General features: G+C 50.2%; 55 protein-coding genes (1 of these 55 cut by a window edge). 28 read left to right on the top strand and 27 right to left on the bottom strand.

Going from position 1 to position 57,671, the window contains the following annotated elements:
* Positions 1-153: 153 nt before the first annotated feature.
* The gene (locus tag AACU19_RS07925) at positions 154-1,521 is read right to left on the bottom strand and encodes a GGDEF domain-containing protein (protein ID WP_000409829.1); all 1,368 of its coding nucleotides are present in this window, start codon (positions 1,519-1,521) and stop codon (positions 154-156) included.
* Positions 1,522-2,109: 588 nt separating this feature from the next.
* On the opposite strand from AACU19_RS07925, the gene pgaA reads away from it, so the two are divergent.
* Genes pgaA through pgaD form a run of 4 tightly spaced genes read left to right on the top strand, consistent with a single transcriptional unit; the run spans position 2,110 to position 8,293 of the window.
* The gene (pgaA, locus tag AACU19_RS07930) at positions 2,110-4,533 is read left to right on the top strand and encodes a poly-beta-1,6 N-acetyl-D-glucosamine export porin PgaA (RefSeq protein WP_105278057.1); all 2,424 of its coding nucleotides are present in this window, start codon (positions 2,110-2,112) and stop codon (positions 4,531-4,533) included.
* Positions 4,534-4,541: 8 nt separating this feature from the next.
* Positions 4,542-6,560: a poly-beta-1,6-N-acetyl-D-glucosamine N-deacetylase PgaB gene (pgaB, locus tag AACU19_RS07935; RefSeq protein ID WP_039021520.1), complete on the top strand. Its 2,019-nt coding sequence runs from the start codon at positions 4,542-4,544 to the stop codon at positions 6,558-6,560.
* Positions 6,553-7,878, top strand: a complete 1,326-nt coding sequence (gene pgaC / locus AACU19_RS07940) for a poly-beta-1,6-N-acetyl-D-glucosamine synthase (RefSeq protein WP_000610451.1) — start codon at positions 6,553-6,555, stop codon at positions 7,876-7,878. Before pgaB ends, pgaC begins: the two co-directional genes overlap by 8 nt.
* A 1-nt stretch (position 7,879) precedes the next feature.
* The gene (gene pgaD, locus AACU19_RS07945; protein ID WP_001061101.1) at positions 7,880-8,293 is read left to right on the top strand and encodes a poly-beta-1,6-N-acetyl-D-glucosamine biosynthesis protein PgaD; all 414 of its coding nucleotides are present in this window, start codon (positions 7,880-7,882) and stop codon (positions 8,291-8,293) included.
* Between the two features lie 49 nt (positions 8,294-8,342).
* Here pgaD and phoH read toward each other — a convergent pair whose 3' ends face one another.
* Entirely contained in the window at positions 8,343-9,131 is a 789-nt protein-coding gene (phoH, locus tag AACU19_RS07950) for a phosphate starvation-inducible protein PhoH (protein WP_000533536.1), read from the bottom strand.
* Positions 9,132-9,575: 444 nt separating this feature from the next.
* Between phoH and AACU19_RS07955 the strand changes: the two genes are divergently transcribed.
* Positions 9,576-9,746: a hypothetical protein gene (locus AACU19_RS07955; RefSeq protein WP_157945109.1), complete on the top strand. Its 171-nt coding sequence runs from the start codon at positions 9,576-9,578 to the stop codon at positions 9,744-9,746.
* Positions 9,747-9,876: 130 nt separating this feature from the next.
* On the opposite strand, the gene efeB is transcribed toward AACU19_RS07955, so the two are convergent.
* The 5 genes from efeB to AACU19_RS07980 all read right to left on the bottom strand — a co-directional run bounded on the left by efeB (position 9,877) and on the right by AACU19_RS07980 (position 15,265).
* Positions 9,877-11,148: an iron uptake transporter deferrochelatase/peroxidase subunit gene (gene efeB / locus AACU19_RS07960; RefSeq protein WP_105278058.1), complete on the bottom strand. Its 1,272-nt coding sequence runs from the start codon at positions 11,146-11,148 to the stop codon at positions 9,877-9,879.
* Between the two features lie 5 nt (positions 11,149-11,153).
* Entirely contained in the window at positions 11,154-12,281 is a 1,128-nt protein-coding gene (efeO, locus tag AACU19_RS07965; protein WP_105278059.1) for an iron uptake system protein EfeO, read from the bottom strand.
* A gap of 57 nt (positions 12,282-12,338) precedes the next feature.
* Positions 12,339-13,169 carry an iron uptake transporter permease EfeU gene (gene efeU / locus AACU19_RS07970; protein ID WP_000497942.1) on the bottom strand — a complete coding sequence of 277 codons (831 nt, stop codon included), beginning with the start codon at positions 13,167-13,169 and terminating at the stop codon, positions 12,339-12,341.
* Between the two features lie 219 nt (positions 13,170-13,388).
* Positions 13,389-14,897, bottom strand: a complete 1,509-nt coding sequence (gene putP, locus AACU19_RS07975) for a sodium/proline symporter PutP (RefSeq protein WP_001018507.1) — start codon at positions 14,895-14,897, stop codon at positions 13,389-13,391.
* 158 nt (positions 14,898-15,055) lie between these two features.
* A complete protein-coding gene (locus AACU19_RS07980) occupies positions 15,056-15,265 on the bottom strand; it encodes a hypothetical protein (RefSeq protein WP_000979515.1) in 210 nt (69 codons plus the stop codon).
* A 54-nt stretch (positions 15,266-15,319) separates the two neighbouring features.
* Between AACU19_RS07980 and putA the strand changes: the two genes are divergently transcribed.
* Positions 15,320-19,282: a trifunctional transcriptional regulator/proline dehydrogenase/L-glutamate gamma-semialdehyde dehydrogenase gene (gene putA / locus AACU19_RS07985; RefSeq protein WP_105278060.1), complete on the top strand. Its 3,963-nt coding sequence runs from the start codon at positions 15,320-15,322 to the stop codon at positions 19,280-19,282.
* Between the two features lie 39 nt (positions 19,283-19,321).
* Here the strand turns inward: putA and rutR are convergent, their stop codons facing one another.
* Complete coding sequence (rutR, locus tag AACU19_RS07990; RefSeq protein ID WP_032302834.1) at positions 19,322-19,960, bottom strand: HTH-type transcriptional regulator RutR; 639 nt, start codon at positions 19,958-19,960, stop codon at positions 19,322-19,324.
* A 287-nt stretch (positions 19,961-20,247) separates the two neighbouring features.
* On the opposite strand from rutR, the gene rutA reads away from it, so the two are divergent.
* Genes rutA through rutG form a run of 7 tightly spaced genes read left to right on the top strand, consistent with a single transcriptional unit; the run spans position 20,248 to position 25,690 of the window.
* The gene (gene rutA, locus AACU19_RS07995) at positions 20,248-21,339 is read left to right on the top strand and encodes a pyrimidine utilization protein A (RefSeq protein ID WP_001353302.1); all 1,092 of its coding nucleotides are present in this window, start codon (positions 20,248-20,250) and stop codon (positions 21,337-21,339) included.
* Positions 21,339-22,031 carry a peroxyureidoacrylate/ureidoacrylate amidohydrolase RutB gene (gene rutB, locus AACU19_RS08000; protein ID WP_024210573.1) on the top strand — a complete coding sequence of 231 codons (693 nt, stop codon included), beginning with the start codon at positions 21,339-21,341 and terminating at the stop codon, positions 22,029-22,031. Before rutA ends, rutB begins: the two co-directional genes overlap by 1 nt.
* Before the next feature lie 11 nt (positions 22,032-22,042).
* Positions 22,043-22,429: a 3-aminoacrylate deaminase gene (gene rutC, locus AACU19_RS08005; RefSeq protein WP_001126792.1), complete on the top strand. Its 387-nt coding sequence runs from the start codon at positions 22,043-22,045 to the stop codon at positions 22,427-22,429.
* Positions 22,430-22,436: 7 nt separating this feature from the next.
* On the top strand, positions 22,437-23,249 hold the full coding sequence (rutD, locus tag AACU19_RS08010) for a pyrimidine utilization protein D (RefSeq protein ID WP_105278270.1): 813 nt from the start codon (positions 22,437-22,439) through the stop codon (positions 23,247-23,249).
* Positions 23,246-23,836, top strand: coding sequence for a malonic semialdehyde reductase (locus AACU19_RS08015; RefSeq protein ID WP_105278061.1), 591 nt, complete (start codon positions 23,246-23,248; stop codon positions 23,834-23,836). Before rutD ends, AACU19_RS08015 begins: the two co-directional genes overlap by 4 nt.
* Before the next feature lie 10 nt (positions 23,837-23,846).
* Positions 23,847-24,341: an NADH-dependent FMN reductase RutF gene (gene rutF / locus AACU19_RS08020; RefSeq protein ID WP_105278062.1), complete on the top strand. Its 495-nt coding sequence runs from the start codon at positions 23,847-23,849 to the stop codon at positions 24,339-24,341.
* Positions 24,342-24,361: 20 nt separating this feature from the next.
* Positions 24,362-25,690, top strand: coding sequence for a pyrimidine utilization transport protein G (gene rutG, locus AACU19_RS08025; protein WP_105278063.1), 1,329 nt, complete (start codon positions 24,362-24,364; stop codon positions 25,688-25,690).
* A 257-nt stretch (positions 25,691-25,947) separates the two neighbouring features.
* Here the strand turns inward: rutG and AACU19_RS08035 are convergent, their stop codons facing one another.
* The gene (locus tag AACU19_RS08035) at positions 25,948-26,121 is read right to left on the bottom strand and encodes a general stress protein (protein WP_001273658.1); all 174 of its coding nucleotides are present in this window, start codon (positions 26,119-26,121) and stop codon (positions 25,948-25,950) included.
* 372 nt (positions 26,122-26,493) lie between these two features.
* On the opposite strand from AACU19_RS08035, the gene wrbA reads away from it, so the two are divergent.
* Together wrbA and AACU19_RS08045 are read left to right on the top strand one after the other, a co-directional pair.
* Positions 26,494-27,090 (top strand): NAD(P)H:quinone oxidoreductase, encoded by a 597-nt coding sequence (wrbA, locus tag AACU19_RS08040; RefSeq protein ID WP_001151437.1) that lies wholly within the window; start codon positions 26,494-26,496, stop codon positions 27,088-27,090.
* A 20-nt stretch (positions 27,091-27,110) separates the two neighbouring features.
* Positions 27,111-27,338: a YccJ family protein gene (locus AACU19_RS08045; protein ID WP_001143120.1), complete on the top strand. Its 228-nt coding sequence runs from the start codon at positions 27,111-27,113 to the stop codon at positions 27,336-27,338.
* A gap of 38 nt (positions 27,339-27,376) precedes the next feature.
* Here the strand turns inward: AACU19_RS08045 and AACU19_RS08050 are convergent, their stop codons facing one another.
* The 5 genes from AACU19_RS08050 to AACU19_RS08070 all read right to left on the bottom strand — a co-directional run bounded on the left by AACU19_RS08050 (position 27,377) and on the right by AACU19_RS08070 (position 31,573).
* Positions 27,377-27,694 carry a hypothetical protein gene (locus AACU19_RS08050; RefSeq protein WP_105278064.1) on the bottom strand — a complete coding sequence of 106 codons (318 nt, stop codon included), beginning with the start codon at positions 27,692-27,694 and terminating at the stop codon, positions 27,377-27,379.
* 22 nt (positions 27,695-27,716) lie between these two features.
* Positions 27,717-28,235 carry a hypothetical protein gene (locus AACU19_RS08055; RefSeq protein ID WP_105278065.1) on the bottom strand — a complete coding sequence of 173 codons (519 nt, stop codon included), beginning with the start codon at positions 28,233-28,235 and terminating at the stop codon, positions 27,717-27,719.
* 12 nt (positions 28,236-28,247) lie between these two features.
* Entirely contained in the window at positions 28,248-28,574 is a 327-nt protein-coding gene (locus AACU19_RS08060; protein WP_000878101.1) for a hypothetical protein, read from the bottom strand.
* Between the two features lie 209 nt (positions 28,575-28,783).
* Entirely contained in the window at positions 28,784-30,025 is a 1,242-nt protein-coding gene (gene agp / locus AACU19_RS08065; RefSeq protein WP_105278066.1) for a bifunctional glucose-1-phosphatase/inositol phosphatase, read from the bottom strand.
* Between the two features lie 294 nt (positions 30,026-30,319).
* Positions 30,320-31,573, bottom strand: a complete 1,254-nt coding sequence (locus AACU19_RS08070) for a hypothetical protein (RefSeq protein WP_088541669.1) — start codon at positions 31,571-31,573, stop codon at positions 30,320-30,322.
* A 257-nt stretch (positions 31,574-31,830) separates the two neighbouring features.
* Here AACU19_RS08070 and cbpA point away from each other — a divergent pair, with 257 nt between their 5' ends.
* Together cbpA and cbpM are read left to right on the top strand one after the other, a co-directional pair.
* Positions 31,831-32,751, top strand: a complete 921-nt coding sequence (gene cbpA, locus AACU19_RS08075; protein WP_000420636.1) for a curved DNA-binding protein — start codon at positions 31,831-31,833, stop codon at positions 32,749-32,751.
* Positions 32,751-33,056 carry a chaperone modulator CbpM gene (gene cbpM, locus AACU19_RS08080; protein ID WP_000024566.1) on the top strand — a complete coding sequence of 102 codons (306 nt, stop codon included), beginning with the start codon at positions 32,751-32,753 and terminating at the stop codon, positions 33,054-33,056. Before cbpA ends, cbpM begins: the two co-directional genes overlap by 1 nt.
* Positions 33,057-33,207: 151 nt before the next feature.
* On the opposite strand, the gene torD is transcribed toward cbpM, so the two are convergent.
* The 3 genes from torD to torC are packed head-to-tail and all read right to left on the bottom strand — an operon-like array spanning position 33,208 to position 37,522.
* On the bottom strand, positions 33,208-33,807 hold the full coding sequence (gene torD, locus AACU19_RS08085; protein ID WP_105278067.1) for a molecular chaperone TorD: 600 nt from the start codon (positions 33,805-33,807) through the stop codon (positions 33,208-33,210).
* Positions 33,804-36,350, bottom strand: coding sequence for a trimethylamine-N-oxide reductase TorA (gene torA, locus AACU19_RS08090; protein ID WP_105278068.1), 2,547 nt, complete (start codon positions 36,348-36,350; stop codon positions 33,804-33,806). The genes torD and torA overlap by 4 nt, the downstream gene beginning before the upstream one ends.
* Positions 36,350-37,522, bottom strand: a complete 1,173-nt coding sequence (gene torC / locus AACU19_RS08095; RefSeq protein WP_001230242.1) for a pentaheme c-type cytochrome TorC — start codon at positions 37,520-37,522, stop codon at positions 36,350-36,352. Before torC ends, torA begins: the two co-directional genes overlap by 1 nt.
* A 129-nt stretch (positions 37,523-37,651) precedes the next feature.
* Between torC and torR the strand changes: the two genes are divergently transcribed.
* The gene (torR, locus tag AACU19_RS08100; RefSeq protein WP_105278069.1) at positions 37,652-38,344 is read left to right on the top strand and encodes a two-component system response regulator TorR; all 693 of its coding nucleotides are present in this window, start codon (positions 37,652-37,654) and stop codon (positions 38,342-38,344) included.
* Here the strand turns inward: torR and torT are convergent.
* A complete protein-coding gene (gene torT / locus AACU19_RS08105) occupies positions 38,317-39,345 on the bottom strand; it encodes a TMAO reductase system periplasmic protein TorT (protein WP_001265010.1) in 1,029 nt (342 codons plus the stop codon). The two genes, torR and torT, sit on opposite strands and share 28 nt — an antisense overlap.
* An 82-nt stretch (positions 39,346-39,427) precedes the next feature.
* Between torT and torS the strand changes: the two genes are divergently transcribed.
* Together torS and AACU19_RS08115 are read left to right on the top strand one after the other, a co-directional pair.
* Positions 39,428-42,172 carry a TMAO reductase system sensor histidine kinase/response regulator TorS gene (gene torS / locus AACU19_RS08110; protein WP_105278070.1) on the top strand — a complete coding sequence of 915 codons (2,745 nt, stop codon included), beginning with the start codon at positions 39,428-39,430 and terminating at the stop codon, positions 42,170-42,172.
* 71 nt (positions 42,173-42,243) lie between these two features.
* Entirely contained in the window at positions 42,244-43,317 is a 1,074-nt protein-coding gene (locus AACU19_RS08115) for a 4Fe-4S binding protein (RefSeq protein ID WP_105278071.1), read from the top strand.
* Positions 43,318-43,365: 48 nt separating this feature from the next.
* Here AACU19_RS08115 and AACU19_RS08120 read toward each other — a convergent pair whose 3' ends face one another.
* The 4 genes from AACU19_RS08120 to cspG are packed head-to-tail and all read right to left on the bottom strand — an operon-like array spanning position 43,366 to position 44,145.
* A complete protein-coding gene (locus AACU19_RS08120; protein ID WP_001019197.1) occupies positions 43,366-43,539 on the bottom strand; it encodes a GnsA/GnsB family addiction module toxin in 174 nt (57 codons plus the stop codon).
* Positions 43,529-43,759, bottom strand: a complete 231-nt coding sequence (gene ymcE / locus AACU19_RS08125) for a protein YmcE (RefSeq protein WP_105278072.1) — start codon at positions 43,757-43,759, stop codon at positions 43,529-43,531. The genes AACU19_RS08120 and ymcE overlap by 11 nt, the downstream gene beginning before the upstream one ends.
* The gene (gene ymcF / locus AACU19_RS08130; protein WP_123057628.1) at positions 43,734-43,922 is read right to left on the bottom strand and encodes a cold shock small protein YmcF; all 189 of its coding nucleotides are present in this window, start codon (positions 43,920-43,922) and stop codon (positions 43,734-43,736) included. The genes ymcE and ymcF overlap by 26 nt, the downstream gene beginning before the upstream one ends.
* Positions 43,923-43,932: 10 nt before the next feature.
* A complete protein-coding gene (gene cspG, locus AACU19_RS08135) occupies positions 43,933-44,145 on the bottom strand; it encodes a cold shock protein CspG (protein WP_000066490.1) in 213 nt (70 codons plus the stop codon).
* Between the two features lie 285 nt (positions 44,146-44,430).
* Between cspG and cspH the strand changes: the two genes are divergently transcribed.
* The 8 genes from cspH (at position 44,431) to etk (ending at position 52,799) form a co-directional block, all read left to right on the top strand.
* Positions 44,431-44,643 (top strand): cold shock-like protein CspH, encoded by a 213-nt coding sequence (cspH, locus tag AACU19_RS08140; RefSeq protein ID WP_000087763.1) that lies wholly within the window; start codon positions 44,431-44,433, stop codon positions 44,641-44,643.
* Positions 44,644-45,084: 441 nt separating this feature from the next.
* Positions 45,085-45,390 (top strand): threonine-rich inner membrane protein GfcA, encoded by a 306-nt coding sequence (locus tag AACU19_RS08145; protein WP_001299283.1) that lies wholly within the window; start codon positions 45,085-45,087, stop codon positions 45,388-45,390.
* A 106-nt stretch (positions 45,391-45,496) separates the two neighbouring features.
* A complete protein-coding gene (gfcB, locus tag AACU19_RS08150; RefSeq protein WP_105278074.1) occupies positions 45,497-46,141 on the top strand; it encodes a lipoprotein GfcB in 645 nt (214 codons plus the stop codon).
* Positions 46,138-46,884 (top strand): capsule biosynthesis GfcC family protein, encoded by a 747-nt coding sequence (locus AACU19_RS08155; RefSeq protein ID WP_105278075.1) that lies wholly within the window; start codon positions 46,138-46,140, stop codon positions 46,882-46,884. The genes gfcB and AACU19_RS08155 overlap by 4 nt, the downstream gene beginning before the upstream one ends.
* Entirely contained in the window at positions 46,884-48,980 is a 2,097-nt protein-coding gene (locus tag AACU19_RS08160; RefSeq protein WP_105278076.1) for a YjbH domain-containing protein, read from the top strand. The genes AACU19_RS08155 and AACU19_RS08160 overlap by 1 nt, the downstream gene beginning before the upstream one ends.
* A 45-nt stretch (positions 48,981-49,025) precedes the next feature.
* Positions 49,026-50,165 (top strand): polysaccharide export protein, encoded by a 1,140-nt coding sequence (locus AACU19_RS08165; RefSeq protein ID WP_001295357.1) that lies wholly within the window; start codon positions 49,026-49,028, stop codon positions 50,163-50,165.
* Positions 50,153-50,599 (top strand): protein-tyrosine-phosphatase Etp, encoded by a 447-nt coding sequence (gene etp / locus AACU19_RS08170; protein WP_000057871.1) that lies wholly within the window; start codon positions 50,153-50,155, stop codon positions 50,597-50,599. Before AACU19_RS08165 ends, etp begins: the two co-directional genes overlap by 13 nt.
* Positions 50,600-50,618: 19 nt before the next feature.
* Entirely contained in the window at positions 50,619-52,799 is a 2,181-nt protein-coding gene (gene etk, locus AACU19_RS08175; RefSeq protein WP_000208659.1) for a tyrosine-protein kinase, read from the top strand.
* A gap of 120 nt (positions 52,800-52,919) precedes the next feature.
* Here etk and appA read toward each other — a convergent pair whose 3' ends face one another.
* The 5 genes from appA to AACU19_RS08200 form a co-directional block, all read right to left on the bottom strand.
* Positions 52,920-54,218: a bifunctional acid phosphatase/4-phytase gene (gene appA / locus AACU19_RS08180; RefSeq protein WP_105278271.1), complete on the bottom strand. Its 1,299-nt coding sequence runs from the start codon at positions 54,216-54,218 to the stop codon at positions 52,920-52,922.
* Between the two features lie 79 nt (positions 54,219-54,297).
* Complete coding sequence (gene cbdX, locus AACU19_RS08185; protein ID WP_000270305.1) at positions 54,298-54,390, bottom strand: cytochrome bd-II oxidase subunit CbdX; 93 nt, start codon at positions 54,388-54,390, stop codon at positions 54,298-54,300.
* Between the two features lie 12 nt (positions 54,391-54,402).
* Positions 54,403-55,539, bottom strand: coding sequence for a cytochrome d ubiquinol oxidase subunit II (gene appB / locus AACU19_RS08190; RefSeq protein WP_000460803.1), 1,137 nt, complete (start codon positions 55,537-55,539; stop codon positions 54,403-54,405).
* An 11-nt stretch (positions 55,540-55,550) separates the two neighbouring features.
* Entirely contained in the window at positions 55,551-57,095 is a 1,545-nt protein-coding gene (gene appC / locus AACU19_RS08195; RefSeq protein WP_000263563.1) for a cytochrome bd-II oxidase subunit 1, read from the bottom strand.
* A gap of 132 nt (positions 57,096-57,227) precedes the next feature.
* Positions 57,228-57,671, bottom strand: partial view of a hydrogenase expression/formation protein gene (locus AACU19_RS08200; RefSeq protein WP_105278077.1) — the 3' portion only. It continues 414 nt past the right edge of the window; the window shows 444 of its 858 coding nt (coding positions 415-858); its start codon lies off the right edge, out of view; its stop codon occupies positions 57,228-57,230.

Below are 57,671 nucleotides of genomic sequence, written 5' to 3' on the forward strand. Positions count from 1 at the left end.
GCGGGCTGCCCGCAGGGCGAGCGAAGCGAGTCAATCCCCCCTCACCGCCATCTTTAAAGAAGAGCTCGTACGAAGGTACGGGCTTTTTTTTCGTATATTGCACACACCGGGGGATGAAAAGCCCCGACCGGGGTTCGACAACTGGCGACAAACTCAATCATCATCCTTGCAGTTGATAAGAATTTCTGCCTCTTTTACAACTATCTTATTACGTCCGGTTTCTTTCGCTTCATATAGTGCATTATCAGCCATTCGATAGATTTCATTCGGATTTAACGCACTTCCCTGAGTCACCACAGCGCCAATGCTAATCGTCACTTTTTGCGGTATGGCGTATTCAGGATTATCGCCTGTCAAACGCTCTACATTTGCCCTTATCCTTTCGGCTAAAACTTTCGCGCTTTCAGTATCGGTCTCCGTCAGCAAGACGCCAAACTCTTCGCCGCCAACGCGTGCTAAAAGGTCATTTGGTCGTATGCTTTTCCCAATGATGCTCACCACTGTTTTTATCACCTGATCGCCAACCGGATGCCCCCACGTATCGTTAACTTTTTTAAAGTGATCGATATCCATAATCATGACACAATAAGACGTTTTTTGGGCTGATGCTGATTGAGCCTTCAGTTCATTGAAAAAATAATTCCTGTTAAATATATTAGTTAATGGATCGCGATGGGCAATGTTCTTTGTTACTCGTAGCGCACTGAAAATATGGCACATAAATATTACCATAACGGTTAATTTACTGACTACTTCAATAGTGCGGCTAATATACCAAGTGGACACACTATACCTGCTCATAAATAACAGAGAGATATTATACAGCACGGCACAGAAAGCAATCACTGATACTCCATTCCAGATATCACAGCGTAAACCATTAAAGTATAGATTAACCAAAAGCAAGATTAACCACATGAAAATCATTATGGTAACATATGAGGTTTTCCAGACTACCTGACCATTTTCATTTGTTAACTCGGCAATATGTAAACTGTAGTCATCATAATGACTACTTAGCATGTGAGCAACTGCCGCCCCCCCAAAAATAAAAAATAGGCTTATACACAATGTCATTTTTTTGGAAAAAAAACAGCGTTTCTTATTGTTTTCACTAACTTTATTCACCAGCGCTAGCAATATTAACATGCACAAACTCATCTGACGAAACAAATAATAAATTGCAATATCATTTTGTACAACGCTGCTTATCAAATGCCCCTCAATAAATTGCTGAATGATAATGACAGTTTTAACAAAGTAAATCAAACAACTCAGAAACGCTAAACTAAGTATGCAGTTTGAAAATTGCACACGATCATAAATGAAATACAATTGCATGAAAATAAATGCAACGGTATCGATAAAAAATAAAGCAATCATAACCATTAGATAGGTTGATCGTGGAACAACCTCCTCAACGGTTGGCTGATTAAACCAACTATTTACCAAAACGAATGCAAGCCCAAACAATAAGCTCACCAATACAGTACTACTAATTCCCAAATAGTCTTTTTCCATAAAGCTACACCAATCTGTAGGTTGTAGATCCCTTTCTGTCACTAATAGATATAAGAACTGTACTGTTGTCAATATAAAAATCCACCACAAACAATACCAATGATGATAGTTGCAGACCGCAATTATTATTACCTTAGTGCTTTATACATTCTTCGCGACAAGACAGGCTTGCAAATACATATAAATGGTTATAAGGAAATCCTTATAAAACATTAATTCATAGATATATTAGGAATAACAATTGAATCCGTGAGTACAGTAACGCTGCATTTCATCAGGACTTTCGAAAAATCCGATATCATGCATCGGAATTTACTGATTTAATTATTTTAATCCTAATTTATTTTGAAAAAGGCATTGGGATTTATGCCGTATTCCTGAAGTTCCTCATCATTGGAATGGATTTTCGGGCGAGAAAAGGATTTTATATGGATACTCTACTCATCATTTCTTCTTCTCATCATCAACAATTCACGTCTCTCTTCCGCGTTTAATAACGGATTATGATGTGCAAAAAAATATCTTTCGTTTCAGTTACCTGTAATTAGATACAGAGAGAGATTTTGGCAATACATGGAGTAATACAGGATGTATTCAAGTAGCAGAAAAAGGTGCCCGAAAACCAAATGGGCTTTGAAAATTCTTACTGCCGCATTTTTAGCAGCGAGTCCCGCGGCGAAGAGTGCTGTTAATAATGCCTATGATGCATTGATTATCGAAGCTCGCAAGGGAAATACTCAGCCAGCTTTGTTATGGTTTGCACAAAAATCAGCACTCAGTAATAACCAAATTGCTGACTGGTTACAGATTGCCTTATGGGCCGGGCAAGATAAACAGGTTATTACCGTTTACAACCGCTACCGTCATCAGCAATTACCAGCGCGTGGTTATGCAGCTGTCGCCGTCGCTTATCGTAACCTGCAACAATGGCAAAACTCGCTTACACTGTGGCAAAAGGCACTCTCTCTGGAGTCGCAAAATAAGGATTATCAACGGGGACAAATTTTAACCCTGGCAGATGCGGGTCACTATGATTCTGCGCTGGTTAAACTTAAGCAGCTTAACTCTGGAGCACCGGACAAAGCTAATTTACTCGCAGAAGCCTATATCTATAAACTGGCGGGGCGGCATGAGGATGAATTACGGGCGATGACAGGGTCATTACCTGAAAATGCCTTAACGCAACAATATCCCACAGAATACGTGCAGGCATTACGGAATAATCAACTTGCTGCCGCGATTGACGATGCCAATTTAACGCCAGATATTCGCGCTGATATTCATGCCGAACTGGTCAGACTGTCGTTTATGCCTACGCGCAGTGAAAGTGAACGTTATGCCATTGCCGATCGCGCCCTCGCCCAATACGCTGCATTAGAAATTCTGTGGCATGATAACCCTGACCGCACTGCCCAGTACCAGCGTATTCAGATTGATCATCTTGGCGCGTTATTAACTCGCGATCGTTATAAAGACGTTATTTCTCACTATCAGCGTTTAAAAAAGACGGGGCAAATTATTCCGCCCTGGGCGCAATATTGGGTTGCGTCGGCTTATCTCAAAGAACATCAGCCAAAAAAAGCACAGTCAATAATGACAGAGCTCTTTTATCACAAGGAGACCATTGCCCCGGATTTATCCGATGAAGAACTTGCGGATCTCTTTTACAGCCACCTGGAGAGTGAAAATTATCCCGGCGCGCTAACTGTCACCCAACATACCATTAATACTTCGCCGCCTTTCCTTCGGTTAATGGGCACGCCTACGAGCATCCCGAATGATACCTGGTTACAGGGGCATTCGTTTCTCTCAACCGTAGCAAAATATAGTAATGATCTTCCTCAGGCTGAAATGACAGCCAGAGAGCTTGCTTATAACGCACCAGGAAATCAGGGACTGCGCATTGATTACGCGAGTGTGTTACAAGCCCGCGGTTGGCCTCGTGCGGCAGAAAATGAATTAAAAAAAGCAGAAGTGATCGAGCCACGTAATATTAATCTGGAGGTTGAACAAGCCTGGACAGCATTAACGTTACAAGAATGGCAGCAGGCAGCGGTCTTAACGCACGATGTTGTCGAACGTGAACCGCAAGATCCCGGCGTTGTACGTTTAAAACGTGCGGTTGATGTACATAATCTTGCAGAGCTTCGTATCGCTGGTTCAACAGGAATTGATGCCGAAGGTCCGGATAGTGGCAAACATGATGTCGACTTAACCACCATCGTTTATTCACCACCGCTGAATGATAACTGGCGCGGTTTTGCTGGATTCGGTTATGCCGATGGACAATTTAGCGAAGGAAAAGGGATTATTCGCGACTGGCTTGCGGGTGTTGAGTGGCGGTCACGTAATATCTGGCTTGAGGCGGAGTACACCGAACGCTTTTTCAATCATGAGCATAAACCCGGCGCGCGCCTGTCTGGCTGGTATGATTTTAATGATAACTGGCGTATTGGTTCGCAACTGGAACGCCTCTCTCACCGCGTTCCATTACGGGCAATGAAAAATGGTGTTACAGGCAACAGTGCACAGGCTTATGTTCGCTGGTATCAAAATGAGCGGCGTAAGTACGGTGTCTCTTGGGCTTTCACTGATTTTTCTGACAGTAATCAGCGTCATGAAGTCTCACTTGAGGGTCAGGAACGCATCTGGTCTTCACCATATTTGATTGTCGATTTCCTCCCCAATCTGTATTACGAACAAAATACAGAACACGACACCCCATACTACAACCCTATAAAAATGTTCGATATTGTTCCGGCATTTGAGGCAAGTCATTTGTTATGGCGAAGCTATGAAAATAGCTGGGAGCAAATCTTCAGCGCAGGTGTTGGTGCCTCCTGGCAAAAACATTATGGCACGGATGTCGTCACCCAACTCGGCTACGGGCAACGCATTAGCTGGAATGACGTGATTGATGCTGGCGCAACGCTACGCTGGGAAAAACGACCTTATGACGGTGACAGAGAACACAACTTATACGTTGAATTCGATATGACATTCAGATTTTAAGGATAAATATGTTACGTAATGGAAATAAATATCTCCTGATGCTGGTGAGTATAATTATGCTCACTGCATGCATTAGCCAGTCAAGAACATCATTTATACCGCCACAGGATCGCGAATCTTTACTCGCCGAGCAACCGTGGCCGCATAATGGTTTTGTGGCGATTTCATGGCATAACGTTGAAGACGAAGCTGCCGACCAGCGTTTTATGTCAGTGCGGACATCAGCACTGCGTGAACAATTTGCCTGGCTGCGCGAGAACGGTTATCAACCGGTCAGTATTGCTCAAATTCGTGAAGCACATCGAGGAGGAAAACCGCTACCGGAAAAAGCAGTAGTGCTGACTTTTGATGACGGCTACCAGAGTTTTTATACCCGCGTCTTCCCAATTCTTCAGGCCTTCCAGTGGCCTGCTGTATGGGCCCCCGTCGGCAGTTGGGTCGATACGCCAGCGGATGAACAAGTAAAATTTGGCGATGAGATGGTCGATCGAGAATATTTTGCCACGTGGCAACAAGTGCGAGAAGTTGCGCGTTCCCGGCTCGTTGAGCTCGCTTCTCATACATGGAATTCTCACTACGGTATTCAGGCTAATGCCACCGGCAGCTTATTGCCTGTATATGTAAATCGTGCATATTTTACTGACCACGCACGGTATGAAACCGCAGCAGAATACCGGGAAAGAATTCGTCTGGATGCTGTAAAAATGACGGAATACCTGCGTACAAAGGCTAAGGTAAATCCACACGTTTTTGTTTGGCCTTATGGCGAAGCGAATGGCATAGCGATAGAGGAATTAAAAAAACTCGGTTATGACATGTTCTTCACCCTTGAATCAGGTTTGGCAAATGCGTCACAATTGGATTCCATTCCGCGAGTATTAATCGCCAATAATCCCTCATTAAAAGAGTTTGCCCAGCAAATTATTACCGTACAGGAAAAATCATCACAACGGGTAATGCATATCGATCTTGATTACGTTTATGACGAAAACCGCCAGCAAATGGATCGCAATATTGATGTGCTAATTCAGCGGGTGAAAGATATGCAAATATCAACCGTGTATTTGCAGGCATTTGCTGATCCCGATGGTGATGGGCTGGTCAAAGAGGTCTGGTTTCCAAATCGTTTGCTACCAATGAAAGCAGATATTTTTAGTCGGGTTGCCTGGCAATTACGTACCCGCTCAGGTGTAAACATCTATGCGTGGATGCCGGTATTAAGCTGGGATTTAGATCCCACATTAACGCGAGTAAAATATTTACCAACAGGGGAGAAAAAAGCACAAATTCATCCTGAACAATATCGCCGTCTATCTCCTTTTGATGACAGGGTCAGAGCACAAGTTGGCATGTTATATGAAGATCTTGCCGGACATGCTGCTTTTGATGGCATATTGTTCCACGATGATGCTTTGCTTTCAGATTATGAAGATGCCAGTGCACCGGCTATCACGGCTTATCAGCAAGCAGGCTTTAGCGGGAGTCTGAGCGAAATTCGACAAAACCCGGAGCAATTTAAACAGTGGACCCGCTTTAAAAGTCGTGCGTTAACTGACTTCACTTTAGAACTTAGTGCGCGCGTAAAAGCCATTCGCGGTCCACATGTTAAAACTGCACGAAATATTTTTGCACTTCCGGTAATACAACCTGAAAGTGAAGCCTGGTTTGCACAGAATTATGCTGATTTCCTAAAAAGCTATGACTGGACCGCTATTATGGCTATGCCTTATATGGAAGGTGTCGCAGAAAAATCGGCTGACCAATGGTTAATACAATTGACCAATCAAATTAAAAACATCCCTCAGGCTAAAGACAAATCTATTTTAGAATTACAGGCACAAAACTGGCAGAAAAATGGTCAGCATCAGGCTATTTCTTCGCAACAACTCGCTCACTGGATGAGCCTATTACAACTGAATGGAATGAAAAACTATGGTTATTATCCCGACAATTTTCTGCATAACCAACCTGAAATAGACGTTATTCGTCCTGAGTTTTCAACAGCCTGGTATCCGAAAAATGATTAATCGCATCGTATCGTTTTTTATATTATGTCTGGTGTTATGCATACCCCTATGCGTAGCGTACTTTCACTCTGGTGAACTGATGATGAGGTTCGTTTTCTTCTGGCCGTTTTTTATGTCCATTATGTGGATTGTTGGCGGCGTCTATTTCTGGGTCTATCGTGAACGCCACTGGCCGTGGGGAGAAAACGCACCAGCTCCCCAGTTGAAAGATAATCCGTCTATCTCCATTATCATTCCCTGTTTTAATGAGGAGAAAAACGTTGAGGAAACCATACACGCCGCTTTAGCACAGCGTTATGAGAACATTGAAGTTATTGCCGTAAATGACGGTTCAACAGACAAAACCCGTGCCATCCTGGATCGCATGGCTGCACAAATTCCCCACCTGCGGGTCATTCATCTGGCGCAAAACCAGGGGAAAGCCATTGCGCTTAAAACCGGAGCTGCCGCGGCGAAAAGTGAATATCTGGTGTGCATTGATGGCGATGCGTTATTAGACCGCGATGCGGCGGCATATATTGTGGAACCGATGTTGTACAACCCGCGTGTGGGTGCCGTAACCGGTAATCCTCGTATTCGAACACGTTCTACCCTGGTGGGTAAAATTCAGGTTGGCGAGTATTCCTCAATTATTGGTTTGATCAAGCGAACCCAGCGTATCTATGGAAACGTATTTACCGTTTCTGGTGTTATTGCCGCATTTCGTCGCAGCGCCCTGGCAGAAGTGGGTTACTGGAGTGACGATATGATCACCGAAGATATTGATATTAGCTGGAAGCTGCAGTTGAATCAGTGGACGATTTTTTACGAGCCACGGGCGCTGTGCTGGATATTAATGCCTGAAACGTTAAAAGGGCTGTGGAAACAGCGCCTGCGCTGGGCTCAGGGCGGTGCAGAAGTATTCCTCAAAAATATGACAAGGCTATGGCGCAAAGAAAACTTTCGAATGTGGCCACTGTTTTTTGAATACTGTCTGACGACAATATGGGCCTTTACCTGCCTGGTCGGTTTCATTATTTACGCAGTCCAACTTGCAGGTGTACCGTTAAATATTGAATTGACACATATCGCTGCGACACATACTGCCGGAATATTATTGTGTACGTTATGTTTACTGCAATTTATTGTCAGCCTGATGATCGAGAATCGCTATGAGCATAATCTGACTTCATCGCTTTTCTGGATTATTTGGTTCCCGGTTATCTTCTGGATGCTGAGCCTGGCAACGACATTGGTATCATTTACACGAGTCATGTTGATGCCTAAAAAGCAACGCGCCCGTTGGGTAAGTCCCGATCGAGGGATTCTGAGAGGTTAATATGAACAATTTAATTATTACGACCCGACAATCGCCAGTACGTTTAATGGTTGATTATGTTGCCACAACCATCTTATGGACATTATTTGCTTTGTTCATATTCTTATTCACCATGGATCTGCTGACGGGTTATTACTGGCAAAGTGAGGCCAGAAGCCGACTTCAGTTCTATTTTTTGCTGGCAGTGGCGAATGCCGTCGTGTTAATTGTCTGGGCGCTGTACAATAAGCTGCGTTTTCAAAAACAGCAGCATCATGCAGCCTACCAATATACGCCGCAAGAATATGCAGAGAGCTTAGCAATACCTGATGAGCTCTATCAGCAACTACAAAAAAGCCACAGGATGAGCGTACACTTCACCAGCCAGGGGCAAATAAAAATGGTTGTTTCAGAAAAAGCGCTAGTCCGGGCATAAACACCCAAAACAAAGCCCGGTTCGCCCGGGCTCTGCGCCGATAATACACTTAACTGTATGCATGTAGCGTACGTTGGCAAAGTGCCGAACGTACGCAATCCTCTTTACCGAATCGGACGATCCCGACCATTTCATCTTCTTCGAAACGTTCCAGCGCGTCACTTAATCCGGAGCGCACGCCGCGAGGCAAATCGCATTGCGTGATATCACCGTTGACGATAACCGTCACGTTCTCCCCGAGGCGGGTTAAAAACATTTTCATTTGCGCGGCAGTCACATTCTGCGCCTCGTCAAGAATGACGACTGCATTTTCAAAGGTACGTCCACGCATATAGGCGAACGGCGCAATTTCCACCTTCCCTATTTCCGGTCGCAGGCAGTACTGCATAAAGGAAGCCCCTAAGCGACGGACCAGCACGTCGTAGACCGGGCGAAAATAGGGAGCAAACTTTTCTGCGATATCACCAGGTAAGAAACCAAGATCTTCATCGGCTTGCAGAACTGGACGGGTGACGATAATCCTGTCGACATCCTTATGTATCAGGGCCTCTGCCGCTTTTGCTGCACTGATCCAGGTTTTTCCGCACCCGGCTTCGCCGGTGGCGAATATCAGCTGCTTACTCTCAATAGCCTTCAGATAGTGCAATTGCGCTTCATTTCGCGCGAGGATGGGCGAGGTATCGCGACTGTCGCGGGCCATACCAATGGCTTCTACGCCGCTCATCTGCACAAGCGAGGTGACCGATTCTTCTTCACGCTGCTTATGGCTGCGCGAATCCCGTCTCAGCACACGTTTTGCCTCGCGACGAGCTTTGATCACTGCTTTTTGTCTTCCCATGGAGAGCACCTTGAGTTGTTTGTATTCATCACACGCGCCGTTGGCAGCGCGATTATGCGCACGAACATCAGAGGGTTGGCTTCCTTGTAAGCCATAGTTTGCTGTTGGATAAAATGCCGAAAAACGGCTACGCACACCGTTTGCGGCGTCGGTAACACGAGTAAAGAGAGGAAGTGAGAAAAATACAGAGTGACGAAGTTGCTACCGGAGGAGAAATCTCCGCGAGTGGTGGAGCTTTGCTTAACAAAACATTGTCCAGAACAGGACGTTACCATCCGCGATCTCCATAGTGACTGACTATCACTGCCGGGAACTTCCGCTGCTACTTAATAATTACAACAGATCTCGCATTCATTGCAACAATATATTCACCTATATTTAACGATAAACACCCATTTCAGTGACATTAGTTTCTACTGGAAAGATGACAGAGTGATGACAGTGATGAAAAAAGCTGTGTGCTTTCAGCAGGATTCGCGTCAGGCATCAACGCACGAACGCCGGATGCGGCGTGACCGCCTGATCCAGCCTACCGAACCCGCACCGATTGTAGGCATGATAAGACGCGCAAGCGTCGCATCAGGCATCAACGCACGAACGCCGGATGCGGCGTGAACGCCTTATCCTGCCTACCGAACCCGCACCGATTGTAGGCATGATAAGACGCGCAAACGTCGCATCAGGCATCAGCGCACGAACGCACGAACGCCTGGTACGGCGTAAACGCCTTATACGCCTAAAAACATTAAACCCGCAATAATGCGCTTCCGAGATAATCGTTCGCGTCCTTCACACCCGGCAGCGCAAAGAAATAGCCTCCACCGATAGGTTTGACATATTCCTCCAGCGCTTCGCCATTGAGCCTTTTTTGTACTGTCAGGAAGCCCTTTTCCAGATCGTGTTGGTAGCAGACAAACAGCAACCCCATATCCAGTTGCCCGGAGTTGGTAACACCCAACGAATAACTGTAGCCACGACGCAGCATCAGACTAGACTCGCTCTCCGCCGTGCGGGGATTCGCCAGCCGGATATGGCTGTCCAGCGCAATCACCTTCCCTTCCGGGTCGCTGGCGTAATTGGGAACATCATGCTCATGCTGCATTCCCAGCGGCGCACCGGTTTGCTTATCACGGCCAAAAATCGTCTGCTGTTCTTTCAGTGGCGTTCTGTCCCAAAATTCCACCCGAAACTGAATCAAGCGTACTGCCTGATAGCTGCCACCGATTGTCCACGCAGGCTCCTGCTGATCTGCCGTTACCCACACCACTTTTTGCATCAACTTATCATTCTGGCTATCGGGATTGGCAGTGCCGTCTTTGAAACCCAGCAAATTAATCGGCGTCTCTTTGCCTTTACTACGCGCTGCGTGATCGGAAATAAACCCTTCCCGCTTCCAGCGCACACTGAGCAAATCCGGCGTATGTTTGATGATATCGCGCAGCGCATGGATCACCGTGTCCTGGGTGTTGGCGCAAATTTGTAGCAACACATCACCATGACATAACGCCGCATCCAGCGAGTCGTTGGGGAAACGCGTCATCTTCTGCAACTTTTTCGGCATCTGTGGCGCAAGACCAAACCGTTCATCAAACAACGAGTGACCAACTGACAACGTGATGGTGAGATTGTCGGGCGCAATGTAGCCGCCAAGAATGCCGGAATCGAGTGGTGGCAGGCGCGGATTTGGCGTTTCTGGTGCAGCTCCGCCCTGAGTCAGAAAAGCAAAACGCTGAGTCAACAAGCGAAACAATCGCTCAAGATCAGCTTTATCGCTGGCAAGCACATCAAACGCCACCAGCATCATTGCCGCCTGCTGCGGCGTCAGAATACCCGCCTGATGTTCGCCATAAAACGGCTGCGCTTCACTGCGCGCATCCGGTGAAAGCGTCCCCGGCGCACTTTGCGTTTTTTGAGCATGCGCTACCGGACAACTTCCTGCCAGTGCCAGCGCGCCAATCCCTTTCAGTAAACGTCGGCGTGACGGTTCATTCACGCCGTTTTCATCTTCATACTGCATAACGCTTAATCCAGTCCCAGCACACCACGAAGTTGCGCCAGATCTTCCGCCAGCGCAGTAATCGGCCCTTTCAGCGCATTACGGTCGGCATCGGTCAGCTTGTCGTAAGTTTCATAACCGTCTTTGGTTCGGTATTTCGCCAGAATGGTATCGACCTTTTTGAAGTTGGCATCGACTTTTGCCAGCAGTTCCGGGTTGGCTTTTTGTAGTTGTGGACGCAGCAGATCGACAATTTTCTGCGAGCCTTCAACGTTAGCCTGGAAGTCCCACAGATCGGTGTGGCTGTAGCGATCTTCTTCACCGCTGATTTTGCTGGCTGCTACTTCCTCAATCAGTCCGGCTGCGCCGCCGACCACTTTTGAAGGTGGGAAAGCCAGTTCACTGATGCGTTTTTGCAAATCGACCACATCGGTATAAAGCTGGTCAGCATACTTATCCATCCCTTTGGTGGTGTTATCGCCAAACAATGCTTTTTCCAGACGGTGGAAACCGGTGAATTTCGGATCGGCGGCTTTTTGCTCGTAATCATCTTCACGGGCGTCAATGCTGCCATCCAGATCGGAGAACAGTTCAGCAATCGGTTCAATGCGCTCATAGTGCTGGCGCGTCGGCGCATACAGTGCTTTCGCTTTTTCGATATCGCCTGCTTTGATGGCGTCGGTAAAGGCTTTGGTGTCGGTCACCAGCTGTGTGGTTTCCGCCATGACATACGCTTTATATGCAGTAATTGCACCACCAAGACTTAACAGCGCATCACTCAGCGCCGCATCCGCCGTTGCCTCACCTTTGACGATCAACTTCCCTTTCGGGTTTGTCAGCAGACCGCAGGTCATATCGTATTCACCAGGCTGTAAATTTGCCGTCATTTTCTGGCTAAAACCAGGGGCGATATTTTCCCGCTCTTCCACCACCATCACGCCTTTGAGGATCTCCCACTCCAGCGCCTTCTGGCTGTGGTTCTGAATAATGAACTGTGTTTTCCCGGCGTTAACCGTAATGGTCATCGGTTCGCACTGTTTATCTGTCACAGTGACTTTGACCTGCGGAATATCAGCAGCGTTAGCCATAAAAGCAGAGGAGAACAGCGCAGCCACGCTTAATTGCAGTGCACTATGGCGGAAGTTAATGGTCATGACGAGACTATCCCTTTAAAGTATGTTGTAACTAAGCAAGAGTTTGCGTCATTTTCGTTACGCGGAGCGAGACGCTGTCGCCCCTGCGCGCGGCGGCAGAGCAAATGCCACCAGCGCCGGGATGAGATAAATAAACCAGACGGCGACTTCGCTGACGCTCGGCGCTTCCTGATAACCAAAGATACCTTCCATCAGCGTACCGAACAGCGAGTGAGTTGAGAGCACCGCGCTCATATCGAAGGCGATTTCCTGAAAGTGGTTCCACAGCCCGGCTTCATGAAACGCGCGAATAGCACCTGCCGCCAGCCCTGCGGCGACGAAGAGAATAAACAGGCTGGTCCATTTAAAAAACGCGCCAAGATTGAGGCGAATACCGCCCCAGTAGAGCAGGAAGCCGAGCACCACGGCTGTAGCAAGACCGAGCATTGCACCCAGCGGAGGCCAGATCCCGACATCTTGTTGAAACGCCGCCAGCAGGAAAAAGACCGACTCCAGCCCTTCCCTTGCAACGGCAAAAAAGACCATCATCACCAGCGCCCAGCCATGATGATTCCCACGCTGCAATGCGCTATCGACTGCCTGTTCCAGTTGCACTTTGACGTTGCGCGACACTTTACGCATCCAGAAAACCATCCAGGTGAGGATCACCACGGCAATCACCGCCACGATACCTTCGAACAATTCCTGCTCTTTTTGCGGAAATTCGCCGGTAGTTTCATTAATGAATATACCCAGCCCCAGGCACAACGCAGCGGCTAGCAACACGCCAATCCACATGACACCAATCCATCGACCTCGCTGGGTACGCTTAAGATAGCTGGCAATCAGGCTGACAATCAGCGCGGCTTCAAGTCCTTCGCGCAACATAATGAGAAACGGAACAAACATGCCACCCACCCTTAAACGTTTTTCTGAGTCAATCTATGCAAAGAAAAGTAAATCGCAGTGATAGCGATTATCATTACGGTGAAGAAAAACACAAGCGGAATGTAGTGATAATGATGAGGAAATGTAAATTTTTTTTGAGAGAAAATGCAGAGGGCAATCACTGATTGCCCTCTGCCTGCTTCTGATTATGACGTGGGATTTTCGGTAAAACGCCTTCCCTTACCCTTCCTGCAACCGTGACGGCGGCGCTGAATGATAGTGCGCGTCGGCGTCAGCAAAGCGTTTTTGCATCGCCGCTGACGGTGCTTTACCCAGTAAACTAAACACCACAATCCCAATGCTACCGAAGATAAAGCCCGGAATAATTTCGTACAGACCCAGCCAGCCGAACTGTTTCCAGACAATAACCGTCAGCGCGCCAATGATCATCCCCGCCAGTGCACCGTTACGCGTCATGCGTGACCACATCACCGAGAACAGCACCACCGGACCAAACGCCGCACCGAAGCCTGCCCACGCGTAGCTTACTAAGCCCAGCACGCGGTTTTCCGGATTCGCCGCCAGCGCAATTGCCACCAGCGCCACCACCAACACCATCACACGCCCTACCCACACCAGTTCTTTCTGGCTGGCATGTTTACGCAGAAATGCTTTGTACAGATCTTCGGTAATCGCACTGGAGCACACCAGCAGCTGGCAACTTAACGTCGACATCACCGCCGCCAGAATCGCCGACAACAGAATCCCGGCAATCCACGGGTTAAACAATATTTGTGCCAGTTCGATAAACACGCGCTCAGAGTTCTGGTTTACCGCACCGGCAACCGCTGGATTATTGTTAAAGTATGCAATGCCGAAGAAACCGACCGCCACCGCGCCTGCCAGACAGAGGATCATCCAGGTCATGCTGATACGACGCGCATGGACAATGCTATAGTGAGAATCCGCCGCCATAAAACGCGCCAGAATATGCGGCTGACCGAAGTAACCCAGCCCCCAGCCCATCAGCGAGATAATGGCGACAAAATTCAATCCTTTGAGCATATCCACGTTTTCAATGCTCTTTTGTTTGATCACTTCCAGCGAGTCGCCAAACCCACCGACGCTAATGATCACGATAACCGGCGTCAGGATCAGGGCAAAAATCATCAGGCTGGCCTGTACAGTGTCAGTCCAGCTCACCGCAAGGAAACCACCAATAAAGGTGTAAAGGATCGTCGCCGCAGCTCCCGCCCACAGAGCCGTTTCGTAGCTCATGCCGAAGGTGCTTTCAAACAGACGCGCGCCAGCCACAATGCCCGAAGCACAATAAATGGTGAAGAACAGCAAAATTACCAGCGCGGAGATAATGCGCAAAATACGGCTTTTATCTTCAAAACGCCCGGTAAAATAATCCGGCAATGTTAAGGCGTTATTATTGTATTCGGTATGCACACGCAAGCGCCCGGCCACCAGCTTCCAGTTAATCCACGCGCCTAATGTCAGGCCAATGGCGATCCAGCTTTCGGAAATCCCGGAAAGAAAGACTGCACCCGGTAATCCCATTAACAGCCAGCCGCTCATATCCGACGCACCTGCCGATAATGCCGTCACGAATGGCCCAAGGCTGCGACCGCCAAGAATATAGTCGTCGAAGTTTTTGGTTGATCGCCAGGCGATGAACCCAATCAATATCATGCCAAAAATATAGACACAGAATGTCACCAACATCGGTGTGCTAATAGCCATCTAAAGTCTCCAAAAAATTATTATCGGCAATGTCGAAACTTGCCGTTATATCTGCCACCGGAACGGGGTAACAGAGTTTATGTTTTCCCAGGGCGACCGTATCCTGCCGGAAGCGCTGGTTATTCACAATCGATTTAACACACCATTTACATTAAATTTTAGTGCTCAGCGATACTATTTTTCATCAGGTTGCACTCCCTCACATTTTTTGCGGTTGCACCTTTCAAAAATGTTAACTGCCGCAGAGAAAAAGTCTGAGTTATTTTTTTAATCCCTGTCATATCGATTTCTTTTATTAACATTTCATTCATTTTTAAGCTTGCTACGCAGGTCACATTTAACATGGTTGCACAAAGTTGCAACATCATGGATATTTCACGATAACGTTAAGTTGCACCTTTCAGAACAACAGGAGTAATGGCATGGGAACCACCACCATGGGGGTTAAGCTGGACGACGCGACGCGTGAACGCATTAAGTCTGCCGCGACACGTATCGATCGCACACCGCACTGGTTAATTAAGCAGGCGATTTTTTCTTATCTTGAACAACTGGAAAACAGCGATACTCTGCCGGAGCTACCTGCGCTGCTTTCTGGCGCGGCCAATGAGAGCGATGAAGTACCGAATCCGGCAGAGGAACCACACCAGCCATTCCTCGACTTTGCCGAGCAAATTTTGCCACAGTCGGTTTCCCGTGCGGCTATCACCGCCGCCTATCGCCGCCCGGAAACCGAAGCGGTTTCTATGCTGCTGGAACAAGCTCGCCTGCCGCAGCCGGTTGCTGAACAGGCGCATAAACTGGCGTATCAACTGGCCGATAAACTGCGTAATCAAAAAAATGCCAGTGGTCGCGCAGGCATGGTTCAGGGATTATTGCAGGAGTTTTCGCTGTCATCGCAGGAAGGCGTGGCGCTGATGTGTCTGGCGGAAGCGCTATTGCGTATTCCCGACAAAGCCACCCGTGATGCGTTAATACGCGACAAAATCAGCAACGGTAACTGGCAGTCACATATTGGTCGTAGCCCGTCGCTGTTTGTTAATGCCGCCACCTGGGGGCTTCTCTTTACCGGCAAACTGGTTTCTACCCATAACGAAGCCAGCCTCTCGCGTTCGCTGAATCGCATTATCGGTAAGAGTGGCGAACCGCTGATCCGCAAAGGTGTGGATATGGCGATGCGTCTGATGGGCGAGCAGTTCGTCACTGGTGAAACCATCGCGGAAGCGTTAGCCAATGCCCGCAAGCTGGAAGAGAAAGGTTTCCGTTACTCCTACGATATGCTGGGCGAAGCCGCACTGACCGCAGCGGACGCGCAGGCATATATGGTTTCCTACCAGCAGGCGATTCACGCTATTGGTAAAGCCTCCAATGGTCGTGGCATCTATGAAGGTCCAGGCATTTCAATCAAGCTGTCGGCGCTGCATCCGCGCTACAGCCGCGCCCAGTACGATCGGGTAATGGAAGAGCTTTACCCGCGTCTGAAATCACTCACCTTGCTGGCGCGTCAGTACGATATTGGTATTAACATTGATGCCGAAGAGGCCGATCGTCTGGAGATCTCCCTCGATCTGTTGGAAAAGCTTTGTTTCGAGCCTGAACTGGCAGGCTGGAACGGCATCGGTTTTGTTATTCAGGCTTATCAAAAACGCTGCCCGCTGGTGATCGATTACCTGATTGATCTCGCCACCCGCAGCCGTCGTCGTCTGATGATTCGCCTGGTGAAAGGCGCGTACTGGGATAGTGAAATCAAACGTGCGCAAATGGACGGCCTTGAAGGTTATCCGGTTTATACCCGCAAGGTGTATACCGATGTTTCTTATCTCGCTTGTGCGAAAAAGCTGCTGGCGGTGCCAAATCTCATTTACCCGCAGTTTGCAACGCACAACGCCCACACGCTGGCGGCAATTTATCAACTGGCGGGTCAAAACTACTATCCGGGTCAGTACGAGTTCCAGTGCCTGCATGGTATGGGCGAGCCACTGTATGAGCAGGTCACTGGGAAAGTTGCCGACGGTAAACTTAACCGACCGTGTCGTATTTATGCTCCGGTCGGTACCCATGAAACACTGCTGGCATATCTGGTGCGTCGCCTGCTGGAAAACGGTGCTAACACCTCGTTTGTTAACCGTATTGCTGATACCTCTTTGCCACTGGATGAACTGGTTGCAGATCCAGTCACTGCAGTAGAAAAACTGGCGCAGCAGGAAGGGCAAACTGGATTACCCCATCCGAAAATTCCCCTGCCGCGCGATCTTTACGGTCACGGGCGCGACAACTCGGCAGGGCTGGATCTCGCCAATGAACACCGGCTGGCATCACTCTCCTCTGCCCTGCTCAACAGTGCACTGCAAAAATGGCAGGCCTTGCCAATGCTGGAACAACCGGTCGCGGCTGGTGAAATGTCACCCGTTATCAACCCGGCGGAACCGAAAGATATTGTGGGCTATGTGCGTGAAGCCACGCCGCGTGAAGTAGAACAGGCGCTGGAAAGTGCAGTTAATAACGCGCCAATCTGGTTTGCCACGCCTCCGGCCGAACGCGCGGCGATTTTGCATCGCGCTGCCGTACTGATGGAAAGTCAGATGCAGCAACTGATTGGTATTCTGGTACGTGAGGCCGGAAAAACCTTCAGTAACGCCATTGCCGAAGTGCGTGAAGCCGTCGATTTTCTCCACTACTACGCGGGACAGGTGCGGGATGATTTCGCTAACGAAACCCACCGTCCATTAGGGCCTGTGGTGTGTATCAGCCCGTGGAATTTCCCGCTGGCGATTTTCACCGGGCAAATCGCTGCCGCACTGGCGGCAGGTAACAGCGTACTGGCAAAACCGGCAGAACAAACGCCGCTGATTGCCGCACAAGGGATTGCCATTTTGCTGGAAGCGGGTGTACCGCCAGGCGTGGTGCAGTTGTTGCCCGGTCAGGGTGAAACCGTAGGCGCGCAACTGACGGGTGATGATCGCGTGCGCGGGGTGATGTTTACCGGTTCGACCGAAGTCGCTACGTTACTGCAACGCAATATCGCCAGCCGCCTGGACGCTCAGGGCCGCCCAATTCCACTCATTGCGGAAACCGGCGGCATGAACGCGATGATTGTCGATTCCTCCGCCCTAACCGAACAGGTCGTCGTGGATGTACTGGCCTCGGCCTTCGACAGTGCAGGTCAGCGTTGTTCGGCGCTGCGCGTGCTGTGCCTGCAAGATGAGATTGCCGACCACACGTTGAAAATGCTGCGCGGTGCAATGGCCGAATGCCGGATGGGTAATCCGGGTCGCCTGACCACCGATATCGGTCCGGTGATTGATAGCGAAGCGAAAGCCAATATCGAGCGTCATATTCAGACCATGCGTAGTAAAGGCCGTCAGGTGTTCCAGGCGGTGCGGGAAAACAGCGAAGATGCCCGTGAATGGCAAAGCGGCACCTTTGTCGCTCCGACGCTGATCGAACTGGATGACTTTGCCGAATTGCAAAAAGAGGTCTTTGGTCCGGTGCTGCATGTGGTGCGTTACAACCGTAACCAGCTCCCAGAGCTGATCGAGCAGATTAACGCTTCCGGTTATGGTCTGACGCTTGGCGTTCATACACGTATTGATGAAACCATTGCCCAGGTCACTGGCTCGGCCCATGTTGGTAATCTGTATGTTAACCGTAATATGGTGGGCGCAGTGGTTGGGGTGCAACCATTCGGCGGCGAAGGGTTGTCCGGCACCGGGCCGAAAGCTGGCGGCCCGCTCTATCTCTACCGTCTGCTGGCGAATCGCCCGGAAAGTGCGCTGGCGGTGACACTGGCGCGTCAGGATGCAGAGTATCCGGTCGATGCGCAGTTGAAAGCCGCATTGACTCAGCCGCTAAATGCACTGCGGGAATGGGCGGCAAACCGTCCAGAATTGCAGGCGTTATGTACGCAATATGGCGAGTTGGCGCAGGCAGGAACACAACGATTGTTGCCAGGGCCGACGGGTGAACGCAACACCTGGACGCTGCTGCCGCGTGAGCGCGTGTTGTGTATTGCGGATGATGAACAGGATGCGCTGACTCAGCTCGCCGCCGTGCTGGCGGTGGGCAGCCAGGTACTGTGGCCGGATGATGCGCTGCATCGTCAGTTAGTGAAGGCATTGCCATCGGCAGTCAGCGAACGTATTCAACTGGCGAAAGCGGAAAATATAACCGCTCAACCCTTTGATGCGGTGATCTTCCACGGTGATTCAGATCAGCTTCGCGCATTGTGTGAAGCCGTTGCCGCGCGGGATGGCGCAATTGTTTCGGTGCAGGGTTTTGCCCGTGGCGAAAGCAATATCCTTCTGGAACGGCTGTATATCGAGCGTTCGCTGAGTGTGAATACCGCTGCCGCTGGCGGTAACGCCAGTTTAATGACGATCGGTTAAGCAGGTTGCCGGAGGATGCTATAACCTCCTCCGGCATCATTAACGTGGTCGAATCCCCTCAAGAATAATCCGCTGCACGTTTTCAACCGTTTGATTGAAAAACACTTCATCGCGCAACGTGGCACCTGTCACCGCCTCCACCTGAGGGGCGAAATCGGCGTAATGTTGAGTGGAAGCCCAAATCATAAAAATCAAATGCTGCGGATCAATCGGCGCGAGTTTGCCGCTTTTAACCCAACCGGCAATCAGCGCCGATTTCTCATCAATTAATGCCTTCAAATCGCCCGTCAGTTCATCCATTAACAGCGGCGCGCCTGCCAGCATCTCCATACAGAACAGGCGCGAAGCCTGCGGATAATCGCGGGAAACTTCCAGCTTCAGACGGATGTACTCTTTGATCGCTGCCAGTGGGGCGAAATCTTCACGAAACGCCTTCAATGGTGCCAACCAGATATCCAGAATTTGCCGCAGCACGGCAATATACAGCGCCTCTTTAGACGGGAAGTAATACAGCAGATTAGTTTTTGAAACGCCCGCCAACTCTGCGATCTGCTCCAGCCTTGTGCCGTGAAAACCGAATTGTGAAAAAGTGTCCAGTGCCGCGCTAAGAATCGCTTTTTTCTTCGCGCTTACTGCGCGCGAACGTTTACCCGTTGTTTTCACTGCGCCTTGCGTCATGCGCTCTCCCCTCTTGTTGATTGGCAACAGGATAGCAAAACCCCCGCCCGGCCTCGACCTTCTGCACTCTCATCGCGCACGAATGCATGTTTTATGTGCAACTGTTTTGACCGTTTAGTCCACTTTTTTCCAGGCATTTTAGACAACTTAATATTAACACATTAATAACATTCACTTTTTAAAAACTGGCATCCGCTTTGCTAACTAGACATTACGCGGCTGAAAAGGATATGCAGGATGCAGCGCCCCGTCTGACTTTCACTTTACGAGACGAAGAGAGGTTGATGATGAAAATTGGCGTATTCGTACCTATTGGCAACAACGGCTGGCTCATTTCGACCCACGCGCCGCAGTACATGCCGACCTTTGAACTGAATAAAGCCATTGTGCAAAAAGCGGAGCACTACCATTTCGATTTCGCCCTGTCGATGATCAAACTGCGTGGTTTTGGCGGCAAAACTGAGTTCTGGGATCACAACCTGGAGTCGTTCACTTTGATGGCGGGGCTGGCAGCCGTGACCTCACGCATTCAGATTTACGCCACTGCCGCCACCTTAACGTTACCTCCGGCAATCGTCGCCCGTATGGCCGCAACCATTGACTCCATCTCTGGCGGGCGTTTTGGCGTAAACCTGGTGACTGGCTGGCAAAAACCCGAGTATGAGCAGATGGGCATCTGGCCTGGCGATGACTATTTTTCCCGTCGTTATGACTATCTCACCGAATATGTCCAGGTGCTGCGCGACCTGTGGGGAACGGGGAAAAGCGATTTTAAAGGCGATTTTTTCACCATGAACGATTGCCGCGTCAGTCCACAACCGAGCGTACCCATGAAAGTGATCTGTGCCGGGCAAAGCGACGCTGGCATGGCGTTCTCCGCCCAGTATGCCGATTTCAACTTCTGTTTCGGCAAAGGCGTAAATACACCCACGGCTTTCGCCCCGACCGCTGCGCGGATGAAACAGGCCGCAGCGCAAACCGGGCGCGACGTTGGCTCTTATGTGTTGTTTATGGTGATTGCCGACGAAACCGACGATGCCGCTCGCGCCAAATGGGAACACTATAAAGCGGGTGCCGATGAAGAGGCGTTAAGCTGGCTAACCGAACAAAGTCAGAAAGATACCCGCTCCGGTACTGACACCAACGTCCGTCAGATGGCCGATCCCACTTCGGCGGTGAATATCAATATGGGGACGTTAGTCGGTTCTTACGCCAGTGTCGCGCGCATGTTAGATGAAGTCGCAAGCGTACCTGGTGCCGAAGGCGTGCTGTTGACCTTCGATGATTTTCTGTCGGGAATCGAAACCTTCGGCGAGCGCATTCAGCCGCTAATGCAGTGCCGCGCCCATCTCCCTGCGCTAACTCAGGAGGTGGCATGATGACGACCTTAACCGCTCGACCAGAAGCCATTACCTTCGATCCGCAGCAAAGTGCGCTGATTGTGGTGGATATGCAAAACGCTTATGCCACGCCAGGTGGCTATTTAGATCTCGCCGGGTTTGATGTCTCAACCACTCGCCCGGTCATTGCCAATATTCAAACCGCCGTGACCGCGGCACGAGCGGCAGGGATGTTGATCATCTGGTTTCAAAATGGCTGGGATGAACAGTATGTCGAGGCTGGCGGTCCCGGCTCACCGAATTTTCATAAATCGAACGCCCTGAAAACCATGCGTAAGCAGCCGCAGCTACAGGGGAAATTGCTGGCGAAAGGCTCCTGGGATTATCAACTGGTGGATGAGCTGGTGCCGCAGCCTGGCGATATTGTGCTGCCGAAGCCGCGCTATAGCGGTTTCTTCAATACGCCGCTGGACAGCATTTTGCGCAGCCGCGGAATTCGCCACCTGATTTTCACCGGTATCGCTACCAACGTCTGCGTCGAATCGACGCTGCGCGACGGCTTTTTTCTGGAGTATTTCGGCGTGGTGCTGGAAGACGCAACACACCAGGCGGGGCCGGAATTTGCACAGAAAGCCGCGTTGTTCAATATCGAAACCTTTTTTGGCTGGGTAAGCGACGTCGAAACGTTCTGCGACGCGCTTTCTCCCACTTCCTTTGCTCGTATCGCTTAAGGAGTTTAACGATGCCAAAATCCGTAATTATTCCCGCTGGCAGCAGCGCACCGCTGGCCCCCTTCGTTCCCGGCACGATGGCTGATGGCGTGGTGTATGTCTCCGGCACGCTGGCTTTTGATCAACATAATAACGTGCTGTTTGCCGATGACCCAAAGGCGCAAACCCGCCACGTTCTGGAGACCATCCGCAAGGTGATCGAGACGGCGGGTGGCACGATGGCGGACGTGACCTTCAACAGCATCTTTATTACCGACTGGAAAAATTACGCCGCGATTAACGAAATCTACGCCGAGTTTTTCCCTGATGATAAACCGGCGCGATTCTGCATTCAGTGCGGACTGGTAAAGCCTGACGCGCTGGTGGAAATCGCCACGATTGCGCATATCGCTAAGTGAGGTGGCGATGAAACTTTCACTCTCACCTCCCCCTTATGCTGATGCGCCCGTAGTGGTATTGATTTCGGGTCTTGGCGGCAGCGGCAATTACTGGTTGCCGCAACTGGCGGTGCTGGAGCAGGAGTATCAGGTAGTCTGTTACGACCAGCGCGGTACCGGAAATAATCCAGATACGCTGGCGGAAGACTACAGTTTGGCGCAGATGGCAGAGGAACTGCATCAGGCGCTGATGAGTGTGGGGATTGAGCGTTATGCGGTGATCGGCCATGCGCTCGGGGCGCTGGTGGGAATGCAGCTGGCGCTAGATTATCCCGCATCGGTCACTGCACTGGTCAGCGTTAACGGCTGGCTACGAATAAACGCCCATACCCGCCGCTGTTTTCAGGTTCGCGAACGATTACTGCATAGCGGCGGCGCGCAGGCATGGGTGGAAGCGCAACCGTTGTTCCTCTACCCCGCCGACTGGATGGCGGCCCGCGCCCCTCGCCTTGAAGCGGAGGACGCGCTGGCACTGGCGCATTTTCAGGGCAAAAACAATTTACTGCGTCGACTTAACGCCCTCAAACGTGCTGACTTTAGTCGCCATACGGATCGCATCCGCTGCCCGGTGCAAATCATCTGCGCCAGTGATGATCTGCTCGTGCCATCAGCCTGTTCCAGTGAACTTCATGCCGCCCTGCCCGATAGCCAGAAAATGGTGATGCGCTATGGCGGACACGCCTGCAACGTGACCGATCCCGAAACGTTTAATGCTCTGTTGCTCAACGGGCTTGCCAGCCTGTTACATCATCGTGAAGCCGCCTGTAAGGAATTGCTATGAACGAAGCCTTTAGCCCTGGTGCGCTTAGCACCCTGTTTACCGACGCCAGAACTCACAACGGCTGGCGGGAGACACCCGTCAGCGATGAGACGTTACGGGAGATTTATGCCCTGATGAAATGGGGGCCAACGTCAGCCAACTGTTCTCCGGCACGGATCGTGTTTATCCGCACTGCAGAAGGAAAAGAACGTCTGCGCCCGGCGCTTTCCAGCGGCAATCTGCAAAAAACCCTGACCGCGCCCGTCACCGCGATCGTCGCCTGGGACAGTGAATTTTATGAACGGTTACCACAGCTGTTTCCTCACGGCGATGCCCGCAGTTGGTTTACCTCCAGCCCACAACTTGCCGAAGAAACAGCGTTTCGCAACAGTTCCATGCAGGCGGCCTATCTGATCGTCGCCTGCCGGGCGCTGGGGCTGGATACCGGCCCGATGTCCGGCTTTGACCGTCAACACGTGGACGACGCCTTTTTTACGGGCAGCACGCTGAAGAGCAATCTGCTGATTAATATCGGCTATGGCGATAGCAGCAAGCTTTATGCGCGCCTGCCACGTCTGTCCTTTGAAGAAGCCTGCGGGCTGTTGTAAGGAGCAAACTATGAACATTGTCGATCAACAAACTTTTCGCGATGCGATGTCCTGCATGGGCGCGGCGGTCAATATCATCACCACGGACGGTCCAGCCGGGCGCGCCGGGTTCACCGCCAGCGCCGTCTGCAGCGTGACCGATACGCCGCCCACATTACTGGTGTGCCTGAATCGTGGGGCGTCCGTCTGGCCGGTATTCAATGAAAATCGAACGCTGTGTGTAAATACACTTAGCGCCGGGCAGGAGCCGCTTTCACACCTTTTTGGCGGCAAAACGCCCATGGAACACCGCTTTGCCGCCGCCCGCTGGCAGACTGGTGTGACCGGATGCCCGCAACTGGAAGAAGCACTGGTTTCGTTTGACTGCCGTATCAGCCAGGTGGTGAGCGTCGGCACCCACGACATTCTGTTTTGCGCCATCGAAGCGATTCATCGTCACGCCACCCCCTACGGACTGGTGTGGTTCGATCGCAGTTATCACGCGCTAATGCGCCCTGCTTGTTAACCTCCTTAAGGAGACAGCTGATGGCAATGTTCGGTTTTCCTCACTGGCAGTTAAAATCGACCTCTACAGAGAGCGGCGTGGTCGCGCCGGATGAACGATTGCCGTTTGCTCAAACGGCAGTGATGGGCGTTCAACACGCGGTGGCGATGTTTGGCGCGACGGTGTTAATGCCGATTCTGATGGGGCTGGATCCCAACCTTTCCATTTTAATGTCGGGGATCGGCACGTTACTGTTTTTCTTTATTACCGGCGGGCGCGTCCCCAGTTATCTCGGTTCCAGCGCGGCTTTTGTCGGCGTGGTGATCGCCGCGACGGGCTTTAATGGTCAGGGAATTAATCCGAATATCAGCATCGCGCTGGGCGGGATTATCGCCTGTGGGCTGGTTTATACCGTCATTGGCCTGGTGGTGATGAAAATCGGTACGCGCTGGATTGAACGACTAATGCCGCCGGTTGTGACGGGTGCGGTGGTGATGGCGATTGGCCTGAACTTAGCGCCTATCGCGGTGAAAAGTGTATCGGCTTCGGCCTTTGATAGCTGGATGGCGGTAATGACAGTGTTGTGTATTGGGCTGGTGGCCGTATTTACCCGCGGCATGATCCAGCGGTTATTGATTCTCGTAGGCTTAATTGTCGCTTGTCTGATTTATGGTGTGATGACCAACGTTTTAGGGCTGGGAAAAGCCGTCGATTTTACTCTCGTCAGCCATGCTGCCTGGTTCGGTCTGCCACATTTTTCCACTCCTGCTTTTAATGGTCAGGCAATGATGCTGATTGCGCCCGTGGCGGTTATTCTGGTGGCGGAAAACTTAGGTCATCTCAAGGCGGTCGCCGGGATGACCGGACGCAATATGGACCCGTATATGGGGCGGGCATTCGTAGGCGATGGGCTGGCAACGATGCTTTCCGGCTCTGTCGGCGGTAGCGGCGTAACCACCTATGCTGAAAATATCGGTGTGATGGCCGTGACCAAAGTCTACTCGACGCTGGTGTTTGTTGCTGCTGCCGTCATCGCCTTGCTGTTGGGCTTTTCGCCGAAATTTGGCGCACTAATCCATACCATTCCGGCACCGGTGATTGGTGGTGCGTCAATTGTTGTGTTCGGGTTAATTGCCGTCGCAGGCGCACGGATCTGGGTACAAAACCGTGTGGATTTAAGCCAGAACGGTAATTTGATTATGGTCGCAGTAACCTTAGTGCTGGGTGCGGGTGATTTTGCTCTCACGCTGGGCGGTTTTACGTTGGGAGGGATCGGTACAGCAACCTTTGGCGCGATTTTACTCAATGCTTTGTTAAGCAGAAGGTTGGTTGACGTTCCTCCGCCAGAAGTTGTTCATCAGGAACCATAAACAGAAAACCGCCGGGATTACCGGCGGTGCAGATTGTTGACAACGTGCGCATTGTTCATGCCGGATGCGGCGTAAACGCCTTATCCGGCCTACAAAACAGTGCAAATTCAATATATTGCAATCTTCTGGTAGGCCTGATAAGCATCGCGCATCAGGCAAGCTTACATTTGTCATCAGTATCAACCGCCGGGGTAACCGGCGGTGATGGCTTTTTGACGAGCGACAGACAAAAATGCATTCGTCATTGATTAGCCCGGCTAGTTGTCGCTTTTACCGTGACTGCTCTTGCCACCTTTTTTACCTGCTTCAGATGCGCGCTGCGGGTCATTTTTGAAATTACCCCCGCTGTGCTGTCCACCTTTTTTACCTGCTTCTGATGCTCTTTCGCGGTCTTCTGCAAAATTGCCGGAACCGCCTCGATGGTTTGCCATTACTGACCTCCGTCTGGGTATAGACATCATATTGCATAGAATTAACGCGGCGTATGGCGGCTGCCATATTTTCGCTACGTGGGACTAAGCTTAGTGAACTGACGCGGGCAGACCCGCGTTTGGTAATATCCTGCAACAGCTTCTTAGCGAGAATAGATATCATCTCCAATAATTATCTATAAGCCGCTCTTATGATTAAAAAAACGCGATGAGATAAAAATGTGTCATTTTGCGACAAAATTGCGTGCTTGTGAAAGTTGTTATAAATCAAATAAGTGGTTGTGAAATTTGCACTCTGAAAAGGACGTCTTATCTTTAAATAAGTGGTAGCGAATCGCTACGGAATAGAGATAACACGAGGAGTGGTTAGAAATGGCTAAAGTTCTGGTGCTTTATTATTCCATGTACGGACATATTGAAACGATGGCACGCGCAGTTGCTGAAGGTGCAAGCAAAGTGGATGGCGCAGAAGTTGTCGTTAAGCGTGTACCGGAAACCATGCCGCCGCAATTATTTGAAAAAGCAGGCGGTAAAACGCAAACTGCACCGGTTGCAACCCCGCAAGAACTGGCCGATTACGACGCCATTATTTTTGGTACACCTACCCGCTTTGGTAACATGTCCGGTCAAATGCGTACCTTCCTCGACCAGACGGGCGGCCTGTGGGCTTCCGGCGCACTATACGGAAAACTGGCGAGCGTCTTTAGTTCCACCGGTACTGGCGGCGGTCAGGAACAAACCATCACATCCACCTGGACGACCCTTGCGCATCACGGCATGGTGATTGTCCCCATTGGCTACGCAGCGCAGGAATTATTTGACGTTTCACAGGTTCGCGGCGGTACGCCGTACGGCGCAACCACCATCGCAGGCGGTGACGGTTCACGCCAGCCCAGCCAGGAAGAACTGTCTATTGCTCGTTATCAAGGGGAATATGTCGCAGGTCTGGCAGTTAAACTTAACGGCTAATCTTCAACAGGAGGATACGCATGCCAACTCAAGAAGCGAAAGCTCATCACGTCGGTGAATGGGCATCTCTGCGCAATACGTCGCCGGAAATAGCCGAGGCCATTTTCGAAGTCGCCGGGTACGACGAAAAAATGGCGGAAAAGATTTGGGAAGAAGGTAGCGATGAAGTGTTAGTCAAAGCCTTTGCTAAGACCGATAAAGATTCGCTTTTTTGGGGCGAACAGACCATCGAACGTAAAAACGTTTAATCCTGAACCTCCCCCGTAGTGAACGGGGGAGGTTTCGATTATTCATTGACCAACGTGTCATGCCCTGTTTTTACTGTGAGATATTCAATCACGTTATCAAATAAAAAATCGATATCATTGCGGTAAGCTTGTTGTTGATTATAAATATGGGTAATAAGCAATATCCAGCATGAATTTGATTGTAGAGAGTATTTCCTATATAGCCATTGGTTAAACCCGGAAGATAAGATACCTCCGACTGAAAAATCCATCCCGGCGATGAAGGATGAGATATTTTCGTAATTCTCTTGCAGGATAAACATCCCTGGACACGCCCTGAATACCAGAACATTTTCCAATAAATTATTTTTATTCATCAATACTCACCGGCGAGGTTCATCAAAATATCTCATTATCTTTTAAAACTTCCCAGTCCGTTATAACGGACGTTATCTGGCGCACGCTGAAATGGGCATAATACTCACTTTCATTAAAATGCTCGACATGATTTGCTAATCGCTTAGCTAGATAATTGACGTTCAGTCTGTGCCAAATTTTTAGCGAAAAATAGCAAATTTCAAGCCGGGAATTTATCAAAGCATCCTCATTTACTTCACCATGAACAATAAAGTCACGCATAAACTGCAGGTGTTTAATTAATAAAATCCATTCACTTTCAGTAAGATAGTTTTTCCCACGCAGATTATAATACAGAGATTTGATTAATGGGATCTTCTGCTTATGGCGCTTTGACCGCGCTGAGCACAATATTTGTTCTATCAGGCCAAGCGTCCCTTTCTGACGCAACCAGCACCGGAGTTCAGACTGCGCGCTAATGCCGCGAGCCACCGACAAATGTATTTGGGTAAGCAATGCGTATAAACCTAATAAAAACGCATCGTGATAATACCGCTTCATTACCCACCTCTGTTATCGTAATTTTTTAAACAAATAATCATATAAAATTTCGGCAATAAATTCTGCATGTTCACGTCGCACAATGACATTCATAACGTAATATTGTGCAGCAATTTCATTGATAAAATGTTCAGGCAGTATGAATACGCGCGCATAAGCCGAGTATATTTCCAGTATTTCATTTGAGATGTTTTCAAGATCAACGCAATAATTTGTCACATCATAAAAAAGATTAGCGTATTTTTTATTAATTATGCTAAGGCATATAAATGGGGCATTTAATTTTTCACACAATTGCCAGTGCGTTCTTTCATTTTCTCCCTTCCATGTATACTTCATTTTGTCAGCCATCCTTTGATTTACGCGTCTGAAGTTTACCACTGTGTCTGGGGTAAACCATGCGTTCTATGGTAAAAATTATACGAGATGTGACGCTGCGTAATATTCTGCTCCCTCAATATATTTCTGGTGAATATGTTCCAGGTTAATTGGGAAGATCTGCATGTGATCTTCCCAATTTTATGACTACAAAATGTCAATAGCCGGGTTTATTTCACCGCCTCATTCAACACGCTATCAAACTTATCCATTGGGCAAAAACCGTTGGCATCTATCGGGCAACCGCTTAATTCCAGCGTCACGCGCTGCGCAGGTGCCTGCAACGTTAACGCATCAGCATTACGCAACTGTTCCGCACTCTGGTACACATATTCAATTTTCATCAAATCGCGATTAGCTTTGTTGTCATGCCAACGCTGGAAAACGATTTTGCCGCCGATGGGCGTGCGTTCGTTCTGGTCATGCAACTGATACGGTTTGAAATCCAGTGCCGTTAACAGAGAGGCAATGTTTGAGTCGTGCCCAACCAGCACCGTGATTTTCGGTGCACTGGCGCGATCTGTCACCAGCGATTTGTCGATATAACTGACCAGTGGTTTCGCAACATTGCGCGCCACTTCCGGTGAGGTAAACAGGCTATCCTGGTAACCGTTTTTCAGCTTCGACAACACTTTCCACTGTTGGTCAGATTTGATTTCTCCCCACGCCACCTGATCCATCGGGAAACCTTCGTAGTATTGCAAAGTAAACGCATCTACCAGCGAGTTGCCGACTTTCAGCGGCCCGGAAACGCCCGGTTCTTGTTGATACTTCGCGCTAAAGGTGTTTTTGCCATCTACAAGCGAACACTGTTGCTTCTCTTTACAGGCAGGAGAATCTTTATAGTTAACGATTTTTTCCAGTAGCTTGTAGCTGTCGGTAAGCTGGAGTTTGCTGAGCTCTTTCTCCATTGCCGCCACCGCCTGTTCACTGAATGCGGCGGAATCATCGGTGATCACTGGGTTAAAGGTTGGGTCCATGGTGCCCATTTTTTCCTGGTGGTGGACTGGAATGTCACACCCAGGGAATGCGCCAGTAATAAAGAACTGCGCGGTTGCGACGGTACGTTGCAGGCTGTTGGCATAGGCATAAACGGTGTCCGGCGGCGGGCATTCCCCCGAATTCACCATCCCCTGCTCTGCCAGCCACTCACGCATATAGTGGCCCATATACACTTCCAGCACACCGCCTTTGGTGGTGAGCTGCCCACCGGGGACGTCCCATTCTGGCCATTTATTCGGTGTGGATTGTTCCAGCACACTGCCATTGTTCGCCAGCGGCGCACGTAAGTTATGGCGGCTCATCATGAGCACTTGCTGCAACTGATAGCCTTCCGGTACGGTTTGTGCCTGAGCATTTGAAGCGAGTAAAACTATCCCTGCCACAGCTGCGGCGATTAGCGTTTTGTTCATTCCTGGCACCTCTTTTGTTATCAATCACCAAAGAGTGTGACAGAAATATGACATTTTTCCGGGAAAAGGTTCGCAAAATGGCTTGTTGAGTGCCTGTTTTTCTATATTTGTCATTAAAAAAAGGCAAGATTTGACGCAACCTATGCATGATTGGCCCCTGCCTCGTGTACGCCGTTGATGATTTCACCATGGGCTAGACAGAATATCACCGACGTTATCGATACAGGGGCAATATTTACTAGTAAAAAGAGAATGTGAGACTAATAAAAACTATTTTAGCACATGTCTTTAATATTAGATGGCATAACGATTTAAATAGTCCAGTTGCGCTTTCATTTCCTTATGGTTTAACTGGTATGACTGAGCAAAAAGTTCAGTAGGGAGGTAAACGTCATAATGATTGCCAGTATTTATTAAATAACCATACTCAAGATCTTCATCCGTTGAAAAGGATTCACTTCCCAAGGAGATTGATCCCACATTACAGGCAACAATAAACAATGAACAAATGCTATCTGAAAGCACAGCAAGGAAATTCTTCACCGCTTTAACCTTTTCCGGAGAGTCGGTATTTAAAACAAGCGAACCCTTGTTATCATTAAATATAAACTCGGGTAAATGCAATATGCATCTTTCGTCATTCAAGCAACTACCAATGAATTCTTTTTTAAACTTAATAAAATTCGACGCTAAAGAATTACCCATATCCTGAATTTGGTTGTCAGAATGCAGATCAACGCCAAATAATGTCTTAATATCTTCCCTGAGATTAAAGAATGCTGCATCAACAAAAGACTCAATCACTTGTTTATCAACAATTTTAATAAATTCGTCGTATACTTCTTTTTGCGTCTTTTGACTGCCAAGCGCCCATGAATAATCAACGTGTTTTATAACCAGTATGGCTCTTAACAGACAATATCCATCGCCATCTACAGGCGCGTATTTTAATTTATGTGCTTGATTAATTTCACTCTGAATAAAAGATATACCAGACAAATCAATACCAGTAACTGAATCATATATTCCCGGCGTATTTATCCGTTTTGGCTGGACACTCGTAATTTCATCATCATCAAAGCAATACTCAGAAAAAACATCATTACACTCATTTAAGATATCAACATATGCTATAAATTTATACCAACAGCTACTTTTAAAGCCTGCAATAGCCTGTGAAAACATACCCGGCAAGGATATATTAACAAGCTCTCTTTCTTGAAAATATTGTATAGTATAGGTAATGCCTCCTGAATCCCCTGAATAAGTGTTTGTATCATGAGTACGTAATGTTTTCATAAATGAAGATAAATCATTATCATTTTGCATTTCCTCTAATTCTGTTTCTAGTGATTCACACACCAGGCATGAAATATTTTCTTCTTTCCGCATGATTTCATTGTACAACCGCATAAAACACTCTAGTTTTTGTTCAAAAAGCGTGATTGAACATTTTTGATTTTCTTCGCGCCTGGTTTTTATATCGGCCCAGGCTGTTTTCAAATAATTATTAGCACTGCAACTTACTCCATGTATATTACTACCCATATATAGCGCCTATAAAATTTAATAAATAATGACGTCCTAGTTAAGCTTAAAGTGCCTGATTTAACTATCAAAAATCGCTCACTCTTTTACCTGTTTAAACTATGCTCAGCAATCCATCTTGACGCCACCTCCTCTCCACGATGATTTCAATAACATATTCTGTGTTGGCATATGAAATTTTGAGGATTACCCTACACTTATAGGAGTTACCTTACAGGGGTTCCTTCAATTTGTGTTGATTTACGCGAGATAACGCTATGGAACTAAAGGATTATTACGCCATCATGGGCGTGAAACCGACGGACGATCTCAAGACAATCAAGACCGCCTATCGTCGACTGGCCCGCAAATACCATCCTGATGTCAGCAAAGAACCGGATGCCGAAGCCCGCTTCAAAGAGGTCGCTGAAGCCTGGGAAGTGTTAAGTGATGAACAACGTCGCGCTGAGTATGATCAGATGTGGCAACATCGCAACGATCCGCAATTTAACCGTCAATTCCAGCATGGAGACGGTCAGAGTTTTAACGCCGAAGATTTTGACGATATCTTCTCGTCAATTTTCGGTCAGCATGCCCGCCAGAGCCGTCAACGCCCCGCCACCCGCGGCCACGATATTGAAATCGAAGTGGCGGTATTCCTGGAAGAAACGCTTACTGAGCACAAGCGTACCATCAGCTATAACCTGCCGGTTTATAACGCCTTTGGCATGATCGAACAGGAAATCCCGAAAACGCTGAATGTGAAGATCCCGGCGGGCGTCGGCAATGGTCAACGCATCCGCCTGAAAGGCCAGGGAACGCCGGGCGAAAATGGCGGCCCAAATGGCGATTTGTGGCTGGTGATTCATATTGCGCCGCATCCATTGTTTGATATTGTCGGCCAGGATCTGGAAATAGTGGTGCCGGTTAGCCCGTGGGAAGCGGCGCTGGGTGCTAAAGTCACCGTTCCAACACTGAAAGAAAGCATTTTGCTAACTATCCCGCCGGGCAGTCAGGCCGGGCAACGATTACGCGTTAAAGGCAAAGGCCTGGTGAGCAAAAAACAGACCGGCGATCTGTATGCGGTACTGAAAATCGTGATGCCGCCGAAACCGGATGAAAATACGGCCGCGCTGTGGCAGCAACTGGCAGACGCCCAGTCGTCTTTTGATCCACGTAAAGATTGGGGGAAAGCATGATGGCTAATGTTACGGTGACTTTTACTATTACCGAATTTTGCCTACATACCGGCATCTCTGAAGAGGAATTGAATGAAATTGTCGGTTTGGGGGTGGTTGAACCGCGGGAGCGCCTGGAAACAACCTGGGTATTTGACGACCATGCCGCCATTGTGGTGCAACGTGCGGTACGCCTGCGTCATGAACTGGCTCTGGACTGGCCGGGGATCGCGGTGGCGCTGACGTTAATGGATGATATTGCGCACCTGAAGCAGGAAAACCGCCTGCTGCGCCAGCGGCTTTCCCGATTTGTGGCTCATCCGTGAGTTTGTTGCCTGATGCGACGCTTAACGCGTCTTATCAGGCCTACAAAGCGCACTGTCCCCGTAGGCCGGATAAGGTTCATGCCGCATCCGGCGGATCTACCTTAATGTCTAATGCGACGCTCAACGCGTCTTATCTGGCCTACAAACGGCATTATCTGTTTTGGTTGTCGCACTCCACTAACGCCAGCAATAACTGGCTTAGTGCCGCGTAAAAACCAAAGCTATCATACTGATGGCAACGCGCCGCAAACTCCGGTAACCATTGCCGCAGCGCCATCAGTGTTTTTTGCCGCAAACTGTCGATTCTTCGCGCAGGGATAGTTTCCTCACCCAGCGAAAAATACAGATGACTAAGCAATTCGAGATAGATCGCCAGATGATCTGCCGGTTCGTTGAAATTGCCGCTGGTTTCCATCCCTGCCTCAACTAACAAGCGTTTAATCTCTTGCTCGTCCTGTTTGTAGACCGATGCATACGGCAGCGCCGCTTGTTTGTCGGTCATCAGAAACAGGCCGCAAAAGTCAGCGGCCAGTTCCAGACGAGCGTCGTCACGCACTGTCAGAGCGGCAATTTTAGTTTCCAGCTCGTTCACCGCCGCAGTGAGCGGCGGTTCGCTTTTTAGCAACGAAAACCATTCAGCCATCTGCGCACTGGCGATCTGCGTCAGTTGTTCATCGTCCAGCTCACGGGAGAACAACTGCGCCAGCCAGGCGTAGACACAGGCAATCTGTTGTGCTGTCAGCGTGGTCATGATTTCACCTGCGACGCGGGAACATATTCGCACTGCGCCACCATCTCAACAGGGCCGTTAAACGCCGTTACCTGCTCCACTGTCCCGCTGTATTTTTCAATTTCCACCAGCGTGGTATGCGCACTGGTCGCCTGCGCCAGCTGCGAAGTACCGATGTCGATAGTCAACACGTTGGGGTTACCGTATTTGCACAGCGCACCAGGCTCACCGCCTTTATCTGGATCGTACCATGCCCCTTCGTGAATTCGTGCCACGCCGGGTGCATAGCGGTCAGAAACCACTGCTCCAGCCAACACCTGACCACGAGCGTTAAAGACGCGCACCACATCACCGTTACGAATACCGCGCGCACTGGCATCCTGCGGGCTAATAAATACTGGCTCTTTACCCGCAACCGTATATTGCTGACGCAAAGTTTCCGACTCACATAACTGCGAGTGAAGTCGGAAATCCGGATGCACAGATTGCAGATGCAACGGATACTTCTGCGAGCCGGGCCCACCGTGGGAGCGTTCGATTTTCTCGAACCACATCGGATGCCCCTGACAATCGTCGTAGTTCATATCGGCGATGGTTTTTGAGTAGATCTCAATCAGGCCACTCGGCGTGCCCAGCGGTTCGAGATCCGGATCTTCGCGGAATGCCTGGTGGCGAACAAACATCTGCGGATGGTCAAACTCGACGTACTCTTTGTTATTCCAGAAGTCATCAAACGCTGGTAGATGAACACCGCGTCCTTTGCCCTGTTGTACACCTTCCTGCCAGATGCGTTTCAGCCAGCCCATTTCGTCCAGCCCTTCGGTAAAGGCTTCTTCACGATTAAAGCGACGGCACAGCTCGCGGAAAATATCAAAGTCGTTGCGCGCCTCAAACTGCGGCGGCACCACCTGTTTCATGGCGATGATCCCACGGTTGGAGTGGTTGCCATACTGGTCGAGATCGTTACGCTCAAACTGCGTGGTCGCAGGCAGCACGATATCGGCAAAGCGGCAGGTTGAGGTCCACTGGTTATCTATGGCGATAACCGTTTCCAGCTTGCGCCAGCCTTCAATAATGCGGTTGATCTGCTGATGGCGATGGAACGGGTTCGTTCCGGCAAAAATACACATTTTCAGCGGCGGCAGTTTTACCGATTTACCGTTCCAGTTGATCACTTTCCCCGGTTCGAGGATCGCATCGACAAAACGGGCAATCGGAATGGTGCTGCTGTAGCCTTTGTAATCACTGTTGTCGTGAACAGGCGGAATCGACGAAGAGCCGGAGAAACCACTCAGAATAACGCCTTTACGTCCCGGCGTGCCTGCGCCGTTATAGTGCCAGCCAAAACCAAAGCCACCACCTGGCAGGCCAATTTGCCCCAGCATCGCCGCCAGAACCACAATCATCCACGCCCACTGTTCACCGTGCTGCATACGCTGAACGCACCAGCCAGCAATAATCTGCGTTCTGTTCGCCGCCATCTGCCGTGCCAGAGCACGAATGGTTTCGGCATCAATGCCGGTCAGTTTTTCAGCCCATGCGGCATCTTTCGGCTGACCGTCTTTCTCGCCCAGCAGATAGGGCAGAAACTGCTCAAAGCCCACGCAGTAGTTAGCGAGGAAGTTTTTGTCGTACAGGTTTTCGCTGTACAACGTATGCGCCAGCGCCAGTTGCAGCGGCACGTCAGTTTGCGGGTTAACCGCAATGTGCTTCACATGCTCGCGTCCCAGATACTCATGAGTGGATGTAACAACCGGATCGATGCTGATGACCTCAATTTCACCGGCGGCGACTTTCGCTTTTAGCTGCTCGTAATATTCATAAACATCGTGATCCGGGCACCACCAGTTCGCTTGCTGGTTTTTCAGCAAATCGGAGCCCCACAGCACAATGGTTTTGCTGTTCTGCAATACCAGCGGCCAGGAGGTTTGCTGTTCATACACTTCCATTGAGCCAACTACACGCGGCAGGATCACCTGCGCAGCACCGGTGGAGTAATCCCCACCCGTACCAACGCTATTACCATGTAAGGCAATCGCTTTCGCCAACATCCCCGACGCGTTATGGAACATCCCCGTCGACTGCCAACCACTGGCGGTCAGTAAGGCACTCGGCCCGTGCGTTTTCTGCACACGTTCCAGTTCTTCATAGAACATGTCGAGGGCTTCATCCCAGCTCACGCGCACAAATCGGTTATCACCTCGCTGGGAGGTGTCGCTCAGATGGCGCTTACGTAGCCAGTCCACGCGTACCATCGGGTAACGAATACGCGCCGCGTTGTGTACGTGATCCGGCAATCCGGCGATCATTTTCGACGGATATTTATCCAGTTCGAACGGTTTTGCGGCCACAAAGCGACCATTCTTCACCGTCGCGCGGATAGCCCCCCAGTGCGACCCGGTCAGAATGCCCTCTTTCGAGGTGACAGCCTCAGTCGCCGCTTGCGCCGCAGTCGCACGGCGCGGCGTTAACAGTGACGGCCCCAGCATCCCGGCGACAGTTAAGCCGCCGAGTTGTGCCAGAAAACGTCGACGTGATGCCTGAAAGAGATCGTTATTGTTCATTATTTTTCTTCCTTCTTATCGCCGTGAGCCTTACCTGCGGTATCAGACGCATTCATTTGCAGATATTTCAGCAAGGTGCGTTCTTCACGTTTATCGAGGCTGGTAAAGCCAATCATGCCGTTGAGCGTGCCAATCCAACCATTAGCGTCAAAGTGGGCGATTTCCGGTGCGCCGTGGCATTGATTACAAGTGCCGTTGTACAGCGAATCCGCATAAGCCCAGATCGGTTTGATATCGTTCACCATGTCGCCTTTCTTCATCCACGCGGTGGCCTGCAATTTGCTCCACTCGGTATTGGTGTCGGCTACGGTGGTTTTCTCCAGCGTTTTCACCTGCTGCTGAACATCGCCACGAATCGAAGCAACAAAGATGCGTTTGCCAGGGAACTGGGTGAGTACACGCTGACGTCCTGCGCTTTCCGTCCAGCCAGTGATTTCAATTTGCAGCCAGTCGCCGTCACGTTTAAGGACTTTCACTTCCGAAGCAGGCAGCAGAGAACCAGACGCTTCTTTATCGCCTTTCGCCGCATAAATTGGCTTAATATCAATGGAGTACAGCGTGTCACCACTATCATTTGCACTGGCGCGCAGCTCATCGAATTGCTTACGGAAGCCGCTACTCATATCCGGCAACTGGTGGGCAATACCTTTATGACAGTCGATGCAGGATTGATTATCTTTCGCTGCCACCTTCATCTGACGTGCCGCTTCAGGATGTTGCTTCGCATGATCCATCGCGTCGTAGTTATGGCAGGAGCGGCAGGTTGCCGAGTTGTTTTCTTTCATTCGCGCCCATTCACGCTCGGCAAGTTCCGCACGTTTGGCTTCGAATTTCTCAGGTGTATCAATGGAGTGGGCAATAAAGGTCTGGTAGATGTCGTTGCTCGCTTCCAGTTTACGCTTCACCATGCCTGGAATATCCGGCGGGATATGGCAGTCATGGCATTCAGCTCGCACGCCGGAGGCGTTCTGGAAATGCACCGACTGTTTATATTCTTCATACACCGGTTGCATACTGTGGCAACTGACACAAAATTCGGTTGTGCTGGTGACTTTGATCCCCACGTGAGGTAACACAATCAGCGCAATGCCAATCACAATCCCAATAGCGACCAGCGCCAGTACCGACCAACGAGCACTGGGTCGGCGTAACGCGTTCCAGAGTTTCCGCATAATAGCCCCTGTAAAATTATGGTTTAGTGAAGCGATCTTAATAAGCAAATATGAACAGCGGCACTGGTCAGGATGAACGGCTTACGGCAGAATATGAACAGATATGAACAGAATGAGTAAAACTCTCTGATGCCACATCACATTGTTATTGTTGAAGATGAGCCGGTTACCCAGGCGCGATTACAAACCTACTTCACTCAGGAGGGGTATACGGTTTCCGTTACAGCGAGCGGTGCCGGGCTGCGTGAAATTATGCAAAACCAGCCAGTGGATTTAATTCTGCTGGATATCAATTTGCCCGATGAAAATGGCCTGATGTTAACCCGCGCCCTGCGGGAACGTTCGACGGTGGGTATTATTCTGGTTACCGGACGCAGCGATCGGATTGACCGTATTGTTGGGCTGGAAATGGGCGCAGACGATTACGTCACTAAACCGCTGGAACTGCGCGAACTGGTGGTACGGGTGAAAAATCTGCTCTGGCGAATCGACCTCGCGCGGCAGGCGCAACCGCACACTCAGGACAACTGCTATCGCTTTGCCGGTTATTGCCTGAATTTGTCGCGCCATACGCTGGAACGGGATGGCGAGCCGATTAAACTGACCCGCGCAGAGTATGAAATGTTGGTGGCATTTGTGACTAATCCGGGCGAAATTCTCAGCCGTGAACGTCTGCTGCGTATGCTTTCTGCGCGCCGGGTGGAAAACCCCGACCTGCGCACCGTCGATGTGTTAATTCGTCGTTTACGTCATAAACTCAGCGCGGATTTACTGGTGACACAACATGGCGAAGGTTATTTCTTAGCCGCTGATGTGTGCTGATAAAAATAGACCGGACGAAATCCCCCCGGTGACAGCGAGCGGCGGATATGTTCGCGGTCGGCATTTTTCGGCGTCAGAACTAAAATCGGTGGGCTGACATTATCAGACACCGATTGTCCCTGTAATTGCCTGATGGCCTGCTCAACTGCCAGTTCCCCCTGCCAGACCATTTGATCGCTGGCAGCCATAATCACTCTTCCCCGCTTCAGCCCGCGATACACCTGATGTGAAAGATAAAACGACACCACGGTAAGCGGCGTTTTCAGGTTACGCCCTTCACCCATTGCCGCCTCTGCCGCAATCGCCGTTCCGGCCACAACGTCGATTTCTGGATGGCGCTCCAACATCTCCTGCAACAGGTTACGCTGGATTTCAATATCGTTGTCGCCGAGCGCAATATCGACAATACGCACCGGGCTTCCGGCAATGGCGGCGCGGAAACCCTCTACCATCTCCTTACTGCCCCCGGCGTTATCGGGGCCGGGCATCAACAGGACGTTCAGTGGTTTTCCGTGACTCCATTGCACCAGATATCGCCCTGGTTGATAGCCCATCTGAAACCACGGCACACCAACGCGGCTTTTCACCTGGGGAGCATCAATAGCATTTACCAGTTCGATCACCGGCAGACTTGCTACCTGCTTTTGCAGGTCGGGAAATGACGTCGTGCTACTACCGAGCAAAATGGCCTCTGCACCCCACTGTTTGCACTGGTCGATTTGTGCTTGCTGGGTAGCCAACTGGCTGTAGCCGCCTGCCTCCAGCACTTTTAAATCCACACCGTAGCGGCGAGCAGCCTCCTGCATACCATAGTTCAACGATAACCAGTATGAATCTTTCAGGCTGGGATAAAGCGCGCACAGTTTCCATGAACGTTTGGCTTTAAGCGGTGTAGAGGGTTGCACCGAGAAATGCTGCGCATCATGCCAGCGCAACAAGTTATCAGCCGAAAAACCAGGCAACATGAAAAGGGAAAGAAGTAACAATAGCAGTACGCGCATGATAGCCTCATCAATAATAAGGCTTTATGCTAGATGCATTCCGCTTTGCGACTCAACCTTTTTCACCTTAAGTACACTGACCGTGAATTTAACCCTGACCCGAAGACTCTGGATGGGCTTTGCCCTGATGGCGCTGTTAACCCTGACCAGTACCCTGGTGGGATGGTACAACCTGCGCTTTATCAGCCAGGTGGAAAAAGACAATACTCAGGCATTGATTCCTACCATGAATATGGCGCGCCAGTTGAGCGAAGCCAGCGCCTGGGAACTTTTCGCCGCCCAGAACCTGACCAGTGCCGATAACGAAAAGATGTGGCAGGCGCAGGGGCGAATGCTCACCGCACAAAGCCTGAAGATTAACGCGTTGCTGCAAGCGTTACGGGAACAAAGTTTTGATACCACCGCTATTGAACAACAGGAGCAGGAGATCTCCCGTTCGTTACGTCAACAAGGGGAACTGGTGGGGCAGCGTTTGCAACTGCGCCAGCAACAACAGCAACTCAGCCAGCAGATAGTCGCTGCTGCCGATGAGATCGCACGCCTGGCGCAAGGTCAGGCGAATAATGCGGCGACCTCTGCCGGAGCGACCCAGGCCGGGATTTACGATTTGATCGAACAACATCAACGTCAGGCCGCAGAAAACGCACTTGATCGGCTGATTGATATCGATCTTGAGTACGTTAACCAGATGAATGAACTGCGCCTTAGCGCCCTGCGGGTGCAGCAAATGGTGATGAATCTGGGGCTGGAACAGATCCAGAAAAATGCGCCAACGCTGGAAAAGCAGCTCAATAATGCGGTGAAAATTCTGCAACGTCGGCAAATACGCATTGAAGATCCGGGAGTTCGTGCTCAGGTCGCAACAACGTTAACTTCCGTTAGCCAATATAGCGATTTGCTGGCGCTGTATCAGCAGGACAGTGAAATCAGCAATCACCTGCAAACTCTCGCCCAAAATAACATCGCCCAGTTCGCACAGTTTAGTAGCGAAGTCAGTCAACTGGTCGACACCATTGAGCTGCGCAATCAGCACGGGCTGGCACATCTGGAAAAAGCCAGTGCACGCGGGCAATACAGCCTGTTATTGCTGGGAATAGTTTCTCTTTGCGCATTGATTCTGATCCTCTGGCGCGTGGTTTATCGTTCAGTCACGCGTCCACTTGCCGAACAAACGCAGGCGCTGCAACGACTGCTGGACGGTGATATCGACTCCCCTTTTCCGGAAACCGCTGGCGTGCGGGAGCTGGACACCATCGGGCGGCTGATGGATGCGTTTCGCAGCAGTGTTCATGCGCTTAATCGCCACCGCGAACAGCTGGCGGCGCAGGTCAAAGCGCGTACAGCTGAATTGCAGGAACTGGTGGTCGAACATCGACAGGCACGGGCGGAAGCAGAAAAAGCCAGCCAGGCAAAATCGGCGTTTCTGGCGGCAATGAGCCATGAGATCCGCACACCGCTGTACGGTATTCTCGGCACCGCGCAACTGCTGGCAGATAACCCCGCACTTAATGCCCAGCGTGATGATTTGCGGGCAATTACTGACTCTGGTGAATCGTTGCTGACCATCCTCAACGATATTCTCGATTATTCGGCTATCGAAGCAGGCGGCAAGAATGTTTCGGTCAGCGATGAGCCCTTTGAACCGCGCCCGCTGCTGGAAAGTACCCTGCAATTAATGAGCGGACGGGTGAAAGGTCGTCCGATTCGCCTGGTAACTGAAATTGCCGACGATGTACCGACTGCGTTAATGGGCGATCCGCGGCGTATTCGTCAGGTTATAACCAACCTGTTGAGCAACGCCCTGCGTTTCACCGACGAAGGGCACATTATCCTGCGTAGTCGCACTGATGGCGAACAATGGCTGGTCGAAGTGGAAGACAGCGGCTGCGGTATTGATCCCTCGAAACTGGCTGAAATCTTCCAGCCATTTGTTCAGGTTAGCGGCAAACGCGGCGGCACCGGGCTGGGGCTGACTATCAGTAGCCGTCTGGCCCAGGCGATGGGCGGCGAACTCAGCGCCACCAGCACGCCGGAGGTTGGAAGCTGTTTTTGTTTACGCTTGCCGTTACGTATTGCCACGGCACCCGTGCCAAAAATAGTCAATCAGGCGGTGCATCTGGACGGTTTACGTTTGCTGGTAATTGAAGATAACCCGCTAACCCAGCGAATTACCGTTGAGATGCTGAACAACAGTGGTGCGCAGGTCGTTGCTGTTGGCAATGCCGCGCACGCGATAGAGACGTTGCAAAATAGCGAACCGTTTGCTGCCGCACTGGTGGATTTTGATCTGCCGGATATCGACGGTATTACCCTTGCCCGACAACTGGTACAGCAATATCCGTCGCTGGTTTTGATTGGCTTTAGCGCCCATGTCATCGACGAAACGTTGCGCCAGCGTACCAGTTCGCTATTTCACGGGATTATCCCTAAACCGGTGCCGCGTGAAGTACTCGGTCAGTTACTGGCGCACTATCTTCAACTGCAAGTCAATAACGATCAACCGCTGGATGTATCGCAACTCAATGAAGATGCTCAGTTGATGGGGACGGAGAAGATCCACGAATGGCTGACATTATTTAAACAACATGCCCTGCCGCTTCTCGATGACATCGACATTGCCCGCGCCAGTCAGGAAAGCGAGAAAATAAAGCGTGCCGCACATCAGCTAAAAAGCAGTTGCTCAAGTCTGGGAATGCGTAGCGCCAGCCAGCTATGCGCACAACTGGAGCAGCAGCCATTATCTGCCCCCCTTCCACACGAAGACATTACACGCAGTGTTGCCGCTCTGGAAGCATGGTTGAATAAGAAAGACCTGAACGCGATTTGAATCAATATCAGCCAGTTAAGAACAACTAGAATAGTGGCATTTGGTATGCAACTTAACGGACTGGCAAAATCATGGCAGAGAAAAGAAGAACCCGCTGGCAGCGGCGGCCAGGCACGACGGGCGGCAAATTACCGTGGAATGACTGGCGCAATGCCACGACCTGGCGTAAAGCGACGCAATTATTACTGTTGGCAATTAATATTTATATTGCCATCACGTTCTGGTATTGGGTGCGCTATTACGAAACGGCAGGTAGTACGACATTTGTCGCCAGGCCAGGAGGCATCGAAGGCTGGCTACCGATTGCCGGTCTGATGAATCTGAAATATAGCCTTGCAACAGGCCAGTTACCGTCCGTCCACGCCGCCGCGATGCTGTTATTGGTCGCTTTTATCGTCATCAGTCTATTACTAAAAAAGGCCTTTTGTTCATGGTTATGCCCGGTTGGTACGCTTTCTGAATTAATCGGCGATCTCGGTAACAAACTGTTTGGTCGGCAATTTGTCCTTCCCCGCTGTCTGGATATTCCTCTGCGCGGCGTGAAGTATTTGCTGTTGATTTTTTTTCTCTATATCGCGTTATTGATGCCCGCTCAGGCTATTCACTATTTTATGTTGTCGCCCTACAGCGTGGTGATGGACGTTAAAATGCTCGATTTCTTTCGTCATATGGGGACCGCGACATTAATCAGCGTGACCGTTTTGCTGATTGTCAGTCTGTTTATTCGCCATGCCTGGTGTCGTTATCTTTGCCCATATGGCGCGCTGATGGGCGTGGTTTCGCTATTGTCGCCGTTTAAGATTCGTCGCAATGCCGAAAGTTGTATCGACTGTGGCAAATGCGCAAAAAATTGCCCATCGCGGATCCCGGTCGATAAATTAATTCAGGTACGAACCGTGGAATGTACCGGTTGTATGACTTGCGTAGAGTCATGTCCGGTAGCCTCAACATTGACCTTTTCACTGCAAAAACCTGCGGCAAATAAAAAAGCCTTTGCGTTGTCTGGCTGGTTAATGACGCTACTGGTTCTGGGGATTATGTTTGCGGTGATTGGTTACGCAATGTATGCGGGAGTATGGCAAAGCCCGGTGCCGGAGGAATTGTACCGACGCTTAATTCCGCAAACGCCAATGATTGGTCACTAAATTAGCAACAAGCGGAACATCACCTCGCACGGGGTGATGTTCACAAAATCACATTATTTTGATTTTGACATCATAGCTTTCAAGCCCGGTCATTTTTTCTCGTGCGGTGAAGCGAATTTCAGAGACTTCTTTCCCTGTATTCTTGTTCAGCTCGGCGATTTTTTGCGCGATAAAGTCAGCGATTTCCGTTTCGGCTTGTTTTTTTAACTCTTCAATATTCACTGTTAACCTCTTCTGGTCTTAAAAGACAGCAACACGCCAGTAAGGTGTTGGTTCCCGGTACCCTGGTCAGGTAAGAAATGTTATAAGCCATCTCCCCTAAAGATTCAATAATCAACAGGTTATCGCTTACTATACATACAGCGTTGAAGAAAAATAAGGCAGATATAAAAAAGGCTCCACGAGGGAGCCTGATATTATTTTGTGAAATCCAGCGGCGCATGGTCAGTGCGTATTTGCAGCGCGACGTTACCAAAGGTGATCATCGTCGATTTACAAAAAATACACTTTGCCCCTAAAGGATTTCGCTCCGTCACATCGAATGCCGATGTGCGGTACTGTGAACCATGACAACATGGACAGCGGAAATGGAGATGTTGAGTAATAACGGCAACCTTAGAGCGTAACAACGTTCGCTGCCGCGGGACCACGTTGCCCCTGCTCAATAGAAAATTCAACTTTCTGATTTTCGTTCAGCGTGCGGAATTCATTGCTCTGGATGGCGGTGAAATGGACGAAAACGTCTTTGCTGCCATCATCAGGAGTGATAAAGCCAAAACCTTTATCTGCGTTAAACCATTTTACTAAACCAGTCATTTTATTAGACATATTTTACTTCCTTCATTTTGGGCCTTTCGGCAAACAGGGCTTTAATACAGAAACTACTTAGTGTTCAGGAGAGAGACTCAAAAGAAGGGGATAATGCCTGATAATGAGAACTGCTTTAGTAAACTACTTTGTATGCTGTCTGTCTTTCAAACCGACGCAGCTATTAACGCATGATAATTGAGATTAAGCAATTTTTATTTTAGCCGTCCGGCGGTCTTAAATATCGCTGGCTTTATTTTATTAACCCCGTATAGTGCAGCGCAGTATTTTCAGTAAGGAATTTGTTTGTCCCGTAAAATGACAGGAATTGTCAAAACCTTTGATCGCAAAAGCGGCAAAGGATTCATTATCCCCTCCGACGGTCGTAAAGAAGTCCAGGTCCATATTTCCGCATTCACTCCCCGCGACGCAGAAGTGCTTATACCAGGATTACGCGTGGAATTTTGCCGCGTAAATGGCCTACGCGGACCAACAGCGGCAAATGTTTATCTCTCTTAAGATGACGCAGCTTGTTTAAAGCTGGCTGTTTTTATTAAAAAAGCTCAATAGTCAACATCGCACATTATAACAAAAGTTACTTTCACCCCGGAAAACAAATCCATTTAGCCGAATATCTCTGCACCTAATAGTTATAAATGCTACTTAACAGTCAATCATAGTACCGCTTGAAACTATATCACCAACAATAGTTAATAGCTTTCTTAACAATTTTCTTATCTTTAATTTGTATTTTTCTAAGATTTATCTTATGCTCACAAGTCGTATTTCCAGAGGGAAATCGTTAACAATCTTATATTTCTCTCTGCGCGCCTTTCCCACTCGCGGTATATAGTACCGACGGTATGCGGAAAGGGAGATTTCACAAGGATGTTATACTCAAAGTAGACAATCCTGATCTCAAGCGTACGTATTGTCCATGCGATGAATAAAGGAAAAGTTATGAAACACAAGCTTTCTGCAATCCTTATGGCCTTCATGTTGACGACGCCAGCTGCGTTTGCTGCACCAGAAGCAGCAAACGGGACCGAGGCAACGACGGGTACTACTGGCACCACAACGACCACTACTGGTGCCACTACGACTGCTGCTACCACCGGTGGCGTAGCTGCTGGCGCTGTCGGCACGGCGACGGTTGTCGGTGTGGCAACGGCTGTTGGTGTGGCGACTTTGGCAGTAGTTGCAGCAAATGACAGTGGCGATGGCGGTTCTCATAACACCTCAACCACCACGTCCACTACGCGCTAATACTGCTTTAACGCGTCAAAATTAAAGTTAAATGATACCCGGTTGCGATATTCGTACCGGGCTTTAGAGATTTGCATTTTTTTAATTAACCTTTCAAGGATTAAAGGTGCGCCCTCTTATTTTATCGATTTTCGCACTATTTCTTGCGGGATGTACACACAGCCAGCAAAGTATGGTCGATACATTTCGCGCCAGCCTTTTCGATAATCAGGATATCACCGTAGCGGATCAGCAGATCCAGGCGTTGCCTTATTCCACGATGTATTTACGCCTTAATGAAGGGCAACAAATCTTTGTGGTACTGGGATATATAGAACAAGAACAAAGCAAATGGTTATCCCAGGATAACGCCATGCTGGTTACCCACAATGGACGTCTTTTAAAAACCGTCAAACTTAATAATAATCTGCTGGAAGTGACAAATTCCGGGCAGGACCCTCTGCGTAACGCGCTGGCAATAAAAGACGGCAGCCGCTGGACGCGCGATATTCTCTGGAGTGAAGACAATCATTTTCGCTCTGCGACCCTGAGTTCCACTTTTTCCTTTGCTGGATTAGAGACGCTGAATATTGCGGGTCGCGATGTGCTGTGTAATGTCTGGCAGGAAGAGGTGACTTCCACGCTGCCAGAAAAACAGTGGCAAAACACATTCTGGGTCGATTCGGCTACTGGCCAGGTTCGTCAAAGTCGGCAAATGTTAGGCGCAGGGGTTATTCCCGTAGAAATGACGTTTCTTAAACCCGCACCATGAATAAATTACAGTCGTATTTCATTGCCAGCGTACTTTACGTAATGACACCCCATGCCTTTGCGCAAGGAACGGTGACTATTTATCTGCCTGGCGAACAACAGCCCCTTTCCGTTGGCCCCGTGGAGAATGTTGTCCAGTTGGTGACACAACCGCAACTGCGCGATCGCCTCTGGTGGCCTGGAGTCTTGCTGACCGACTCCGCGGCGAAAGCTAAAGCGCTTAAAGACTACCAACATGTCATGGCACAGCTTGCTTCCTGGGAAGCAGAAGCTGACGACGATGTGGCGGCAACGATTAAATCCGTGCGCCAGCAGTTACTCAATCTCAATATCACTGGTCGCTTACCGGTCAAACTGGACCCTGATTTTGTACGAGTGGATGAGAACAGCAATCCCCCGCTGGTCGGGGACTATACGCTCTATACCGTACAGCGCCCAGTGACTATTACTCTGCTGGGTGCGGTTACTGGGGCTGGGCAATTGCCCTGGCAGGCAGGCCGTAGCGTTACCGATTATCTGCAAGATCACCCCCGCCTTGCAGGCGCGGACAAGAATAACGTTATGGTGATTACGCCTGAGGGTGAGACTGTCGTCGCCCCTGTTGCCCTGTGGAATAAAAGACATGTGGAACCACCGCCTGGCAGCCAGCTTTGGTTGGGCTTTTCTGCGCATGTACTGCCCGAAAAATATGCTGATTTAAATGACCAGATTGTGTCTGTTTTAACGCAACGTGTTCCTGACTGATGAAGAAGAACTCTTATCTTTTAAGCTGCCTGGCCATTGCCGTCTCCAGTGCCTGTCATGCTGAAGTATTAACCTACCCGGATCCGCTGGGGTCGTCGCAATCAGACTTTGGCGGCACAGGATTGTTGCAGATGCCAAATGCGCGCATCGCACCGGAAGGTGAATTCAGCGTCAACTACCGGGATAACGATCAATACCGTTTCTACTCCACGTCCGTGGCGCTGTTCCCATGGCTGGAAGGCACCATTCGTTATACGGATGTGCGCACACGCAAATATAGCCAGTGGGAAGATTTCAGCGGCGATCAGTCATACAAAGACAAATCTTTCGATTTTAAACTTCGCCTGTGGGAAGAAGGTTACTGGCTACCGCAAGTGGCGTTTGGTAAACGTGATATTGCTGGTACGGGTCTGTTTGACGGTGAATATTTGGTGGCCAGCAAGCAAGCGGGGCCATTTGATTTCACCCTCGGGATGGCATGGGGCTACGCCGGTAATGCGGGCAATATTACCAACCCGTTTTGCCGGGTGAGCGATAAATATTGTCATCGTGCAGAGTCTCACGATGCGGGCGATATCAGCTTTAGCGATATCTTTCGTGGCCCGGCGTCCATCTTTGGCGGCATTGAGTATCAAACGCCGTGGAATCCCCTGCGTCTGAAACTCGAATACGACGGCAACAATTACCAGAATGATTTCGCTGGCAAACTGCCTCAGGCAAGCCATTTCAATTTCGGTGCTGTGTATCGTGCTGCCAGCTGGGCAGATCTCAACCTGAGTTATGAACGCGGTAACACGTTGATGTTTGGCTTCACGTTACGGACCAATTTCAACGATCTGCGCCCTGCCCTGCGCGATACGCCAAAACTGGCATATCAACCTGCGCCGGAATCTGAAGGATTGCAGTACACCACAGTAGCGAACCAACTTACCGCGTTGAAGTATAACGCGGGCTTTGACGCGCCAGAAATTCAGCTGCGCGATAAGACGCTATATATGTCTGGTCAGCAATACAAATACCGTGACTCTCGTGAAGCGGTCGATCGTGCCAACCGGATTCTGGTGAATAACCTGCCGCAAGGCGTTGAGAAGATTAGCGTGACGCAAAAGCGCGAGCATATGGCGATGGTGACGACCGAAACCGACGTAGCCAGCCTGCGCAAACAGCTGGCCGGTACAGCGCCTGGTCAATCAGAGCCACTGCAACAACAACGTGTTGAAGCTGAAGATCTTTCTGCCTTTGGTCGGGGCTACCGTATTCGTGAAGATCGCTTTAGCTACTCTTTCAACCCAACACTTTCACAGTCGCTGGGCGGCCCGGAAGATTTCTATATGTTCCAGCTAGGGCTGATGTCCAGCGCCCGCTACTGGTTTACCGACCACCTGCTGCTTGATGGCGGTATTTTCACCAATATTTACAATAACTACGACAAGTTTAAGTCTTCACTATTACCCGCGGACTCTACCCTGCCCCGCGTGCGCACGCATATCCGTGATTACGTTCGCAATGACGTTTATCTCAACAACTTGCAGGCGAACTACTTTGCCGACTTAGGCAATGGTTTCTATGGCCAGGTGTATGGCGGTTATCTGGAAACGATGTACGCCGGTGTCGGTTCCGAGCTGCTTTATCGCCCGCTAGACGCCAGCTGGGCGCTGGGTGTGGACGTTAACTACGTGAAGCAGCGTGACTGGGACAACATGATGCGTTTCACCGATTATTCCACGCCAACAGGTTTCGTGACGGCTTACTGGAACCCGCCGACGCTCAACGGCGTACTGATGAAACTTAGCGTTGGGCAATATCTGGCAAAAGATAAAGGCGCAACGATCGACGTCGCCAAACGCTTTGACAGCGGCGTGGCGGTAGGGGTATGGGCGGCAATCAGTAACGTATCTAAAGATGACTACGGCGAAGGCGGCTTTAGTAAAGGTTTTTATATCTCGATTCCGTTCGACTTGATGACCATTGGACCTAACCGCAACCGCGCGGTGGTTTCGTGGACACCATTGACGCGTGATGGTGGACAAATGCTGTCACGCAAATACCAGCTCTATCCAATGACGGCAGAGCGAGAAGTACCGGTTGGACAATAACCTGACGTAATTCATAACATTACAATGACTGATAAATATAAACCAATGAAAAAGAACATTTTTAAGTTTTCGGTACTGACATTGGCTGTTCTGTCTTTGACAGCATGTACCCTTGTTCCTGGTCAGAATTTATCGACCAGTAACAAGGATGTCATTGAACTACCTGACAATCAGTATGACCTGGACAAAATGGTCAATATCTATCCCGTCACGCCAGGATTGATTGATCAGCTGCGCGCCAAACCGATTATGTCGCAGGCTAACCCGGAGCTGGAGCAGCAAATCGCGAACTATGAATATCGTATCGGCATTGGTGATGTGTTGATGGTGACGGTCTGGGATCACCCGGAACTAACCACACCCGCAGGGCAATATCGTAGCGCCAGTGATACTGGCAACTGGGTTAACGCTGATGGTGCAATTTTCTACCCTTATATTGGTCGCCTGAAAGTGGCCGGGAAAACGCTTACCCAAGTACGCAACGAGATTACAGCGCGTCTGGACTCAGTCATTGAAAGCCCGCAAGTCGATGTCAGCGTCGCGGCGTTCCGATCGCAAAAAGCGTACGTCACCGGCGAAGTCAGCAAATCGGGTCAGCAGCCGATTACCAATATTCCTCTGACCATCATGGATGCGATTAACGCCGCGGGCGGTCTGACCGCAGATGCAGACTGGCGCAACGTGGTGCTCACCCAGAATGGCGTAAAGACCAAAGTGAACCTCTATGCGCTGATGCAGCGTGGCGACTTGCGCCAGAACAAACTGCTGCACCCGGGCGATATTTTATTTATTCCGCGCAACGATGATCTGAAAGTCTTCGTGATGGGTGAAGTGGGTAAACAGAGCACGTTGAAAATGGACCGCAGCGGTATGACCCTGGCGGAAGCACTGGGTAACGCTGAGGGTATGAATCAGGATGTCGCTGATGCGACGGGGATTTTTGTTATTCGTGCAACGCAAAACAAGCAGAATGGCAAAATCGCCAATATTTATCAGCTGAATGCGAAGGACGCATCGGCAATGATACTCGGAACGGAATTCCAGCTTGAACCTTACGACATTGTTTATGTCACTACCGCGCCGCTGGCTCGTTGGAACCGTGTGATTTCTCTGCTGGTACCGACGATTTCCGGGGTGCATGACCTGACAGAGACTTCACGGTGGATTCAAACATGGCCCAACTAAAATTTAACTCAATCCTGGTGGTTTGTACCGGCAACATTTGCCGTTCGCCCATTGGCGAGCGCTTGCTGCGTAAACGTCTGCCAGGCGTAAAAGTCAAATCGGCAGGTGTTCATGGTCTGGTAAAACACCCTGCAGATGCGACAGCAGCAGATGTTGCCGCAAATCATGGCGTATCTCTTGAAGGACATGCCGGACGTAAGCTCACTGCTGAGATGGCACGAAATTACGATCTGATTCTGGCAATGGAGTCGGAACATATTGCTCAGGTTACCGCAATCGCTCCCGAGGTCCGCGGGAAGACAATGCTGTTTGGGCAATGGCTGGAACAGAAAGAGATCCCGGATCCCTATCGTAAAAGTCAGGACGCATTTGAACATGTCTACGGTATGTTGGAGCGCGCCAGTCAGGAATGGGCGAAGCGCCTCAGCCGGTAATTTGAGTTTATAAAATACGATGACAACTAAAAATATGAATACGCCACCAGGCAGCACTCAGGAAAATGAGATCGATCTGCTTCGTCTGGTCGGCGAGTTATGGGATCACCGTAAGTTTATTATCAGCGTAACCGCGTTGTTCACGCTGATCGCTGTCGCTTACTCGCTGTTAAGCACGCCAATTTATCAGGCAGATACGCTGGTCCAGGTTGAGCAGAAACAGGGCAACGCCATTCTCAGCGGCCTGAGCGATATGATCCCTAACTCATCGCCCGAGTCAGCACCGGAGATCCAACTGCTGCAATCGCGCATGATTCTCGGTAAAACCATTGCTGAACTGAATCTGCGCGACATAGTTGAGCAAAAGTATTTTCCGATTGTGGGTCGCGGCTGGGCGAGATTAACCAAAGAGAAACCAGGTGAGCTGGCGATCAGCTGGATGCACATCCCACAACTGAATGGTCAGGATCAGCAACTTACACTCACAGTTGGGGAAAACGGCCACTATACGCTGGAAGGTGAAGGGTTCACCGTCAATGGTATGGTCGGCCAGCGTCTGGAAAAAGACGGCGTTGCGCTGACTATCGCGGACATTAAGGCCAAACCAGGAACGCAGTTTGTCCTGAGCCAGCGTACCGAACTGGAAGCGATTAACGCGTTGCAGGAAACCTTTACCGTTAGCGAACGCAGTAAAGAAAGCGGGATGCTGGAACTTACCATGACCGGTGATGATCCCCAGTTGATTACTCGTATTCTGAACAGCATCGCTAACAACTATTTGCAACAGAATATCGCTCGCCAGGCGGCGCAGGATTCACAAAGCCTTGAATTCTTACAGCGCCAGTTGCCAGAAGTGCGCAGCGAGCTGGACCAGGCGGAAGAAAAACTCAACGTTTATCGCCAGCAGCGCGATTCGGTTGACCTTAACCTGGAAGCCAAAGCCGTTCTTGAGCAGATTGTTAACGTTGATAATCAACTCAATGAGCTGACCTTCCGCGAGGCCGAGATCTCCCAGCTGTATAAGAAAGATCACCCAACTTATCGTGCGCTGCTGGAAAAACGCCAGACGCTGGAGCAAGAACGCAAGCGCCTGAATAAGCGGGTATCGGCAATGCCTTCCACCCAACAGGAAGTGCTACGTTTAAGCCGTGACGTAGAAGCGGGTCGTGCGGTATATCTGCAATTACTTAACCGCCAGCAGGAGTTGAGTATTTCGAAATCCAGTGCGATTGGTAACGTGCGGATTATCGACCCGGCAGTCACTCAGCCGCAGCCAGTGAAACCGAAAAAAGCGTTGAATGTGGTGCTTGGTTTTATTCTTGGCCTGTTTATTTCGGTGGGTGCCGTGCTGGCGCGTGCGATGTTGCGTCGTGGTGTAGAAGCCCCGGAACAACTGGAAGAGCACGGCATCAGCGTTTATGCCACTATCCCGATGTCCGAGTGGCTGGATAAGCGTACCCGTCTGCGTAAGAAAAATTTATTTTCTAATCAGCAGCGCCATCGTACTAAAAATATCCCCTTCCTGGCGGTGGATAACCCGGCGGATTCTGCTGTGGAAGCTGTACGTGCGCTACGAACCAGTCTGCACTTCGCTATGATGGAGACAGAGAATAACATTCTGATGATCACCGGTGCGACGCCAGACAGTGGTAAAACGTTCGTCAGTTCAACTCTGGCGGCGGTGATCGCCCAGTCCGATCAAAAAGTGTTATTTATTGATGCCGACTTACGTCGTGGTTATTCGCATAACCTGTTTACCGTGAGTAATGAACATGGCTTGTCGGAATATCTGGCAGGGAAAGATGAGCTCAACAAAGTGATCCAGCATTTTGGCAAAGGAGGCTTTGATGTGATTACTCGCGGTCAGGTGCCACCTAACCCGTCTGAACTGCTGATGCGCGATCGGATGCGTCAATTACTGGAATGGGCGAACGACCATTACGATCTGGTGATTGTCGATACGCCGCCGATGCTGGCGGTGAGCGATGCTGCGGTCGTGGGGCGCTCTGTCGGCACCAGCCTGCTGGTTGCGCGTTTTGGCTTGAACACCGCCAAAGAGGTGAGCTTGTCAATGCAGCGTCTGGAACAGGCTGGCGTTAATATTAAAGGCGCAATCCTCAATGGTGTGATTAAACGCGCCAGCACCGCTTACAGTTATGGCTATAACTATTACGGTTATAGTTACTCCGAGAAAGAGTAAAACTGAAGGTAAGGTGGCCGGATGCGGCGTGAACGCCTTTTCCGGCCTACGCATCAGACAGTTCTTCGTTTGTCATCAGCTTCAGAGCATTCAGGTAACTGAATGCTCTTTTTTTATGCATTACAAACTGCACGCCGGTATGCGTGCTTCATTCACGATTTGCGTAAAACCGGCCAACGAACACATGCCCTGCGCGTTTCGCTCTTCACATCCTCCCAAGGTCAGTTTCACCTCTCCGGGCGGCGTATTTAATGATAGCGGCGTTTTATCACGCATCTGCTGTAAAGTCTGGAAGACCAGCGAAACCTGAATCCAATGGCTGTTATCACTTAGCCTACGCCAGCGTTCAAACACCAGTTCACCACCTGGCGGCGTGTTATCCGGCTGACCTGGAAGCGTCCAGTTGAGCTCCAGTGCGCCGCCGAGATTCGCCAGATTAGTATCGTGTCCGGCGATAAACAACACTGAAGTGGGCAATGTCACGCCATACACCTGCTTTTGCTGAGGATGTGGCGTCAACGCCGTAGTGATCAAATCTAATAACGGGGTGGCGCGACTGCGGGCAACCTCTGGCGTGCGTTGTAGCAAATAAAACTGCGCGTTATGCAGGCTTAGCAAGGTGTTCCACTGGTGTGAATCGGTGATCCTTCCCCACCCCGGCTCCGGCATTCCCTGTGCTTGTTGCAGGAGAAATATCTCCGTCAGCATTGACGCCAAGCTTACCGCACCGGTTAATGAGACATTGTCGGCGCTCACCTTGAGTTCCGATGGTAATACCTGCGTTAATGAACAGCTTTCGTCCTGTTTCTCACGGTTAAGGCACAAGTTTGATTGTGGGAAATTAAGCACCTGTTCCAGTTCGCGAAACGCCGTTTGCCGATGCCCGGTAAAGTCAGCAATTGACCCTCCTGCCCTGCTGAGGATCGCGTCAGTCACGTTCGCGTTATCCAGTTGGCAAATGCCAGTTTTTAGAGGATTAAATAACGGATCGGGACTGGACGTATCTGCCTGGGTATGTACGGTTATTGCACAGTCAGGTGCCAGCCCGGCGGCGAAGGCTTCGCCTGTTTTACGGGTACGCTCGTCGACATCAGCAATAATCGCGACCTGACCAGGCTGCGGGCAGCCCTTTTTCGCCAGCAATCCGTCAGCCACCAGACGCTGGCGTTGGTAATGTCCGAGATAAGCGATTAGCTCACCACCGCGCGGTGTCAGCCACCCCAGTTTTACCGGCCATGTTGGCCATGCGTCTGGGGTGACATCCTGCATCAGTTGCGTGGCCTTGGTTGGGGCACGCACACCATGACGACTGACAATCACCACACTTTCCAGCTTCAGCTCCGGCTCACTCTGAGCGAATGCAGATTGCGGGGTGAACGGAATCAGAAGAGATAAGAATGGGATCAAGATCGCTTTCATCGATATGTTTCCGCTTTTCATATCCGACATTATTGATTGCCTGATGCGACGCTAATACGCCTCATCAGGCTTACGTTCGTTAACTTTTCAGACGCGGGTCCAGCCATACCAACACAAGGGTGGAGAGCGAACACATCAACAAAATGCCGACGAACCAAAGTAAATACCACATTGTTCCTGCTCCTTAGTACAGCTCGTTTTCGTTACGGCGGAGAGTTTCTGTCGTCATGCGTCCCCACATTTTGTAGTAGCTCCAGAGAGTGTAGAGCAACACAATAGGCAAAAATATCAGCACGATTACCAACATAATGCTCAGCGTCAGCTGACTGGAAGTGCTGTCCCACAACGTCAGGCTGGAGATTGGACTCACGCTTGACGGCATGACAAAGGGGAACAGCGTGATGCCTGCCGTGAAAATCACGCCAAATTGCATCAATGATGCCATCAAAAATCCCCACCCCGGGCGACCACGATAAATCGCCATCACCGTCAGCAATGGGCAGAAGAACCCCAGCAGCGGGAAGATCCACAGAACGGGCGATTCGACGAAATTATTCATCCAGGCACCAGGTAGCACTGCCACCAGTTTCATTAACGGATTGGAAGGACCGTTAGCATCCTGCGCGAGCAGTACAAAGCCATCAATACCGACCCACAGCCAGTAACCCGCCAGCAAAAAGCACAGCATCACCAGTAGTGCAGCGCGTTTAGTCGCCAGCTGTGAACGCAGATGAATCACACCAACAGTTTTCAGTTGCAACCAGACGCCACCTTGCAAAATCACCATCCCAAGGCTGAGCAATCCGCACAATAAAGGGAATGGCGTCAGCAGTTGCCAGAAGCTGCCGAGATACTCCACGCGTAATTGCGGTGTGAAGGCAAATGGCACGCCGAGCAACAAGTTGCCGAAGGCGATACCGAAGACTACCGGCGGCACCAGACTGCCGATGACCAGTCCGGCATCCCACATTTTACGCCAGCGTGCATCGGCGATTTTTCCGCGATAATCAAAGGCCAGCGGGCGGAAGAACAGCGAGCACAGCACCAGAATCATCGCCACATAAAAGCCGGAAAACGCCGCTGCATACACTCTGGGCCAGGCGGCAAATAATGCCCCTCCTGCGAGGATTAACCAGACCTGATTGCCTTCCCAGTGCGCGCCAACGCTGTTTATCACTATCCGGCGTTCATCATCATTACGCGCCACCAGCGGCAGCAGACAGCCGATCCCCATGTCAAATCCATCGGAGATCATAAAGACCACCAGGATCACGCCAATCAGCAGCCACCAGATGAAGCGCAATGTTTCATAATCAAACATGATTTTCTCCTTTACCCCTGTTGCTGCGTCGGTTGTTCACTCTGCATCGCGCTCGGCCCCAGACGGGCATATTTCTGCATCAGGTAGACTTCGGCGATTAAGAACAGGGTGTAAAGCCCTACGATCATGATCAGTGAGAAAGCAAGTTGTCCTGTGGTTAAAGCGGAGTGCGCGGAGTATGTCGGTAAGATGTCCTGTATCGCCCACGGCTGACGACCAAACTCGGTCATAAACCACCCGGCTTCAATCGCAATCCACGGCAGCGGCAAACTCCAGAGCGCCATTTTCAGTACCCAGCGATGCTGGTCGATTTTGCCACGCAGCGTCTGGACAAGCGCAATCAGCATCACCAGTAGCAGCAGAGAACCACAGCCCACCATGATGCGGAAACTCCAGAATACCGGCGCAACCTGAGGTATCGCGCCACGCATCGCCGCCTGGTACTGTGCAGCTGTGACATGGTTCATATCCGGCGCATAGCGGGAGAGCAACATGCCGTAACCAAGGTCGCCTTCCAGCTCCCGGAATGCCTGCAACACATGCGGCTCACGATTGCCTTGCGATATTTCCTGCATTAACAGCCAGGCCATACGTCCGCGTTGCAAGCGTGGGTAGGTTTCAGCCATCAAATTCTTCAGACCCGGCACGGGTTTATCTAATGAGTGAGTGGCGAGGATCCCTAGCAGCGCAGGAATTTTGATGGCAAAGGCGTTACGCTCTTGATCCTGTTCCGGCCAGGCAACTACATGGAACGGTGCAGGTGCAGGTTCCGTTTGCCACTCCCCTTCCATTGCCGCCAGTTTTACCGGTTGTACTTGCGCGACTTCATACGCAGAACTGTCTCCGAGTTGCAGCGTACCGATAATCGCCAGAGTACCGAAGACGGAACCGATGGCAAACGAGCGTAATGCAACATCGCGCTCCCGTCCGCGCAGTAAATACCAGGCGCTGATCGCCATAATAAACATGGCCCCGGTCACGTAGCCCGCCATTACGGTGTGCACAAATTTCACCTGGCTGACCGGGTTAAAGACCAGCTCGCTGAAGCTGGTCATTTCCATACGAAGGGTGTCGATATCAAAATGCGCACCGGTCGGGTATTGCATCCAACCGTTGGCATTCAATATCCACAACGCAGAGAGATTTGAACCGAACGCCACCAGCCACGTCACCAGCAGGTGCTGGTATTTATTCAGCCGTTGCCAGCCGAAGAAGAACAGCCCGACAAAGGTGGATTCGAGGAAGAAGGCCATTAATGCTTCCATCGCCAGCGGTGCGCCAAAAATATCGCCCACATAGTTGGAATAGAATGACCAGTTAGTACCAAACTGAAACTCCATCGTCAGGCCGGTAGCCACGCCAAGAGCAAAGTTGATACCGAAGAGCTTACCCCAGAAGCGCGTCATATCGCGGTAGATTGTTTTGCCGGTGACCACGTAAATGGTTTCCATGATAGCCAGCAAAAAAATCAGCCCCAGGGTAAGGGGTACAAATAAAAAGTGATACAGCGCGGTCAGAGCAAACTGCCAGCGCGATAAATCAATGACATCCCACATGCGCACTCCTGTAGGCGAAGAGAGAAAAATAACCCGTTAATGGTAGATCTCCCTCTTTATCCTGAAACTCTACGACCAGAGGTATTCGCCGATTGCGATATTCATAAGCCTGAAAGCGATACTTACCGTCTTTTACGTCGATGCACCTTCCGCCAGCCACTGACATACCTCACTAAGCCGCTGCGCAGAGTCGACCAAGTCTTCTGGCGCTGCCAGCACCACTTCCGGTATTGGGCAGATTTCATAACTCTCAAGTAACGGGCCTTTTAAGGTGTCCGTACAGCGTAAATGCCAGACATGCCGCAGGCCGGTCGCGTTGATATAGCTCTCGCCGTAGCCAATGGTGCGAATCTGAATATTTCCCGGCCCACAGAGACGTGAGAGAAAAAGCCGATCAGCCTCGCTGATGGGTAATTGCGTCAGATTAATGCTGTGCGGCTGCGCGTCGGGGTTACGTACATGTGCCAGTAATTCATGCGCCAGCGGTAGGCCATTCATCAGGCCATCGATGGGCGGCGGTAGCAACGAGTCTGTCGGCAAGACGTTTTGCGTTGCCGCCTGCCACAACGCCAGCGG

The sequence above is a fragment of the Escherichia sp. MOD1-EC4550 genome, assembly GCF_963876935.1.
In the GTDB taxonomy this organism is placed as follows: domain Bacteria; phylum Pseudomonadota; class Gammaproteobacteria; order Enterobacterales; family Enterobacteriaceae; genus Escherichia; species Escherichia coli_F.

Excerpts from the sequence above, each read along its gene's own strand:
- rutC (WP_001126792.1), top strand. The coding sequence starts at position 22,043 with ATGCCAAAATCCGTAATTATTCCCGCTGGCAGCAGCGCACCGCTGGCC.
- AACU19_RS08055 (WP_105278065.1), bottom strand. The coding sequence starts at position 28,235 with ATGAAGCGGTATTATCACGATGCGTTTTTATTAGGTTTATACGCATTG.
- wrbA (WP_001151437.1), top strand. The coding sequence starts at position 26,494 with ATGGCTAAAGTTCTGGTGCTTTATTATTCCATGTACGGACATATTGAA.
- putP (WP_001018507.1), bottom strand. The coding sequence starts at position 14,897 with ATGGCTATTAGCACACCGATGTTGGTGACATTCTGTGTCTATATTTTT.
- rutB (WP_024210573.1), top strand. The coding sequence starts at position 21,339 with ATGACGACCTTAACCGCTCGACCAGAAGCCATTACCTTCGATCCGCAG.
- torR (WP_105278069.1), top strand. The coding sequence starts at position 37,652 with ATGCCACATCACATTGTTATTGTTGAAGATGAGCCGGTTACCCAGGCG.
- efeU (WP_000497942.1), bottom strand. The coding sequence starts at position 13,169 with ATGTTTGTTCCGTTTCTCATTATGTTGCGCGAAGGACTTGAAGCCGCG.
- cbpM (WP_000024566.1), top strand. The coding sequence starts at position 32,751 with ATGGCTAATGTTACGGTGACTTTTACTATTACCGAATTTTGCCTACAT.
- cbdX (WP_000270305.1), bottom strand. The coding sequence starts at position 54,390 with ATGTGGTATTTACTTTGGTTCGTCGGCATTTTGTTGATGTGTTCGCTC.
- pgaC (WP_000610451.1), top strand. The coding sequence starts at position 6,553 with ATGATTAATCGCATCGTATCGTTTTTTATATTATGTCTGGTGTTATGC.
- torA (WP_105278068.1), bottom strand. The coding sequence starts at position 36,350 with ATGAACAATAACGATCTCTTTCAGGCATCACGTCGACGTTTTCTGGCA.
- rutA (WP_001353302.1), top strand. The coding sequence starts at position 20,248 with ATGAAAATTGGCGTATTCGTACCTATTGGCAACAACGGCTGGCTCATT.
- efeO (WP_105278059.1), bottom strand. The coding sequence starts at position 12,281 with ATGACCATTAACTTCCGCCATAGTGCACTGCAATTAAGCGTGGCTGCG.
- AACU19_RS08145 (WP_001299283.1), top strand. The coding sequence starts at position 45,085 with ATGAAACACAAGCTTTCTGCAATCCTTATGGCCTTCATGTTGACGACG.
- AACU19_RS07980 (WP_000979515.1), bottom strand. The coding sequence starts at position 15,265 with ATGATGTTGCAACTTTGTGCAACCATGTTAAATGTGACCTGCGTAGCA.
- etp (WP_000057871.1), top strand. The coding sequence starts at position 50,153 with ATGGCCCAACTAAAATTTAACTCAATCCTGGTGGTTTGTACCGGCAAC.
- appC (WP_000263563.1), bottom strand. The coding sequence starts at position 57,095 with ATGTGGGATGTCATTGATTTATCGCGCTGGCAGTTTGCTCTGACCGCG.
- AACU19_RS08070 (WP_088541669.1), bottom strand. The coding sequence starts at position 31,573 with ATGGGTAGTAATATACATGGAGTAAGTTGCAGTGCTAATAATTATTTG.
- cspG (WP_000066490.1), bottom strand. The coding sequence starts at position 44,145 with ATGTCTAATAAAATGACTGGTTTAGTAAAATGGTTTAACGCAGATAAA.
- phoH (WP_000533536.1), bottom strand. The coding sequence starts at position 9,131 with ATGGGAAGACAAAAAGCAGTGATCAAAGCTCGTCGCGAGGCAAAACGT.
- AACU19_RS08160 (WP_105278076.1), top strand. The coding sequence starts at position 46,884 with ATGAAGAAGAACTCTTATCTTTTAAGCTGCCTGGCCATTGCCGTCTCC.
- AACU19_RS08015 (WP_105278061.1), top strand. The coding sequence starts at position 23,246 with ATGAACGAAGCCTTTAGCCCTGGTGCGCTTAGCACCCTGTTTACCGAC.
- AACU19_RS08050 (WP_105278064.1), bottom strand. The coding sequence starts at position 27,694 with ATGAATAAAAATAATTTATTGGAAAATGTTCTGGTATTCAGGGCGTGT.
- AACU19_RS08155 (WP_105278075.1), top strand. The coding sequence starts at position 46,138 with ATGAATAAATTACAGTCGTATTTCATTGCCAGCGTACTTTACGTAATG.
- appA (WP_105278271.1), bottom strand. The coding sequence starts at position 54,218 with ATGAAAGCGATCTTGATCCCATTCTTATCTCTTCTGATTCCGTTCACC.
- torT (WP_001265010.1), bottom strand. The coding sequence starts at position 39,345 with ATGCGCGTACTGCTATTGTTACTTCTTTCCCTTTTCATGTTGCCTGGT.
- pgaB (WP_039021520.1), top strand. The coding sequence starts at position 4,542 with ATGTTACGTAATGGAAATAAATATCTCCTGATGCTGGTGAGTATAATT.
- rutF (WP_105278062.1), top strand. The coding sequence starts at position 23,847 with ATGAACATTGTCGATCAACAAACTTTTCGCGATGCGATGTCCTGCATG.
- pgaD (WP_001061101.1), top strand. The coding sequence starts at position 7,880 with ATGAACAATTTAATTATTACGACCCGACAATCGCCAGTACGTTTAATG.
- rutG (WP_105278063.1), top strand. The coding sequence starts at position 24,362 with ATGGCAATGTTCGGTTTTCCTCACTGGCAGTTAAAATCGACCTCTACA.
- efeB (WP_105278058.1), bottom strand. The coding sequence starts at position 11,148 with ATGCAGTATGAAGATGAAAACGGCGTGAATGAACCGTCACGCCGACGT.
- torD (WP_105278067.1), bottom strand. The coding sequence starts at position 33,807 with ATGACCACGCTGACAGCACAACAGATTGCCTGTGTCTACGCCTGGCTG.
- AACU19_RS07925 (WP_000409829.1), bottom strand. The coding sequence starts at position 1,521 with ATGGAAAAAGACTATTTGGGAATTAGTAGTACTGTATTGGTGAGCTTA.
- cbpA (WP_000420636.1), top strand. The coding sequence starts at position 31,831 with ATGGAACTAAAGGATTATTACGCCATCATGGGCGTGAAACCGACGGAC.
- etk (WP_000208659.1), top strand. The coding sequence starts at position 50,619 with ATGACAACTAAAAATATGAATACGCCACCAGGCAGCACTCAGGAAAAT.
- AACU19_RS08115 (WP_105278071.1), top strand. The coding sequence starts at position 42,244 with ATGGCAGAGAAAAGAAGAACCCGCTGGCAGCGGCGGCCAGGCACGACG.
- ymcE (WP_105278072.1), bottom strand. The coding sequence starts at position 43,759 with ATGCGCCGCTGGATTTCACAAAATAATATCAGGCTCCCTCGTGGAGCC.
- appB (WP_000460803.1), bottom strand. The coding sequence starts at position 55,539 with ATGTTTGATTATGAAACATTGCGCTTCATCTGGTGGCTGCTGATTGGC.
- pgaA (WP_105278057.1), top strand. The coding sequence starts at position 2,110 with ATGTATTCAAGTAGCAGAAAAAGGTGCCCGAAAACCAAATGGGCTTTG.
- rutR (WP_032302834.1), bottom strand. The coding sequence starts at position 19,960 with ATGACGCAAGGCGCAGTGAAAACAACGGGTAAACGTTCGCGCGCAGTA.
- agp (WP_105278066.1), bottom strand. The coding sequence starts at position 30,025 with ATGAACAAAACGCTAATCGCCGCAGCTGTGGCAGGGATAGTTTTACTC.
- AACU19_RS08165 (WP_001295357.1), top strand. The coding sequence starts at position 49,026 with ATGAAAAAGAACATTTTTAAGTTTTCGGTACTGACATTGGCTGTTCTG.
- AACU19_RS08035 (WP_001273658.1), bottom strand. The coding sequence starts at position 26,121 with ATGGCAAACCATCGAGGCGGTTCCGGCAATTTTGCAGAAGACCGCGAA.
- torC (WP_001230242.1), bottom strand. The coding sequence starts at position 37,522 with ATGCGGAAACTCTGGAACGCGTTACGCCGACCCAGTGCTCGTTGGTCG.
- rutD (WP_105278270.1), top strand. The coding sequence starts at position 22,437 with ATGAAACTTTCACTCTCACCTCCCCCTTATGCTGATGCGCCCGTAGTG.
- AACU19_RS08060 (WP_000878101.1), bottom strand. The coding sequence starts at position 28,574 with ATGAAGTATACATGGAAGGGAGAAAATGAAAGAACGCACTGGCAATTG.
- AACU19_RS07955 (WP_157945109.1), top strand. The coding sequence starts at position 9,576 with ATGAAAAAAGCTGTGTGCTTTCAGCAGGATTCGCGTCAGGCATCAACG.
- putA (WP_105278060.1), top strand. The coding sequence starts at position 15,320 with ATGGGAACCACCACCATGGGGGTTAAGCTGGACGACGCGACGCGTGAA.
- AACU19_RS08045 (WP_001143120.1), top strand. The coding sequence starts at position 27,111 with ATGCCAACTCAAGAAGCGAAAGCTCATCACGTCGGTGAATGGGCATCT.